54 protein-coding genes, 1 tRNA gene and 1 riboswitch (2 of these 56 cut by a window edge) are annotated in these 57,671 nt (G+C 55.2%); of the genes, 38 read left to right on the forward strand and 17 right to left on the reverse strand.

Translation table 11 applies throughout. From position 1 onward, the window contains the following. The 29 genes from aroB to lnt all read left to right on the forward strand — a co-directional run. A protein-coding gene (gene aroB / locus QP442_RS07270) for a 3-dehydroquinate synthase (protein WP_006680987.1) crosses the window boundary here: on the forward strand, window positions 1–1,068 show its 3' portion. It extends 540 nt beyond the left edge of the window; only the last 1,068 of its 1,608 coding nucleotides appear in the window; the start codon falls outside the window, past its left edge; its stop codon occupies window positions 1,066–1,068. Next, window positions 1,065–1,652, forward strand: a complete 588-nt coding sequence (locus QP442_RS07275) for a shikimate kinase (protein WP_006680988.1) — start codon at window positions 1,065–1,067, stop codon at window positions 1,650–1,652. The genes aroB and QP442_RS07275 overlap by 4 nt, the downstream gene beginning before the upstream one ends. Window positions 1,653–1,674: 22 nt before the next feature. Beyond that, the gene (efp, locus tag QP442_RS07280) at window positions 1,675–2,238 is read left to right on the forward strand and encodes an elongation factor P (protein ID WP_006680989.1); all 564 of its coding nucleotides are present in this window, start codon (window positions 1,675–1,677) and stop codon (window positions 2,236–2,238) included. Beyond that, on the forward strand, window positions 2,238–2,837 hold the full coding sequence (gene nusB / locus QP442_RS07285) for a transcription antitermination factor NusB (RefSeq protein WP_006680990.1): 600 nt from the start codon (window positions 2,238–2,240) through the stop codon (window positions 2,835–2,837). Before efp ends, nusB begins: the two co-directional genes overlap by 1 nt. Window positions 2,838–2,981: 144 nt before the next feature. Beyond that, entirely contained in the window at window positions 2,982–3,656 is a 675-nt protein-coding gene (locus QP442_RS07290) for a GntR family transcriptional regulator (RefSeq protein ID WP_103633735.1), read from the forward strand. A gap of 132 nt (window positions 3,657–3,788) precedes the next feature. Then, window positions 3,789–4,358, forward strand: coding sequence for a bifunctional pyr operon transcriptional regulator/uracil phosphoribosyltransferase PyrR (gene pyrR / locus QP442_RS07295; protein WP_006680992.1), 570 nt, complete (start codon window positions 3,789–3,791; stop codon window positions 4,356–4,358). Further along, window positions 4,358–5,350 carry an aspartate carbamoyltransferase catalytic subunit gene (locus QP442_RS07300; protein ID WP_006680993.1) on the forward strand — a complete coding sequence of 331 codons (993 nt, stop codon included), beginning with the start codon at window positions 4,358–4,360 and terminating at the stop codon, window positions 5,348–5,350. Before pyrR ends, QP442_RS07300 begins: the two co-directional genes overlap by 1 nt. Next, window positions 5,343–6,668 carry a dihydroorotase gene (locus QP442_RS07305; RefSeq protein ID WP_006680994.1) on the forward strand — a complete coding sequence of 442 codons (1,326 nt, stop codon included), beginning with the start codon at window positions 5,343–5,345 and terminating at the stop codon, window positions 6,666–6,668. Before QP442_RS07300 ends, QP442_RS07305 begins: the two co-directional genes overlap by 8 nt. Then, the gene (gene carA / locus QP442_RS07310; RefSeq protein ID WP_006680995.1) at window positions 6,665–7,837 is read left to right on the forward strand and encodes a glutamine-hydrolyzing carbamoyl-phosphate synthase small subunit; all 1,173 of its coding nucleotides are present in this window, start codon (window positions 6,665–6,667) and stop codon (window positions 7,835–7,837) included. The genes QP442_RS07305 and carA overlap by 4 nt, the downstream gene beginning before the upstream one ends. Next, window positions 7,837–11,136 carry a carbamoyl-phosphate synthase large subunit gene (gene carB / locus QP442_RS07315; RefSeq protein WP_103633736.1) on the forward strand — a complete coding sequence of 1,100 codons (3,300 nt, stop codon included), beginning with the start codon at window positions 7,837–7,839 and terminating at the stop codon, window positions 11,134–11,136. The genes carA and carB overlap by 1 nt, the downstream gene beginning before the upstream one ends. After that, window positions 11,133–11,978, forward strand: coding sequence for an orotidine-5'-phosphate decarboxylase (gene pyrF, locus QP442_RS07320; protein ID WP_103633737.1), 846 nt, complete (start codon window positions 11,133–11,135; stop codon window positions 11,976–11,978). The genes carB and pyrF overlap by 4 nt, the downstream gene beginning before the upstream one ends. Before the next feature lie 89 nt (window positions 11,979–12,067). Further along, window positions 12,068–12,379: an integration host factor, actinobacterial type gene (gene mihF, locus QP442_RS07325; protein WP_006680998.1), complete on the forward strand. Its 312-nt coding sequence runs from the start codon at window positions 12,068–12,070 to the stop codon at window positions 12,377–12,379. Window positions 12,380–12,408: 29 nt separating this feature from the next. Next, window positions 12,409–12,966 (forward strand): guanylate kinase, encoded by a 558-nt coding sequence (gene gmk, locus QP442_RS07330; protein WP_006680999.1) that lies wholly within the window; start codon window positions 12,409–12,411, stop codon window positions 12,964–12,966. A gap of 50 nt (window positions 12,967–13,016) precedes the next feature. Further along, window positions 13,017–13,283 carry a DNA-directed RNA polymerase subunit omega gene (rpoZ, locus tag QP442_RS07335; RefSeq protein ID WP_006681000.1) on the forward strand — a complete coding sequence of 89 codons (267 nt, stop codon included), beginning with the start codon at window positions 13,017–13,019 and terminating at the stop codon, window positions 13,281–13,283. A 5-nt stretch (window positions 13,284–13,288) separates the two neighbouring features. After that, window positions 13,289–14,533: a bifunctional phosphopantothenoylcysteine decarboxylase/phosphopantothenate--cysteine ligase CoaBC gene (coaBC, locus tag QP442_RS07340; protein WP_006681001.1), complete on the forward strand. Its 1,245-nt coding sequence runs from the start codon at window positions 13,289–13,291 to the stop codon at window positions 14,531–14,533. Beyond that, on the forward strand, window positions 14,530–15,720 hold the full coding sequence (gene metK, locus QP442_RS07345; protein ID WP_006681002.1) for a methionine adenosyltransferase: 1,191 nt from the start codon (window positions 14,530–14,532) through the stop codon (window positions 15,718–15,720). Before coaBC ends, metK begins: the two co-directional genes overlap by 4 nt. Window positions 15,721–15,806: 86 nt before the next feature. After that, window positions 15,807–16,352 (forward strand): vitamin K epoxide reductase family protein, encoded by a 546-nt coding sequence (locus tag QP442_RS07350; RefSeq protein WP_243440785.1) that lies wholly within the window; start codon window positions 15,807–15,809, stop codon window positions 16,350–16,352. Between the two features lie 46 nt (window positions 16,353–16,398). Further along, on the forward strand, window positions 16,399–18,378 hold the full coding sequence (locus tag QP442_RS07355) for a primosomal protein N' (protein WP_103633738.1): 1,980 nt from the start codon (window positions 16,399–16,401) through the stop codon (window positions 18,376–18,378). 32 nt (window positions 18,379–18,410) lie between these two features. Further along, window positions 18,411–19,355 (forward strand): methionyl-tRNA formyltransferase, encoded by a 945-nt coding sequence (gene fmt, locus QP442_RS07360; RefSeq protein ID WP_103633739.1) that lies wholly within the window; start codon window positions 18,411–18,413, stop codon window positions 19,353–19,355. Next, window positions 19,355–20,845, forward strand: coding sequence for a transcription antitermination factor NusB (locus tag QP442_RS07365; protein ID WP_285069732.1), 1,491 nt, complete (start codon window positions 19,355–19,357; stop codon window positions 20,843–20,845). The genes fmt and QP442_RS07365 overlap by 1 nt, the downstream gene beginning before the upstream one ends. Before the next feature lie 21 nt (window positions 20,846–20,866). Further along, window positions 20,867–21,529 carry a ribulose-phosphate 3-epimerase gene (rpe, locus tag QP442_RS07370; RefSeq protein ID WP_103633741.1) on the forward strand — a complete coding sequence of 221 codons (663 nt, stop codon included), beginning with the start codon at window positions 20,867–20,869 and terminating at the stop codon, window positions 21,527–21,529. Window positions 21,530–21,622: 93 nt separating this feature from the next. After that, window positions 21,623–21,747, forward strand: a riboswitch (FMN riboswitch). A 69-nt stretch (window positions 21,748–21,816) separates the two neighbouring features. After that, window positions 21,817–22,590, forward strand: coding sequence for an ABC transporter permease (locus QP442_RS07375; RefSeq protein WP_103633763.1), 774 nt, complete (start codon window positions 21,817–21,819; stop codon window positions 22,588–22,590). 12 nt (window positions 22,591–22,602) lie between these two features. Next, window positions 22,603–23,622 (forward strand): ABC transporter substrate-binding protein, encoded by a 1,020-nt coding sequence (locus tag QP442_RS07380; RefSeq protein WP_103633742.1) that lies wholly within the window; start codon window positions 22,603–22,605, stop codon window positions 23,620–23,622. A gap of 59 nt (window positions 23,623–23,681) precedes the next feature. Beyond that, window positions 23,682–23,945: a phosphoribosyl-ATP diphosphatase gene (locus QP442_RS07385; RefSeq protein ID WP_006681010.1), complete on the forward strand. Its 264-nt coding sequence runs from the start codon at window positions 23,682–23,684 to the stop codon at window positions 23,943–23,945. 22 nt (window positions 23,946–23,967) lie between these two features. Continuing rightward, on the forward strand, window positions 23,968–24,813 hold the full coding sequence (hisG, locus tag QP442_RS07390; protein ID WP_006681011.1) for an ATP phosphoribosyltransferase: 846 nt from the start codon (window positions 23,968–23,970) through the stop codon (window positions 24,811–24,813). Window positions 24,814–24,853: 40 nt separating this feature from the next. Continuing rightward, window positions 24,854–25,783, forward strand: a complete 930-nt coding sequence (locus QP442_RS07395; RefSeq protein ID WP_181002195.1) for a helix-turn-helix transcriptional regulator — start codon at window positions 24,854–24,856, stop codon at window positions 25,781–25,783. Further along, window positions 25,783–26,760 (forward strand): helix-turn-helix transcriptional regulator, encoded by a 978-nt coding sequence (locus tag QP442_RS07400; protein ID WP_103633744.1) that lies wholly within the window; start codon window positions 25,783–25,785, stop codon window positions 26,758–26,760. Before QP442_RS07395 ends, QP442_RS07400 begins: the two co-directional genes overlap by 1 nt. After that, entirely contained in the window at window positions 26,757–29,525 is a 2,769-nt protein-coding gene (locus QP442_RS07405; protein ID WP_285069733.1) for a DEAD/DEAH box helicase, read from the forward strand. The genes QP442_RS07400 and QP442_RS07405 overlap by 4 nt, the downstream gene beginning before the upstream one ends. Then, entirely contained in the window at window positions 29,522–31,096 is a 1,575-nt protein-coding gene (lnt, locus tag QP442_RS07410; protein WP_103633764.1) for an apolipoprotein N-acyltransferase, read from the forward strand. Before QP442_RS07405 ends, lnt begins: the two co-directional genes overlap by 4 nt. A gap of 136 nt (window positions 31,097–31,232) precedes the next feature. Here the strand turns inward: lnt and QP442_RS07415 are convergent, their stop codons facing one another. Further along, window positions 31,233–31,598: an RNA polymerase-binding protein RbpA gene (locus QP442_RS07415; RefSeq protein ID WP_006681016.1), complete on the reverse strand. Its 366-nt coding sequence runs from the start codon at window positions 31,596–31,598 to the stop codon at window positions 31,233–31,235. 263 nt (window positions 31,599–31,861) lie between these two features. Here QP442_RS07415 and QP442_RS07420 point away from each other — a divergent pair, with 263 nt between their 5' ends. Further along, a complete protein-coding gene (locus QP442_RS07420; protein ID WP_103633746.1) occupies window positions 31,862–32,641 on the forward strand; it encodes a phosphatase PAP2 family protein in 780 nt (259 codons plus the stop codon). 36 nt (window positions 32,642–32,677) lie between these two features. Beyond that, window positions 32,678–34,186 (forward strand): Hsp70 family protein, encoded by a 1,509-nt coding sequence (locus tag QP442_RS07425; protein WP_285069735.1) that lies wholly within the window; start codon window positions 32,678–32,680, stop codon window positions 34,184–34,186. A gap of 84 nt (window positions 34,187–34,270) precedes the next feature. On the opposite strand, the gene QP442_RS07430 is transcribed toward QP442_RS07425, so the two are convergent. The 7 genes from QP442_RS07430 to pepN all read right to left on the reverse strand — a co-directional run bounded on the left by QP442_RS07430 (window position 34,271) and on the right by pepN (window position 40,761). Then, entirely contained in the window at window positions 34,271–34,825 is a 555-nt protein-coding gene (locus QP442_RS07430) for a MerR family transcriptional regulator (protein WP_179370357.1), read from the reverse strand. A gap of 130 nt (window positions 34,826–34,955) precedes the next feature. Then, window positions 34,956–35,711, reverse strand: coding sequence for a transcriptional regulator FtsR (gene ftsR / locus QP442_RS07435; RefSeq protein WP_006681021.1), 756 nt, complete (start codon window positions 35,709–35,711; stop codon window positions 34,956–34,958). Next, window positions 35,708–36,139: an FHA domain-containing protein gene (locus tag QP442_RS07440; protein WP_040318538.1), complete on the reverse strand. Its 432-nt coding sequence runs from the start codon at window positions 36,137–36,139 to the stop codon at window positions 35,708–35,710. The genes ftsR and QP442_RS07440 overlap by 4 nt, the downstream gene beginning before the upstream one ends. Window positions 36,140–36,204: 65 nt before the next feature. Then, on the reverse strand, window positions 36,205–37,026 hold the full coding sequence (locus QP442_RS07445) for a DUF881 domain-containing protein (protein WP_285069736.1): 822 nt from the start codon (window positions 37,024–37,026) through the stop codon (window positions 36,205–36,207). A 5-nt stretch (window positions 37,027–37,031) separates the two neighbouring features. After that, a complete protein-coding gene (locus tag QP442_RS07450) occupies window positions 37,032–37,364 on the reverse strand; it encodes a small basic family protein (RefSeq protein ID WP_006681024.1) in 333 nt (110 codons plus the stop codon). A gap of 2 nt (window positions 37,365–37,366) precedes the next feature. Continuing rightward, window positions 37,367–38,203, reverse strand: coding sequence for a DUF881 domain-containing protein (locus tag QP442_RS07455; protein WP_285069737.1), 837 nt, complete (start codon window positions 38,201–38,203; stop codon window positions 37,367–37,369). A gap of 2 nt (window positions 38,204–38,205) precedes the next feature. Then, window positions 38,206–40,761: an aminopeptidase N gene (pepN, locus tag QP442_RS07460; protein WP_219585829.1), complete on the reverse strand. Its 2,556-nt coding sequence runs from the start codon at window positions 40,759–40,761 to the stop codon at window positions 38,206–38,208. 80 nt (window positions 40,762–40,841) lie between these two features. Here pepN and QP442_RS07465 point away from each other — a divergent pair, with 80 nt between their 5' ends. The 3 genes from QP442_RS07465 (at window position 40,842) to QP442_RS07475 (ending at window position 44,656) form a co-directional block, all read left to right on the forward strand. Beyond that, window positions 40,842–42,419, forward strand: a complete 1,578-nt coding sequence (locus QP442_RS07465) for a UDP-N-acetylmuramoyl-L-alanyl-D-glutamate--2,6-diaminopimelate ligase (RefSeq protein WP_006681027.1) — start codon at window positions 40,842–40,844, stop codon at window positions 42,417–42,419. A gap of 71 nt (window positions 42,420–42,490) precedes the next feature. Next, the gene (gene der, locus QP442_RS07470) at window positions 42,491–43,969 is read left to right on the forward strand and encodes a ribosome biogenesis GTPase Der (protein WP_219585830.1); all 1,479 of its coding nucleotides are present in this window, start codon (window positions 42,491–42,493) and stop codon (window positions 43,967–43,969) included. Between the two features lie 114 nt (window positions 43,970–44,083). Then, window positions 44,084–44,656, forward strand: coding sequence for a methylated-DNA--[protein]-cysteine S-methyltransferase (locus tag QP442_RS07475; protein ID WP_285067432.1), 573 nt, complete (start codon window positions 44,084–44,086; stop codon window positions 44,654–44,656). Between the two features lie 88 nt (window positions 44,657–44,744). Here the strand turns inward: QP442_RS07475 and QP442_RS07480 are convergent, their stop codons facing one another. After that, window positions 44,745–46,025 (reverse strand): DUF5692 family protein, encoded by a 1,281-nt coding sequence (locus QP442_RS07480; RefSeq protein ID WP_006681030.1) that lies wholly within the window; start codon window positions 46,023–46,025, stop codon window positions 44,745–44,747. A 276-nt stretch (window positions 46,026–46,301) separates the two neighbouring features. Here QP442_RS07480 and QP442_RS07485 point away from each other — a divergent pair, with 276 nt between their 5' ends. After that, window positions 46,302–47,270, forward strand: a complete 969-nt coding sequence (locus tag QP442_RS07485; RefSeq protein WP_373273800.1) for a hypothetical protein — start codon at window positions 46,302–46,304, stop codon at window positions 47,268–47,270. Continuing rightward, entirely contained in the window at window positions 47,270–48,295 is a 1,026-nt protein-coding gene (locus QP442_RS07490; RefSeq protein WP_006681032.1) for a DUF5692 family protein, read from the forward strand. The genes QP442_RS07485 and QP442_RS07490 overlap by 1 nt, the downstream gene beginning before the upstream one ends. 290 nt (window positions 48,296–48,585) lie before the next feature. Here QP442_RS07490 and QP442_RS07495 read toward each other — a convergent pair. The 8 genes from QP442_RS07495 to QP442_RS07530 all read right to left on the reverse strand — a co-directional run bounded on the left by QP442_RS07495 (window position 48,586) and on the right by QP442_RS07530 (window position 54,623). Beyond that, window positions 48,586–48,659: transfer RNA gene (locus QP442_RS07495), tRNA-Pro, on the reverse strand. Window positions 48,660–48,759: 100 nt separating this feature from the next. Next, a complete protein-coding gene (cmk, locus tag QP442_RS07500) occupies window positions 48,760–49,491 on the reverse strand; it encodes a (d)CMP kinase (RefSeq protein WP_285069738.1) in 732 nt (243 codons plus the stop codon). Between the two features lie 21 nt (window positions 49,492–49,512). After that, complete coding sequence (locus QP442_RS07505; RefSeq protein WP_006681034.1) at window positions 49,513–50,652, reverse strand: prephenate dehydrogenase; 1,140 nt, start codon at window positions 50,650–50,652, stop codon at window positions 49,513–49,515. Next, window positions 50,652–51,401 carry a pseudouridine synthase gene (locus QP442_RS07510; protein WP_006681035.1) on the reverse strand — a complete coding sequence of 250 codons (750 nt, stop codon included), beginning with the start codon at window positions 51,399–51,401 and terminating at the stop codon, window positions 50,652–50,654. The genes QP442_RS07505 and QP442_RS07510 overlap by 1 nt, the downstream gene beginning before the upstream one ends. After that, window positions 51,398–51,979 carry an SMC-Scp complex subunit ScpB gene (scpB, locus tag QP442_RS07515; RefSeq protein WP_285067430.1) on the reverse strand — a complete coding sequence of 194 codons (582 nt, stop codon included), beginning with the start codon at window positions 51,977–51,979 and terminating at the stop codon, window positions 51,398–51,400. Before scpB ends, QP442_RS07510 begins: the two co-directional genes overlap by 4 nt. Further along, the gene (locus QP442_RS07520; RefSeq protein WP_179369642.1) at window positions 51,972–52,811 is read right to left on the reverse strand and encodes a segregation and condensation protein A; all 840 of its coding nucleotides are present in this window, start codon (window positions 52,809–52,811) and stop codon (window positions 51,972–51,974) included. Before QP442_RS07520 ends, scpB begins: the two co-directional genes overlap by 8 nt. Continuing rightward, complete coding sequence (locus tag QP442_RS07525) at window positions 52,795–53,658, reverse strand: ParA family protein (protein WP_285069739.1); 864 nt, start codon at window positions 53,656–53,658, stop codon at window positions 52,795–52,797. The genes QP442_RS07520 and QP442_RS07525 overlap by 17 nt, the downstream gene beginning before the upstream one ends. A gap of 23 nt (window positions 53,659–53,681) precedes the next feature. Next, on the reverse strand, window positions 53,682–54,623 hold the full coding sequence (locus QP442_RS07530) for a site-specific tyrosine recombinase XerD (protein ID WP_285067427.1): 942 nt from the start codon (window positions 54,621–54,623) through the stop codon (window positions 53,682–53,684). 300 nt (window positions 54,624–54,923) lie between these two features. Here QP442_RS07530 and tkt point away from each other — a divergent pair, with 300 nt between their 5' ends. Both tkt and QP442_RS07540 read left to right on the forward strand, forming a co-directional pair. Continuing rightward, window positions 54,924–57,005 carry a transketolase gene (gene tkt / locus QP442_RS07535; RefSeq protein ID WP_285069740.1) on the forward strand — a complete coding sequence of 694 codons (2,082 nt, stop codon included), beginning with the start codon at window positions 54,924–54,926 and terminating at the stop codon, window positions 57,003–57,005. Between the two features lie 592 nt (window positions 57,006–57,597). Continuing rightward, on the forward strand, window positions 57,598–57,671 hold the 5' end (the start) of the coding sequence (locus QP442_RS07540; RefSeq protein WP_285067423.1) for a DUF418 domain-containing protein. 883 nt of this gene lie beyond the right edge of the window; 74 of the gene's 957 nt are visible here — the first part of the coding sequence; it begins with the start codon at window positions 57,598–57,600; its stop codon lies beyond the right edge, outside the window.

The raw sequence follows: 57,671 nt of genomic DNA on the forward strand, positions 1-57,671 counted from the left end.
ATTCACGTTGGGGGAGATGCTCCCTACGACGTGTGTGTTGGTCACTCGATTCCAGTCAGCGCGATTGCAGGAGCATTGCGATCTGATGCTTCGAAGGTACTGATTGTCCACGCCCAGCCTCTTGAGACGAAAGCACGCGAGATTGCAAACGGTCTTGAAACGATGGGCTTTGAGGTGGGTATCGCTACGCACCCCGATGGTGAGGCGGGCAAGAGCCTCGACGTCGTTGCACGTCTCTGGGATGAAGCTGGGCGCATGAAGCTCGGCCGAGCAGATGCAGTGATTGCCATTGGTGGTGGTGCAACAACTGATATGGCGGGTTTTGTTGCAGCAACGTGGCTACGTGGGATCGGTTTGATCAACATTCCGACGACCTTACTGGCCATGGTGGATGCTGCAGTCGGTGGGAAGACGGGTATCAACTCATCAGCGGGCAAGAATCTGATTGGCTGCTTCCACCCGCCGTTGCGCGTGATCGTGGACCTCGATTATCTGTCCTCGTTGCCGGAAAAAGACTTCGTAGCTGGTCTCGGCGAAGTTGTGAAATGTGGATTCATTCGCGATACGGAAATTCTTCGCATTATCGAAGGAACCGACACGAACCTCCTGAGCGATTCGCGCTCCAACCAGATTCGAGAGCTGATCGAACGCGCTATCGTAGTGAAAGCGGATGTTGTTTCAGCTGACCTGAAAGAATCGGGATTGCGCGAAATCCTCAACTATGGGCACACGCTGGCTCATGCGATTGAAAAGTGCGAGAACTTTTCGTGGCGTCATGGTGAAGCGGTCAGCGTCGGATGCGTGTTTGCCGCACACCTCGGCGTTGTTCGGGGGCTTCTGACAGATGCCGACGTTGAACGTCATATCAATGCATTCTCACGAGTTGGCTTGCCGGTTACCTATTCCGGTACGTCCTTCGATGAATTGCTGGACGTCATGCTCTCAGATAAAAAGGTGCGTGCGGGTCAGCTCCGTTTCGTTTTGCTTGATGGCATTGGAAATGCGGCGACCTATCGGATATTGCCTGATGAAACGAGGCAGGTAGCTACGCGATTGGGGATCGCATGACAATCGAGTGTGTTGATACTTCTGTGGCGGGCACTGTCCGTGATAGAGAATCATCTGGGGTTCCCGGCCTCGTCCTTGTGGGAGTTTCCGGCGCGGGAAAGACAGCGGTTGGCCGCGCCATTGCTTCGCTGACTGGAATGCGCCTGGTTGAAACTGACGACCTTGTTGAACGCCAGAGTGGCAAAAGTGTTGCGCAACTGATCATTGCAGGCACAGGCGATGTGGAGCAGGTACGACAAGAATGTGCGCTTCGGGCGCTCGGTAGTGCAGGTGCAATCGTCACGGTTGGTGCCTCGCAAATTGAGAACGAGGCCGTGGCTAGGCGGCTTCAACGCTTAAACGATCAGGGAGCCGCAATCGTTGAGCTCTATGCCGACGTGAGTGAAGTGGCTCGACGCGAAGGACTGAATAAACCGCGTTCGGTTGGCCTGGGTGCACCACGTGCAATGCTCAGGCTGATGATTGCAAACCTGCATGAAAAATACTCAGAGATCGCTAATGTGTTAGTTGATACACGCGATAAAACCGTCGATGAGGTTAGTAGAACCGTTATCGAACAGTGTAAAATCGCGTTGATTCTTTGAAAAACCAAAGTGAGGTATATCTGTGGCAACGACGAATGATCTGAAGAACGGCACAGTCATGGTCATCGACGGCCAGCTGTGGCAGGTCGTTGAATTCCAGCACGTCAAGCCGGGTAAGGGCCCCGCATTCGTGCGCACCAAGATCAAGAACGTGATGAGTGGCAAGATCGTCGACAAGACCTTCAACGCTGGTCTCAAGATCGAAACCGCAACTGTTGACCGTCGCGATATGACGTACCTGTACCAGGACGGCACCGACTATGTTTTCATGGACGAAAAGACCTACGAGCAGATCAACGTTCCCGAAGAGATCGTCGGCGATGCCCGTAACTTCATGATCGACAACCAGTCCGTCATCGTTTCCCAGCACGATGGCACTGTCCTGTTCGTTGAGCTCCCGGCTACTGTTGTCCTGACCATCACGCACACTGAACCCGGTCTGCAGGGCGACCGTTCCTCGGCAGGTACCAAGCCCGCAACGCTTGAAACCGGCTACGAGATCCAGGTCCCGCTCTACATGGAAGAAGGCACTCGCATCAAGGTTGACACCCGCGATGGTTCCTTCTCGGGACGTGTCAACGACTGATGTCCAAGGCATTTCGTTTCACTTCACGAACGAAAGCTCGCAAGCGCGCTGCTGACGTCGTTTTTGAAGCAGATCAGCGAGGCATGGGGCGTAACCCCGATGTCTTGCGCGATCTTTTGCGTCAGCGCAAAGTGATCACGGCAGCAGAAACCCCGCTTCCGGAATACTCGATTCAAGCAATCGAAGGTGTCGCTGATAACCTGCGTCGCATCGATGATTTGATCGAAAAACACGCGAACGTAGCGGGCCTTGATCGAATCGCCGGTGTTGACCTGGCGGTTATGCGCGTTGGCGTTTGGGAAATGCTGGACAACGACGATGTTGCGAACATCATCGCGATCGATGAAGCAATTGCAATTGTGAAGTCGATTTCTGGTGACGGGGCTCCGCAGTTCGTCAATGCTGTCCTTGACGCTATTCGACGTGAACTCGAGGCATCCCCGTGGTCGCGTCGCAGTTGCGACAATGACGCTGACGTGTCGGCTCCCGGTGATGATGCGCCCAGCCTGGCAGGCTCAGATGAGGATACCTCCCCTAAGACGCATGATTTGAGTGTCGATGAGCTTGAAGAGCTTGACGAGTTGCTCGACGAATACTGAGCAGGTTGGCTTGTAGTGGCGGATTGTAGCGAAAGCTATGGTCCGCCACTTGCTTTCTGTGCTTATTAACCTTGATGAAAAGTGTTAATGTGACAGTGATATTTGTTGAGTGTTAACGACTGTCAAAGATGAGGAGTCGTCGCTATGCCCATGAAGGGGATTAACCGACTGACACTGCGTGAGCAGGTGTGGACGACGTTGCGCGCAGAGATCCTTGAGGGCAACTTGCCAGCTGGTTCGCGTCTGGGTGAGGTCGATCTTGCCGAACAACTGAACGTGAGTCGGGGCACCGTTCGCGAGGCACTGCGTAAGCTCCAGCAGTCTGGTCTTGTCGAAGGTGAAGACCGCATTGGTTTGCGCGTCGCTCAATTTACTCCCAAGCAACTTCGTGAGCTCTTTGCTGTACGCGCAGCTCTAGAGGGACTGGCGGCATCGGCGATCGTGACCCAGGGGAGAGGCAGCGAAGTCGCCGATCTCCTTGAAAAGAATCTCCCTGCAGGGGCGGATGGCAAGAGTGCCGTGGAAGTTCTGGATGAAGACCTTGGTTTCCATCAGATTTTGTGTCACGAATCCGGCAATGAAGTGCTGTTGGAGATGTGGAACGACTTGCAGGATCGGATGCGCGTTGCAATCATGTCCGACGCATCTGCACAACGCGCTGAGCTGATGAGCGGCGTTTATCATCAACCGATTGTTGACGCCCTTCGCGCCGGAGATCCCGAAAAGGCACGCGAGACTCTGAATGAGCACATGCGCTATGCGGGTGAGGTTTGGGCAGTGAACAGGGAAAAACAAGCGTCTCGAGTCGACGAAGACTAGTTCAATCGCATTCTTTCATCGGTGATGATCAGCACGCCGTCAACTAGACAGATCCGCGGGGTAGAGCACTACACTAGTTGACGAAGCGTTCCTTTAAATTCCGTCCTGTGAGGCGGGGAAGGAGATTCACTGATGGGATCAGTGCACCCACACGCAGAGCGGGGCAGCTCTGCACGGCAGGTTTTAGATGCCGATGATATTGCCCGTTCACTCACGCGAATCGCGTTTGAGATTATCGAAAGAAATGGCGAAGACCAGATGCTGGTCATCGCGGGAATCCCGACTCGTGGCGCGACGCTTGCCAAGCGCCTCGTCGAAAAGATCAACGAGGTCGGTGGTAGGCGCACGCAACTTGCCATCATCGACACGACAATGTTTCGGGATGACCTTTCCTCTCAGCCCCTTCGCGAGCCAAAGGAATCATTTGTACCGGCCCATGGCATCGACGGACGCACCGTCGTTCTTGTCGATGATGTGCTCTACACGGGACGCACCATCAAGGCTGCCCTCGATGCGCTGACATCGATCGGTCGCCCGAAGGCAGTCCAGCTCGCAGTTCTCGTTGACCGTGGTCACCGTGAACTGCCTATTCGCCCCGACTACGTGGGCAAGAACCTTCCCACCGCTCGTGATGAGTCAGTGTCGATTTGGCTGAATGAAACTGACGGTGAAGACTGCGTTCTGATTGAGAGGAACAACTGATGTCCTTGAATCACCTCATTTCCATCCGTGACCTCGAATATCGCGAAGCCCTCTTGCTTCTAGATACGGCTGAACAGATGGCGGCAACGCAGTCACGTCGAGTGAAGAAACTACCAACACTTCACGGTCGCACTGTTGTCAATCTGTTCTTCGAGGATTCAACCCGTACACGTCTGTCGTTTGAGGCTGCTGCAAAACGCCTCTCGGCAGACGTTATTAATTTCTCCGCTAAAGGATCGTCGGTCTCCAAAGGCGAATCGCTCAAAGACACGGCTCTCACCCTCCAAGCCATGGGCGCCGACGCGGTGGTTGTCCGCCACTCTTCTTCCGGAGCGGCTCACCGCCTTGCACACGCTGGTTGGATGGACCTGCCGGTGCTGAACGCGGGCGATGGCACTCACCAGCATCCGACTCAGGCGCTTCTTGATGCCATGACCCTGCGTCGCCACTACAAACGCAACCCCTCAGACCCCGACGTTGAACCGCTGGCACCGGGCACCGATCTCAAAGGCGCGCGCGTCGTGATCGTCGGCGATGTTCTCCACTCGCGAGTTGCGAGGTCCAACGTTGATCTTCTGACTCTGCTGGGCGCCCACGTCACGTTGGTCGCGCCTCCTACGTTGCTTCCCGTGGGCGTTGAAAACTGGACCTGTGATATCGAATACGACTTCGATAAGGCTCTCGCCACCGACCCCGACGCCGTGATGATGCTACGCGTCCAGCGTGAGCGCATGAGCGCTGCCGGCGGCGGATTCTTCCCGTCACCGGGCGAATATCACACCGCATACGGCCTCGATAATCAGCGTTTCAACGTTCTCAACCCCGAATGCATCGTGATGCACCCCGGCCCGATGAACCGAGGCCTTGAAATTAGCGCGGAGGCAGCTGACTCAAAGCGTTCCGTTGTCGTCGAACAAGTCTCCAATGGCGTCAGCGTTCGTATGGCTGCCCTCTACCTGCTTCTTGCCACGGAAGGAAACACCAATGACTGAAAACACCTCGAAAACTTGGTTCATTTCCGGCGCATCGATTCTGGGAGAGCAATCCAGCGACATCCTGGTCCGTGACGGCGTCATTGTTGCTATCGGTGCCGAAGCAAAGGACGGCGCCACCAATGCCCGGCATATTGATGCCGACGGTCTGATCGCGCTTCCCGGCCTCGTCGATATGCACACGCACCTGCGGGAACCCGGGCGTGAAGACGCCGAAACGATCGAAACCGGCACGCGCGCTGCGGCGGTGGGTGGCTACACAGCCGTTCACGCGATGGCGAACACGACCCCGGTTGCCGATAGCGCATCGGTTGTCGATCAGGTGTGGCAGATCGGTCACGACCTGGGATGGGTTGATGTCCGCCCGGTTGGTGCCGTGACTCAAGGCCTCGCTGGCAAGCACCTGTCGTCGATGGGTGCGATGGCACATTCCCGCTCTCAGGTGCGCGTCTTTTCTGATGATGGCAAGTGCGTGTCGGATCCGGTTCTCATGCGTCGTGCCCTCGAATATGTGAAGACCTTCGGTGGCGTCGTTGCGCAGCACTCGCAGGATCCGGACTTGACTGACGGTGCGCAGATGAATGAATCGCCACTGTCTGGTGAACTCGGTTTGGCCGGTTGGCCTCCCGTCGCTGAAGAGGCGATCATTGCCCGCGACATTTTGCTGGCAAAGCACGTCGGTTCGCGCCTCCACGTGTGCCATCTTTCGACTGCCGGATCGGTAGACCTGATTCGTTGGGGCAAGCGCATGGGTGTTGACGTGACGGCAGAAGTAACTCCACACCACCTGCTCCTCACTGAGGAAATGGCCACGACTTACGATCCGCTCTACAAGGTCAACCCGCCACTTCGCACTCGCGAAGACGTGGAGGCAGTCCGCGAGGGCCTCGCCGATGGCACGATTGACGTTGTGGGAACCGACCATGCTCCGCATCCGCTCGAAGACAAGGACTGCGAGTGGCAGGCGGGCGCGTTCGGCATGACCGGCCTGGAAACTGCATTGCCGATCCTGATCGAAACAATGGTGAACACCGGTCGCATGACGTGGGCCGATATTGCTCGCGTGATGTCGACAAAGCCTGCGCAGATCGGCATGGTTGCCACTCAGGGGCAGGGTCTTGTGGTGGGCGCTCCGGCCAATATCACGCTGGTTGATCCGAGCGTGCGCCGGAAAGTGGATCCCACCCAGCAGTTCACGCGCTCAACCAATTCGCCGTACCGAGGGATGGAGTTGCCCGGCCAGGTTCTGTACACGCTGTACGCCGGTGATGCAACCGTCATGGGCGGAATGCCGATTGAAAAGGCGGACCGGCGATGACCCAATCAGAACTCGCACTGCTCGTCCTTGAAGATGGCACGGTATTCCCCGGATACGCCTGGGGCAAACGCGGGCGCACACTGGGTGAGATTGTCTTTTCCACAGGCATGACCGGATACCAAGAGACGCTCACGGATCCTTCATATCACCGCCAGATCGTCGTCATGACGGCACCTCACATCGGTAATACCGGTGTCAACGATGAAGATCCTGAATCCAAACAGATCTGGGTTGCCGGTTTCGTTGTGCGTGAGCCTGCACGTCGAGCATCAAACTGGCGATCGAAGCGCACCCTTGATGAAGAACTCATTGAGCAGGGGATCGTGGGAATCAGTGGTGTTGATACTCGCGCTATCACGCGCCACATCCGCTCACACGGCGCGATGCGCGCTGGAATCTTCTCCGGTGGTGCACTTCCCGCAGGCGCTGAGCACCTGACTAACCAGGTGCGCGATGCTCTGGTACGTATTGTCGTTGATCAACCGATGATGGCCGGCGCAGCCTTAGCATCCGAGGTTTCGACAAAAGACACCTACGTTGTTAAAGGCGAAGGTGAACCGGTATGTCGCGTAGTGGCCGTGGATTTGGGCATCAAATCGCGCACACCGGAGCAGCTTGCGCAAAGAGGGGTCGAGGTTCATGTTGTGCCCAACACCGTGAGTTTCGCGGATATTCAGGCTCTGAACCCCGATGGAGTTTTCTTCTCGAATGGGCCGGGTGACCCCGCGTCTGCTGACCTGGAGATTGAGCTACTACGTGCGGTCCTGGATGCTGGGCTCCCGTACTTCGGCATTTGCTTCGGACACCAGCTGTTCGGTCGCGCTCTGGGGTATGGAACCTACAAGCTCGAATTCGGTCACCGCGGTGTCAACCAGCCGGTGAAGGATCTGGTGACCGGTCGCGTTGAAATCACCGCCCACAACCATGGTTTCGCAGTGGACGCCCCCGTTGGGGCCCCCTCGGTCGCACCGTTCGACGCTGGTCGCTATGGAAAGGTTGAAGTCAGCCACATTGATCTCAACGATGGGGTTGTGGAAGGCCTGCGGGCACTTGATATTCCCGCTTTCTCGGTTCAATATCACCCCGAAGCGGCGGCTGGTCCTCACGATGGTGAGCATCTCTTCGATCGTTTTGTATCCATGATTCTGGCCTCGAAGGAGGCGAACTGATGCCTAAGCGCCACGATTTGCGGTCCGTCCTTGTTATCGGGTCCGGTCCGATCGTTATTGGTCAAGCGTGCGAATTCGACTATTCGGGTACCCAGGCATGCCGTGTTCTCAAAGAAGAAGGCCTGCGCGTTATCCTCGTGAACTCCAACCCGGCCACGATTATGACCGACCCGGAGATTGCCGATGCCACGTACGTTGAACCGATTACCCCCGAAGTCGTTACGTCGATTATCGAAAAGGAACGACCAGACGCTCTGCTTGCAACACTGGGTGGTCAAACTGCACTGAATACAGCGGTTGCGCTGAACGAAGCTGGCGTTCTCGAAAAGTACAACGTTGAGCTGATCGGCGCGTCCATCGAGGCGATTAACGCAGGTGAAGACCGGGAAATCTTCAAGGAGATCGTTGAGACGTGTGGCGCCGAAGTCGCACGTTCCTATATTGCTCACACGATGGAAGAATGCCACGAAGCGGCAGCTCAACTCGGCTACCCGCTGGTTGTACGTCCCTCGTTCACGATGGGCGGTTTGGGTTCAGGCTTCGCCTACACCCCCGAAGATCTCGAACGCATCGCCGGTCAGGGACTTGCGGCGTCGATCACCACGGAGGTTTTGCTCGAAGAATCCATCCTCGGCTGGAAGGAATACGAGCTCGAGCTCATGCGAGACAAGGCGGATAACGTCGTTGTCGTCTGTTCGATCGAAAACATTGACCCGGTGGGTGTTCACACGGGCGACTCGGTGACCGTTGCACCCGCATTGACACTCACCGACCGCGAGTTGCAGCGTCTGCGCGATATCGGCATTGCGGTGATCCGTAAGGTCGGTGTTGATACTGGTGGCTGTAATATCCAGTTTGCTCTGGATCCGAAGACTGGTCGCATCATCGTCATCGAAATGAACCCGCGTGTATCGCGTTCATCCGCGCTGGCATCCAAGGCGACGGGCTTCCCGATTGCGAAGATCGCAGCGCGCCTCGCCACCGGTTACACGCTCGACGAAATCCCGAACGACATCACGGGCTCCACGCCTGCGTCTTTCGAGCCCACGCTGGACTACGTCGTGGTGAAGGTTCCGCGATTCACCTTCGAAAAGTTCCCGGAAGCTGACCCCACGCTGTCGACCTCAATGAAAGCAGTCGGCGAGGCCATGGCAATCGGGCGCAATTTCACGGAGGCGTTTCAAAAAGCGTTGCGCTCCATCGACAAGTCGGGAGTCCAATTCTCGTGGGCGCGGCCTCGTCCCACCACAGAAGAGACAAAAGCACTTGTCGCTCAGGCTGCACGAGGTACCGAACAGCGCTTTGTGCAGGTCATGGACGCAATCCGTGGAGGTGCGACGCTCGACGAGCTCTTCGATTCGACGAAGATCGACCCCTGGTTCCTTGACCAGTTCTACTTGCTTGACGAGATTGCTTGTGAAATCGCAGAAGCTCCCGCGCTCAACCGCGAGGTACTGAGTCTTGCGAAACGTCACGGCTTCTCTGACCGTCAGATTGGTGATATTCGAGGCCTGTCGGAGACGAGCGTGCGAGAAGTACGAGGCGCTTTCGAAATTCACCCCGTCTTCAAGACGGTGGATACGTGTTCGGCAGAGTTTGCAGCGAAGACTCCGTATCACTACTCGACCTACGACTTCGAGAACGAGGTTGCGCCCCGCGAGCGCGAAGCAGTCATCATTCTGGGTGCTGGACCGAACCGTATCGGTCAGGGCATTGAGTTCGATTATTCGTGCGTGCACGCAGCGATGAGCCTGCGCGAGCGCTACGACACGATCATGGTGAACTGCAACCCAGAAACCGTGTCGACTGACTACGATATTTCGGATCGCCTCTACTTTGAGCCCCTGACACTTGAGGATGTGCTCGAGATCTACCGGGCAGAAAGCGAGGCCGGTCCGGTCAAGGGCGTTATTGTTCAGTTGGGTGGTCAGACTCCGCTGTCGCTTGCGCGTGATCTTGAGGCTGCGGGGGTGCCGATTCTTGGCACGTCGCCGTCGTCGATCGATGTGGCTGAAGACCGTGAAGAGTTCGCTAAGGTGCTGGCGATTGCCGGTTGCCCGGCTCCGGCGCACGATACGGCTCATGTGGTCTCGCAGGTTCGTGAGGTTGCTGAGCGCGTTGGATATCCGGTGCTTCTGCGCCCCAGCTTCGTCTTGGGCGGTCGTGGTATGGAAATCGTGAATGACGAGGCCGCGCTCGATCGCTATCTCGATAGGCCGGATATTGGCGCGCTGTTCTCACGCGGTCCACTGTTGATTGACCGTTTCTTGGATGCGGCGATCGAAATTGACGTGGACGCGCTGTATGACGGTAATGAATTGTTTATGGGCGCCATTATGGAGCACATTGAAGAGGCCGGTATTCACTCCGGTGACTCGGCATGCGTATTGCCACCGATGACTCTGTCGTCCAGCCAGCTTCACCGGATTGCTGCATCGACCGAAGCGATTGCACGTGAGGTGGGGGTGCGTGGCCTGATCAATATCCAGTTCGCCCTCTTGTCCGATGTCCTGTACGTGATTGAGGCGAATCCTCGTGCTTCTCGTACGGTGCCTTTTGCTTCGAAGGCGACGGGCGTGCCTCTGGCGAAGGCAGCATCTTTGATCCAGGTGGGCGATTCGATCGCATCGTTGCGTGAGCGTGGCATTCTCCCTGTCACGGATGCACGCGAGATCCGTGATGGTGCCTCGATTGCAGTGAAGCAGGTTGTTCTTCCATTCAAGCGCTTCCGTACAGCTCAGGGATTGGTCGTGGATACGATCCTCGGGCCTGAGATGCGCTCGACGGGCGAGGTTATGGGTATCGATCACAACTTCCCGACGGCATTCGCGAAGTCGCAATCCGGTGCGATCGGAAAACTGCCGACCGAAGGTACGGTCTTCATTTCGATTGCGGATACGGACAAGCGTGCGATCGTGTTCCCTGCGGCTCGTATGCGGGACCTTGGTTTTACGATTTTGGCGACAACGGGTACAGCTTCGGTGTTGCGCCGAAACGGGATTGAGGCCCAAGCTGTTCGCAAGCGCTCTGAGGGACGAGGCAATGAAGGTGAGCCCACCATCGTTGATTTGATCAACGATGGGATGATCGACATCGTTGTGAATACTCCGCAGAAGAGCGATAACCGCCACGACGGCTATCAGATTCGTACCGCTGCAATGACCCACGACAAGACGATTGTGACGACGCTCCAGGCGTTTAACGCGCTTGTTCAAGCGATTGAGGTGCGTACTCACGGTGCGTATCACGTGCGATCGTTGCAGGAATGGGATGCGCTTCGAAAGGAGAATGAACGATGACCATGCGAGGTTTCGGTGATCGTCTTGCCGACGCAATGGCTGAGCATGGGCCTATGTGCGTTGGGATTGACCCGCACCCCGGTCTGCTTGACCAGTGGGGCTTAGACCATTCGATCGACGGATTGCGTAGGTTTTCTCTGGGCGTTGTTGAAGCGTTGGGAGGCAAAGTTGCTGCATTCAAACCGCAGTCAGCCTTCTTCGAACGTTTTGGATCACACGGCGTCGGCGTATTGGAAGAAGTCATTGACGCCTGTCGAAATGCGGGTTCCTTGTGCATCGTGGACGCTAAACGCGGTGACATTGGTTCAACTATGAACGGTTACGCCGATGCGTATCTGGCTAATGGTTCTCCGCTGGCCGGCGATGCTGTGACTCTTTCACCGTATTTGGGTGTTGGCGCGCTCACCCCGGCGCTTGAAATGGCAAAAGAGACGGGCAGGGGAGTGTTCGTTCTCGCTCTGACATCGAACCCTCAGGGTGCTTCGGTTCAACACTGTGTGAACTCCGAGGGGCAATCGGTTGCTGGGGGAGTCATTCAAGCAGTGTCCGATTTCAATGCGACGTTCGACTTTGAGCACATGGGTCCTGCTGGAATTGTTGTGGGCGCGACCGTTGGGGATGCTCGCCGTCGCCTGGGCATCTCTTTCGATGCCTTCAATGGCGCAATTCTTGCCCCCGGGGTGGGAGCTCAAGGTGCCGGTCCGAAGGAACTGGGCGAGGTGTTCGGCCAAGCAGCTTTGAACGTGCTCGCGTCGTCATCTCGAGCGATTTTGGCCAAAGGCCCCGATGCTCTGGGCCTTCAACAGGCATATGCTCAAGCGGTCGCCGAATTAGCTGAGTGAATATTGCTTCCCACTTTCTTCACACAAAAGCCCTGTTAACACGATAAAATCGCCTGCAACAGTCACAATCTGTGAAGGAGTGGGAAGCAATGGCGCTACCTCATCTGACACCCGAACAACGTGCGCAAGCTCTAGAAAAAGCAACTGCAGCGCGTCGCGCGCGCGCGGATATCAAAGCACGTTTGAAGAATCGCGAAATTACGCTTTCAGAGGTTCTCAACCTTGCCGAAAAGGATGAGTCAATCGCCAAGATGCGTGTTGTCTCACTGCTTGAGTCAATGCCACGCGTTGGAGTCACAACGGCTGCGGCATTGATGGAAGAGTACGGTATTGCTCAATCACGTCGTGTCAGGGGCCTTGGGCATGTTCAAGCTCAGGCTTTAATCGAACGATTCGGCTAATAGCAGGTAAAGGTGGCACGATTGTCAGCATGGATAAACCACGACTGACCGTGCTTGCCGGTCCCACTGCTGTAGGTAAGGGGACCGTCGTTCAAGCTCTTCGTGAACGTCACCCGGAACTGGTTGTTTCCGTCTCTGCGACGACTCGTTCGCCCAGGCCGGGTGAAGTTGATGGCGTTCATTATCTGTTCAAGACAGATGAAGAATTTGACGCGCTTGTCGAATCGGGATTGATGCTCGAATGGGCGACAGTCCACGGTGTTCACCGCTACGGCACACCTGCGCCACCTGTCGACGAGGCCTTGAAAGCAGGTAAATCTGTCCTGCTCGAGATTGACCTTGATGGTGCTCGTCAGGTGATGAAAACGCGTCCTGATGCGCTCTTCGTTTTTCTTGCACCTCCGTCGTGGGATGAGCTTGTGAGGCGCCTCGTCGGTCGCGGAACCGAAGACGAGGAGGAACGCGTGCGTCGTCTTCAAACTGCCAAGGTAGAGATGGCTGCAGAGACGGAATTCAACGTAACTGTGACGAATGACGACCTCGACGACACCGTTACTGAACTGGCTCACCTTATGGGGCTGGAGTAGACTGGCCCCCAGTGTGGCCAGATGGCCACGTTTGAATCCAGGAGGACCGCATGGCCGGAATCGTCGCACAGCCCCAAGGCATCACGTCGCCACCGATTGATGATCTGCTTGAGCACGTCGATTCAAAGTACGCTCTCGTTATCGTTGCCGCTCGTCGCGCACGTCAGATCAACTCGTACAACCTTCAGCTTGAACAGAACATGATTCAGTTCGTTGGACCCGTTGTCGATGTTGAACCCGATGAAAAGCCCCTGGGTATCGCACTTCGCGAGATCAACGATGGCATGATCTCGGTCGAAGCCGAGCAGAAAGCCTGACGCGTATGCGCCCCACGGTGATCGTCGGGGTCAGCGCTGGAATCGCCGCCTACAAGGCGGCGATTCTTGTACGTGAGCTGATTCGCGCCGGATGCGATGTTCGTGTTGTTCCAACACCTGCCTCTTTAGAGTTCGTTGGAAAAGCAACGTGGGAGGGCCTGACTGGTCACCCGGTTCACACCGGGCTCACCGATCACCCAGGCTCTGATCATGTGGAGCTTGCTCGTATCGCTGATTTGATTGTTATCGCCCCTGCTACCGCGGATGTGATGGCACGCATTCGCGCTGGCTTTGCGAATGATCTTTTGACGACCACCGTCTTGGCATCTCGTTGCCCACTTGTTCTGAGCCCGGCAATGCACACGGCAATGTGGGATAACGCTGCCACTCAAGATAACGTTGCCGTTCTGCGCCAGCGTGGAATAACTATCATCGACCCCGCGTCCGGTGCGCTTGGCTCCGGGGATCATGGAGTTGGTAGGCTCCCCGAACCTGAAGAAATTGCTCGTGTGTGCCTCGATACTCTCGCATCAACGCAGACTTCGTTCTCTTCCAACGAACAGATGCTTTTTGGACGTCATATTGTCGTGACCGCAGGCGGAACTCAAGAACCACTGGATCCGGTGCGCTTCATTGGCAACCGTTCGTCGGGACGCCAAGGCATCGAGATTGCTCGCTCATCAGCTCGAATGGGCGCGACAGTACACCTGATCGCATCGAACGTTGAAAAGTCGCTGCTGGACGATCTTGAACCTTCGATTAGCGTTTCCTTCGCACCCACGGCCCACGATGTTGAACTCGCGGTTCAGGCTCAGTGTGATGGCGCAGACGCGCTGGTGATGTGCGCGGCAATCGCCGATTTTAGTCCCACCAGCGTTGCTGATGCGAAGATCAAGAAGACGGATGATTCTTCAGACGTTCCCACCATTGAATTGGAACGTACGACGGATATTCTTGCCACCGTCGCCCACAGCGATTCAAGGCCCACGGTGCTCGTCGGATTCGCCGCTGAAACAGGTCAGGCAGACACCGTACTTGCCTATGGCAAAGAGAAGGCACGCCGTAAGGGCGCCGACTTCCTCGCGATTAACCGCGTGGGTGATGGGTTCGGTTTTGGTGACGTCGACAACCACGTCACGATCGTCGACTCGAAAGGCGAGCTTGTCGGTGAAGTCTCTGGCTCAAAAGCTCGCGTTGCGGACTTTCTCATCACAACAATCGCTCAAAGACTCGCTACTATTGATGGGTGACTTCTAATCGACAGCTCTTTACGTCAGAATCCGTGACCGAAGGTCATCCGGATAAGGTCTGTGACCGAATTTCGGATTCAATCCTTGATGCTCTTGTAGAAAAAGACCCGCATTCTCGTGTCGCGGTCGAGACTATGGTGACCACGGGCCTCGTGCACGTTGCCGGTGAGGTAACAACCGAGGCCTACGTTGAGATTCCTCAGATTGTTCGTGATGAGATTCTGAAAATTGGCTACAACTCTTCACAAGTGGGCTTTGACGGTGCCTCGTGTGGCGTATCGATTTCGATTGGACAGCAGAGCCCTGATATTGCCGGGGGAGTGGACCACGCGCTTGAAGAGCGTGAAGGTAGTGCAAGTGATGTCCGTGATAGTCAGGGCGCTGGCGACCAGGGAATCATGTTTGGTTATGCCTGCGCTGATACACCCGATCTGATGCCTGCCCCGATTTGGCTGGCGCACAAGCTGTCGAAGCGCCTGGCTGACGTCCGTCATAACGAAATCGCCACCGGTCTGCGTCCCGATGGAAAGACTCAGGTCACATTGGCGTACGAGGACGGCAAGCCTGTTGGTATTGATTCGGTTCTCGTTTCCACTCAGCATGATGAGGCTCTGAACCAATCCGATTTGCGCGACCTGATTGTGGCACACGTGATTGACCCGGTTCTTCGCGACGACGGCCTCGATCTCGACACGGCCGATATGAAGATCCTCGTCAATCCCTCCGGACGCTTCGTCATCGGTGGCCCCGCCGGCGATGCAGGCGTAACCGGGCGAAAGATTATAGTTGACACCTACGGTGGTATGGCACGTCACGGTGGTGGAGCGTTCTCCGGTAAGGACCCATCGAAGGTTGACCGTAGCGCCACGTACGCTGCGCGCTGGGCGGCGAAGAATGTAGTTGCAGCCGGTCTTGCTTCCAAATGCGAGATTCAGCTTGCCTACGCGATTGGCCGCGCTCATCCTGTCGGTCTCTATGTTGAAACATTTGGTACCGGAAATGTGAGTGACCAGCAGATTGCACGCGCCATTGAGACTGTTTTTGACTTGCGTCCGGCCGGCATTATCGCTGACCTGGATCTGCTACGCCCGATTTACGCTGCCACATCTTCCTACGGCCATTTTGGTCGTCCGGGCTTCCCGTGGGAAGAAACGAACCGCGTCGACGAATTGTTGAGTGTGAGCTGATGACCGCTCCCTCTGTTCTGATTGACGAGGCCGCCTCCACCGATTCGTCATTTGACTTGAAATGGCGACGACGAACAACAGTAGAGATGATCATTTCTGGGCTGATTGGGCTTTACGCTTCTTTCGTCCTTTCGATTGAAGCATGGCAGTTAGCTGCCGATTCAGCGAAGACATTCGCTTGTGATGTTTCATCGGTCCTGTCATGTTCCACGGTGGCGCAGACGCCTCAAGCTCGTATCCTGGGGTTCCCGAACGCATTCCTAGGAATCTTTTTCGAAGCGGTAGTTCTTGCCATTTCGGTCGCTTTGTTTAGCGGAGTGAAGTTTTCCCGCTGGTACATGGCGTGTGCCAATGTGCTGTACACAATCGCATTGTTCTTCGCGTACTGGCTTTTCAGCCAGTCTTTTTTCGTGATCCACGTGCTTTGCCCGTGGTGTTTGGCGATCACCGTGACAACAACCCTTGTCTTTGCGGGCTTGACACGGATTAATATCCGCGAAGGTGTTCTTCCGGCGCCTGCGTGGTTGAAACGCAGTGTGACCTTGGGGTATGACTGGTCGTTCTGGGGATTGTTGCTGTTCATCCTGATCGCGATGGTCGTAGCCAGGTACGGGGTAGCTCTGCTCGGCTAACCGATGTGCAGTTCAATTCCTCCATGGCTCATGGTGCAATAGAGCCATGGTTATTCAAGGTAACAGCGACGTTCTTTTTGGCTTAGAGCAGGTCGCCACCGCGCAGGCTATTGCTAGCGTGTGCGTGGATGTTGATGTCCCACACCTTGATCGCCCGCTGGACTATGCAATCGTTCCAGAGCTCGCCGATTCGGTTGTTCCAGGCGTTGCCGTAAAGGTTCATCTTGCCGGAAGAAGCGTCACCGGTTGGGTCCTCAGCGTCAGAACCGAGGTCCCCGAACATCGTTTAAGTCCGATCGATAAAGTTATCTCGCGCCTGCCCGTCCTTTCGCCTTCGATTGCGAAAGTGGCTCGGAAGATCGCAGACCGCCAGGTAGCAACGCTCTCACAAGCACTCTCGCTTGCACTTCCACAGCGTCATGTGGGTGCCGAAAAATCATTCTTAGCACAGGACGAAAGCCAACAGCTTGAGTGGAATGTAGACACTGATGCAGATGGGGGAGCCTGGCACGACAATCCCGTGGGATGTACGCTTCTTGCTCACCTGTCTCATGGTGATCCAGTCCGCAGCGTCTGGACAGCTTTGGGGCCAACGCGTGATGAGCGCCTCGTGGACTGTATTCAGGCCAACGCCGCCGCACACCGTGGAGCCATCATCGTCGCGCCCACACACTGGCAGGCATCGCAGCTGTATAGGCTGATCCAGACCCGCCTTGGGGTTCCAGCTGCACTGATGACAACGCAGACATCCGCGGAAGACCGATATCTGACGCACCTCCAAGCGATGGCAGGTGAACTTGGCATCGTCGTCGGTACTCGTTCAAGTATCTGGACGCCGTTGAAGAATCTCGGTCTCATTGTCATTTGGGATGACAGCGATGACCGTCTTGTCGAACAGCGAGCACCGCGTGCGGATGCACTCGACATTGCAATGGCACGATGCGCCGAAGAACACTGTTCGCTTCTTATCGCCTCTTTCTCGCGTTCTGTTAAAGCACAAGCACTTGTTGAATCCGGTTGGGCCGTTTCCTTAATGGAAGATGGTTCAAAGAAACGCGCACTTGTCCCAACCGTCCGCGTTGTTGATGATGCCTACATCGAGAGGGAAGGCCCCAGTGGAGCAATGCGCATTCCCTCAGCTGCTCTTGCCACTATCCGCACGGGTCTTGCCACCGGCCCAGTGTTAGTTCAGGTCGCTCATGCTGGATATGTTCCTGTTGTTTCATGCTCCCAATGCAGGAGTGTTGCGCGTTGCCATCATTGTCACGGGCCACTAGAGAAATCAGACCAGGACACCATTTCGTGTTCATGGTGTCACCGACCCACGTCGGGATGGCAGTGCCCAACGTGCGCAGGAACGCGGTTACGACACGCACGCATCGGCTCTGAACGAACGGGAGAAGAACTCGCCCGCGCAATGCCGACGGCGTCAGTCTTGGTTTCATCATCAAGCAATGCGTTGACCCGCACGATCAGTCATAAACCACAGGTTGTCGTCGCAACCCCCGGTAGTGAACCGCTGGCTGAAGGTGGGTATCACGCTGTGGTGATCTTGGATGCCCAAGCGATTGCTGGTCGACCAGAACTATGGGCCCCTCAAGAAGCAATGCGCCGGTGGTTCAACGCGTTGGCACTCGCTCGCCCCGAAGCAAGTGCCCTCATTTGTGGTGGTATCACGCCTTCCATGGCACAGGCTCTTATTCGCTATAACCCTGTTTCATTTGCTCACGATCTGCTTGAAGACCGCAAAGCCAACGGATTCTTCCCTGCAAAAACCGTGATCGCGATCGACGGACAACGCAAAGACTCTCTCGGAGTTGCCGAGTCCTCCGGTGGCGAACTCCTGGGTGAGTACACGTATCAGGCGGTGAAGGAAGGGACGTTACCTATTGTGCGCTCCTTGGTCAGCGTTGAACGTGACCAGCTTCCCGAAGTGTTAGTCACACTGAAGAAGCTCCTGCAATATCGCAGTGCCCACAAGCTTCCTACCGTGAAGATCACGGTCAATCCGCCAGAGCTTTTCTAAAGCGATTCCTTTCGTTCGTTAGACTGATCCTCGTGCGTATTGTTTTCGCTGGAACTCCAGCTCCCGCTATCCCGACGCTTGAGCGTCTTGTCGAGTCTACTCATGAGGTCGTCGGTGTCATTACCCGTCCACCTGCCAGAGTGGGTCGTGGGCGCACGCTACACCCCAGTCCAGTTGCGCAGTTCGCACGTGAACACGGCCTACCTGTGATTGAAGCGTCTTCGTTTAAAGACCCTAAGGTATGCAACCAAGTCGAGTCACTACGCCCCGATCTTGGTGTCGTTGTCGCATACGGCGCACTCATTCCTTGCTCCGTTCTGGACATGCCTACTCATGGGTGGATCAATCTCCACTTCTCGTCTCTTCCGCGGTGGCGCGGGGCTGCTCCCGTTCAATGGGCACTGATCAGCGGGGATACCACTACGGCTTCCAGTGTTTTCCAACTTGAAAAAGGTCTTGATACCGGGCCTGTTTATTCCTCGATTCCGGTCGACATCACGCATGAAACAGCGGGCGAATTACTTGAACGCATGGCAATTCTCGGCGCTCCACAAGTTGTGGATGTGGTTGACTCGATTGCGAATGGAACCGCACAAGCTGTGCCTCAAAACGAAGATGATCCGCGGGCAAGCCACGCACGTCAACTGAGCTCCAGCGACGGGTTCGTTGATTTTCGTTCGTCTGCTCAGGCAACTGACCGGCAGATTCTTGGTCTTAGCCCCAACCCGGGCGCGTGGACGCTTCTTCCAGACTCAAAGCGATTGAAACTAGCCGCGGTAACAGTCGTAGAGGGCGATGATCTTGAACCCGGTCATATTCGAGTAACGAAGAAGAGCGTTGAAGTCGGCTGCCAGGACGGAATCGTTCGCCTTGGACAGGTAGCTCCGGCAGGTAAAGGCTGGATGGACGCTGCCGCATGGGCTAGGGGAGCCCGGCTTTCAGAAGACGCAGTGCTTGGCACGATGGAGGAAAACTGATGGCAACCCGTCGTTACTCCGATGGATATCGCAAACTTCAGGATGTCGATACGCCTAGGCGCATTGCTTTTGACGTGCTCATGGCAGTTGAAACTGAAGATGCCTTTGCCAACATCGCGCTAACGAAGGCGTTGCGTGACGCGCGTTCACATGAGCGCCTGGACTCGCGCGACGCTGCTTTTACCTCCGAACTTGTCAATGGAAGCCTGCGAGCCCAGGGACGTCTCGACTGGGTTTTGGGACGCTATCTGACCAGGCCCATCGATAAGGTCGATACCCCCGTTCGAGTCCTCCTGCGCCTGGGAGCCCATCAGCTTCTGAATATGCGCGTTGCCGACCATGCGGCAGTTGCTTCCACCGTTGATCTCGCTCGCCACTACCTGACCGAGGGGCCAACGCGAATGGTGAATGCGGTTTTGCGTTCAATCACTCGTGAAACTCCTGGAGCAATCGAAGATGCAATCGCCCAGATCAGCGACCCGAACGAACGTCGTTCCATTGAGTTTTCGCATCCGCTCTGGATGGTCGATGCCTTCGAAGACGCCCTCATTAGCCATGGCTTCGAGGCTAGCGAATTAGATGACCTGCTAGCCGGCGACAACCAGCCTCCGCTGGTGACCCTCGTTGCGCGCCCAGGTCTGATCGAAGCAATCGATCTGGCTGATGAAGCTGAATCAGTGTTGGGAACTCGCGTCGCCCCAGGCGATGTCAGTGATTGCGCGGTTCTTCTCGAACACGGTGATCCGGGTAGTCTCGATTCGATCCGCTCAGGGCGCGCCGGTGTCCAAGACGAAGGATCCCAGCTTGGCGCAATGATCGCTGCTACTGCCCCGATTGAAGGCAAAGACGAGTGCTGGCTCGACCTGTGCGCAGGACCGGGTGGCAAAGCATCGATGCTCGCATCGATCGGCGCTCTTCAAGGAGCCACACTGATTGCAAACGAGGTCCATCCTCACCGTGCTCGCCTCGTAGAACGCGCGTGTCGCCAGCTTGACAGCGTTGAGGTCGTCTCGTCCGATGGTCGTACCTTCGGCGGGGGCAAGAGCCAGTGGCCTCTTGGAAGCTTCGACCGAGTTGTGATCGATGCTCCCTGCTCAGGCATGGGGTCAATGAGGCGCCGCCCCGAATCACGATGGAGGCGCACGCAAGCAGATGTTGGCGGCCTCGTCGATTTGCAGGCGGAACTGTTGGCACGCGGTCTCGAACTTGTTCGCGAAGGCGGAATCCTGACGTATATCACCTGCTCTCCGCACGTCGACGAAACGCTTGCTCAGGTGGAGAAGCTACTGAAAACTGGGAAAGTAGAGCTTCTCGATACAGTTGCACTTGGCGAAGCACTTGCACCGGAGTCTCTCAACGTCCCTGACGCTGCTGGTCGTATCAAGAAATACCCCGGTCGCACCCTCCAACTGTGGGAACACCGTAACGGTACGGATTTGATGTTTATTGCAGCGATGAAAAAGGTCGAAAAGCCCACATCAGCGCGCTAATCACCACGTATCATAGGGATCATGAAACCAACTATTTCTCCTTCGATTCTTAACTGCGATATCGGCGATCTGCGCGGCGAACTCACGAAGATTTCCAGCGCGGACGTTGCTCACGTTGACGTGATGGACAACCATTTTGTTCCGAACTTGTCGTGGGGCCTGCCCGTTGTCGAGTCCGTCATCGCATCGAAGATCCTTCCTGTTGATGCACACCTGATGATCGAAGACCCTGATCGTTGGGCGCCCGCATATGCGGAAGCTGGTTGTCATTCAGTCACGTTCCACGCTGAAGCTGCGGCAGCTCCGCTCCGCCTTGCACGCGAGCTCCACCGCATCGGTTCAAAGGTCGGTCTGGCGCTTCGTCCCGCAACCGATATCGCTCCGTTCGTGGACATTCTGTCGGATTTCGACATGATCCTCGTGATGACTGTGGAACCTGGTTTTGGTGGTCAGTCGTTTATTGACTCGATGATCCCGAAGATCCGCCGTACCCGCGAAGCGATCAATGCTTCTGGTCTTGAGGTTTCGATTCAGGTTGACGGTGGTGTTTCTCGTCAGACCATCGAACTGGCAGCTGAAGCGGGCGCAGACAACTTTGTTGCCGGTTCTGCCGTGTTCCGTGCAGAAGACGCGTATGCAGAGGTCGCAGCACTCCGCGAGCTCGCATTGCATCACTGCCACTGATTTGTTGAGCTTCCAACCGGTGTGTGGTCGTAATTTGTAAGACCACACACCGGTTTTTATTTTCGCGCTTTGGACGCGTTCGTGGCATGATTGAGGAAGCTCCGGGGTCGGTGAAAGTCCGAGCCGGCGGTGAAAGTCCGCGACCCGCCTGCTATCAGGTGGCTGAATCGGTGTAATTCCGATACCGACGGTGAAAGTCCGGATGGGAGGAGCGCGTCAAGCAGACGGACGTTCTGTGCCGTGTTGCTTGCCTCGCGACGCACCCGGATGCCAGAAAGGCTAGGGTCGTGGCACATCGCAAACGCGCTTCGCGTACGGTGACGCTCATTGCACCTGTCGTCTTCCTGCTCTTCCTACTTGGAATGTGGTGGGTGACCGTATCCTTTTCGGGCATCGAGTCGTGGCGTCTACCGTCACCTGCACAAACGTGGCAGCGTGCATTGACGCTTGCAACAGGGTCGTCGTTCTGGAATAAAACGCTTGTGACGTCGGGGGAGGCGATTGCGGGGTCCGTTCTTGGCGCCCTTGTCGCACTGCCGCTGGCGTATCTCATCTATCGTTCGCCACTTGTCAGTGCTGCGGTCGAACCCTTCCTTGGAGCTACGCAGGCGCTTCCTGCTATTGCTCTCGCACCACTTCTTGTCTTGTGGATCGGCTACGGTTTTTGGTCGATCACTGCACTCTGTGCGCTTCTCGTTTTCTTCCCGATTCTCGTCTCTACGGTGGTGGGTCTACGACATCTCGATTCTGAGATTCTCGAGGCCGCCCAGGTGGATGGAGCGTCGGGCTTAACGATGGTGATTTCGATGGAGCTTCCTCTTGCGGCCCCCGCGGTCCTTGGCGGTGTCCGAAACGGTTTTACTCTTTCGGTGACTGGCGCAGTTGTTGGCGAAATGGTGATGGGTGGCAATGGCTTGGGGCAGGTTCTTACACAGGCACGTTCAAACGTTGATACGGCAGGAATGTTCGTCACGATTGGACTCTTGTGTGTGATGGCAACAGCGATATACATCCTCGTGTATCGCATTGAGCGCTCGCATCGTTACATGATCTCGCAATGAAAGTGGTTCCTCATGTCTGTTCGTCTTCGCGCATCTATCGTGGCTTTCGCCCTATTCGGCGTTACATGTGTGGGAGCATGTGCTCCCGATCCTTCGACCGCTGAGTCTGGTGCGTCGGCGTCACACGCAGTGACCGTTGGTCTCACTTATATTCCGAACGTGCAGTTCTCTCCCGTGTATGTCGCCCATGATGACAGCTTGTATTCGAATGCTGGGGTGGATGTGACGATTCGTCACCACGGTTCCGATGAGGGACTGTTTACGGCCCTCATTTCCGGTGAAGAAGACGTTGTGATTGCTTCGGGTGACGAGGCAATGGTGGCGCGTGATTCCGGGATGGATCTGGTGTCGATTGGTACCTATTACCGTCAGTACCCCGGCGTTGTGATTGTTCCAGCGGATTCTGAGATCCACACTCTGTCGGACCTTAAAGGACACAGCATCGGTATTCCCGGTGAGTATGGGTCGAACTGGTATGCGACCCTCTCGGCTATCTTACAGGGTGGCTTGAGCGAGAAGGATGTCGAGATTGCGTCGATTGGCTACACGCAACGAGCTGCTCTTGCTCAAGGTGAAGTGGATGCTGTCCTCGGTTTTGCGAATAATGACCTGGTTCAGATGCTCCAGTCGGGCATGGATGTCAGGGCCATTAGTTTGGAATCGCAGACGCCTCTTGTCGCGGCGTCGATCATCACGACCCGTCAGTGGGCTGAGGCAAACCCTGAACTTGCGTCAGCGGTTGTCAGCGCAACAACTGCTGGTATTAACTCGGTGATTGATGATCCCGACCATGCCCTTGACGTCACGATGGCGTGGGATGAGACTCTCAGCGACGAGACCTCGAAGTCTAATGCGATGGCAGTGCTTCAGGCGACAATTCCTCTGATGATGAACGCTGGCGGCCCGGCTGTGGCGAGGCAGGATCTTGATCGCTGGGAGATGATGGCAGAGTTCTTGGGCTCTGTGCCGGGTGTCGTCTCTCAGAAGCCCGATGCTTCTTTGGCTGCTACTAACGAGTATGTGAATGAATAAGGCTGTCCGCTAGGCGGATAGGGTTTCATTTGTTGTCCGAGGCGTCGTAAAGTCAGGCCATGGCTACTTTTGAAGATCTCTTTGCCGAACTGTCCGAAAAGGCTCAGACCCGCCCCGAGGGTTCTGGGACTGTTGCTGAACTGGACAAGGGCATCCATGCGATCGGAAAGAAGATCATCGAAGAAGCCGGCGAAGTGTGGATGGCTGCCGAATACGAGACTCTTGACGATCTCGCTCTTGAGATCTCGCAGCTCTTCTACCATGCGCAGGTCATGATGATTGCCAAGGGCCTGACCCTCGACGACATTTACAAGAAACTCTAAGCATTTTCGTTGAAGGATCTCCATGCTTCGCATTGCTGTGCCCAATAAGGGCTCACTGTCTGACCCTGCTGTTCGTCTGCTTTCTGAGGCTGGCTACAACACTCGTCGCCACGGTCGTGAGCTTGTTCTTACCGACACCCTGAATGATGTCGAACTCTTCTTCCTGCGTCCGCGAGACATCGCGGTCTATGTGGGACGAGGCTCCATTCAAGCGGGTATCACCGGTCGCGATCTGCTGCTTGACTCTCAGACTCAAGCAATCGAGCATTTCCCGTTGGGTTTTGCTCGTTCAACGTTCCGTTTTGCAGCTCCTACCGGCACGATTACCTCGATTGAACAGATCAACGGTAAGCGCGTTGCTGCGTCATATGACCATCTGGTGAAGTCATATCTTGATGAGCGTGGTGTGGATGCTGAGGTCGTTCACCTTGATGGGGCAGTGGAGTCCTCGGTGCGCCTGGGTGTTGCTGACCTGATTGCTGACGTCGTCGAAACCGGCTCAACCCTGAAGGCTGCCGGCCTTGAGGTGTTTGGTGAGCCTTTGGCGAAGTCAGAAGCTGTTCTGATCACACGTCCCGATGTCGTTGACGATCCGGCGCTGGCAACGCTGGTCAAGCGCCTCGAAGGTGTTCAGGTTGCTCGCAAGTATGTGATTGTTGACTACAACGTTCGCGAGTCTGCTCTTGATGCGGCGATCGCTATTGCGCCTGGCTTTGACTCTCCGACTGTTTCTCCATTGCAGGATTCTGCGTGGCGAGCGGTTCGCGTGATGGTGGAAGCACACCAAGTGAATCCGATTATGGATCAGCTTCACGAGGCTGGAGCCCGAGGAATTATCGTCACCGAATTGCGTGCCTCTCGTCTCTAGAACAGGGCTTTTGCTCGCGAGCATCAGTAGGCTTATGCCTATGGGAAATGACAGCTCGCGCGATGCTCGGTTGCTTGCCTTATTGAATTGTCTGAGGCATTCTGGACGCCCACTGTCTAAGCGGGAGATTCAGGAACAGGTTCTTCAGTATCAAGGACTGACTCACGATAACTTCGAGGGCCAATTCCAAGACGATAAAGAAACTCTTCACTCCATCGGTATCGCACTGACAATGCGGGGAACGAATCCTGATTTCACTTATGAAATTGATCCGAAAGCTTCGGCTCAGTTCCAAGGAGAGAACGTTCGTTTTGATGCCAGCGAGTCACGGCTCATTTCGATGGCAATCAAAGTGTGGGACGATGACGCGAATACGACGGCACTAAAAAAGCTAGCGCTTTCGATGGATCCGCCTGAAACGTCTTTTTCTCACGTGAATATCGGCCTTGATCACAGCGATGTGATTTGTGCGCTGAGCGAAGCAATCACGCATGGGCGCTTTGTCAGCTTTGACTACACGTCTGAATCGGATTCGTTCCGACGTAGCGTTGCTCCCCGAAAGCTTGTGATGCGCTCGAACTCCATGTACTTATGGGGTTTTGATATGGATAGGTACGCACCGCGTTTGTTCAAGCTGTCGCGGATTGCTTCCGAGATTGAAATTATTGGCGACTCTTTCGACGCACTGGAGCTTCCCGAGATCCCGGCAGATCCCTTCACTCTTCTAGAAATAGAGCCTCTTCTTGCAATTCGCGATGACGCATCGCTTGCGATTCGCGCCTACGTCCAACTGACAGGGCGCCTGATAACAGATGGTTGGTGCGAAGCCGTCGGGCTGCGAGCTTCCCGTCATACGTGGATGACGCGCGTTCTCACCGAAGGTGAAGATGTTGTTGTTCTTGCTCCCCACGATTTGAGGGATGAGATCTATGCCCGAATTGACAGGGCCTCGTCGTGGGGAGTTCAGTGATGGGAGCACGATCTACTGACGCGCTTGTTCGCCTGCTCGCGATTCGTGATTGGCTTGCAACGAATGCATATTTCGAACCTGTGCCACTCGACGATGTGGTCCGCCAGTTTGGTGGAACGCGAGACAAGATGCTTCGCGATTTGAATACCCTGTCAGTAGCTGATGATGACACGTTCGATTTCGACGGTCGTTTCTGGGTTGATATTGATCTTCTTCACGACTCAGGTCTTGTCCAGCTGATGTCGCATATTGACGCCAATCAGCTACCGGGCCTTACTCCAAGCGAAGCGTTGGCGATTCGTATCGGTCTTGAGTCTCTGTCGAGTGTTCTTTCCCGAGACCTTGTCGAGCGTATTCCCGCCGTTCTGGACAAGATTGGCCAGCTGGTTGGGGAGCGTGGTGATGAGCAGATTCTGCTTCATCACCGGGATCACCAGTGTCAGAATGCCTTTGCTCTTCTTGACCGTGCCATCGGGCTTCGCAGACCGGTTGTGTTCACCTATACCTCAGCGAATGGGGCGACTCAGCGTCGCGAAGTGGAACCTCGTGAACTTCATTTGGAAGGAACCGGCTGGATGCTTCTTGGCTGGTGCATGATCCACGATGAGTGGAGAACGTTCGCTGTTGACCGGATGAGCGACCTCGAAATCAATATGTCGCGTAAGAATGCCCGGCGGAAGTCACCCAATAGACTGCGTGACAACCAACAACCACTTGAGACACAACAACTGGTTGTTGGCCCCAATGGGCGTTGGGTAGCAGACGAATACCCGCAGGTAATCAGTCGTCAAGTCAACGATAAATTGACCGAACTGTTGATTCCGATCTGGAGCCGACAGTGGTTTTTGACGTTGCTTATTGATATTTCAGAGTCCCTTGAATCCGCCCCGCAGGACTCGCTCGTGCAAGCGGGTGAAGTTGCGCGTCAGATGAAGGCATCATGGGACGAGGTTCTAGACAGCGTGGAGACATTGTGAGCCCAAAAAGAAGGCGTCAGGCAAGCAAAGCTTCCGGGGAACCACAGCCTGTTGAGCAGCTGAGTCCGGCCCAGCGAATGCAGGCGTTTAAGAAGGATCAGCACATCCAACGCACCATGCGTTACGCATGGTGCGAGACCCTCGATTTTCAGGCTGATGATTTCCAGATCGAAGCGATGGATGCTCTCGAAGCTGGACAGTCAGTCTTAGTTGCTGCTCCAACTGGTGCTGGTAAGACGGTTGTGGGTGAATTCGCGACGTACCTTGCTCTCCAGAAGGGAAAAAGAAGCTTTTATACAACTCCGATTAAGGCGTTATCTAATCAGAAGTTTTCGGATCTACGTCGTCGCTTCGGTGAAGACACTGTTGGTCTTTTGACCGGTGATACGTCGATCAACTCTCACGCGCCAATCGTTGTGATGACGACTGAGGTTCTTCGGAACATGATTTATGCGGGCGCGGATCTATCGGATCTTGATTCGGTTGTGCTCGACGAGGTGCACTACCTAGCGGATCGCTTCCGTGGCCCCGTGTGGGAAGAAGTGATTATCCATCTTCCCGCTGAGCAAAAGATTGTCGCTCTATCGGCAACCGTTTCGAACGCTGAGGAATTCGGTACGTGGATCGGTCATGTTCGTGGAGGATGCCGGGTTGTTGTTTCCGAGCATCGTCCTGTCCCGCTGTATCAGCACATGTTGGTCGGGCGACATCTCTATGACTTGTATTCGCCATCGAAGAAGGGCGAATCAACGCGAATCAACCCGGAGCTACGTTCGGCTATCGGTCCGTCGAATCCTGGGAGAATGGGACGAGGTGGAAGGAATTGGCATGAAACTGCTCGTGTCAGACCTCCACGCGAGTCGCGTCCGTCGACTTTGATTGAGCTGGATCGAGCTGGCCTATTACCGACGATCACGTTTGTTTTTTCTCGGGCAGGGTGTGAAGACGCTGTCACCCAGGTTGTTCGCGCGGGAATTTGGCTGACCAATAAAGAAGAGCAGAAGCAGATTGCGACAGCGGTTGATGAGGTAAAAACTCAGGTTGGTGCACAAGACTGTCATGTCTTAGGGATTAATGCGTGGGGTGAGGCACTAGAACGTGGAATCGCAGCGCATCACGCGGGTCTTCTTCCCATTCAGAAAGAGACAGTAGAAAAGCTCTTCACGCGCGGTTTGATCAAAATGGTGTATGCGACTGAGACGCTTGCTCTAGGCATCAATATGCCGGCTCGCAGTGTCGTCATCGAGTCGTTGCGCAAATGGAATGGAGCTGCCCACGTTCAGCTGACACCGGGGGAGTACACCCAATTGTCGGGTCGTGCTGGTAGGCGTGGCATCGATACCGAGGGACATGCAATTGTTCTTCACCGTGGCCAAGTTACTCCTGAAGAGGTCAATGCTCTTGCCTCTAAACGAACATACCCACTGATCAGTGCTTTCACTCCGACCTACAACATGGTTGTGAACCTGCTTCACCATTCGTCGCGGGCTGCCACGCGTGATGTGCTTGAAACATCGTTCGCTCAGTTCCAAGCCGATGGCGGGGTCGTTGAACTTGCACAGCATGCCCGTGCGCTCGCACGCCAGCGTGCCAAGTTCGAGCAGGATATGGAATGTGATCGCGGAGATGCGCGCGAGTATTTTGCGCTTCGTGACGATCTTGTTCTTGCCCAGAAGTCCGAATCTAAGCTGAGGGCTGCCGAAAAACGCAGTGCAAATCGTGTGGCGTTGGCGACCTGTCAGCCAGGAACAATCATTCGTTATGGATCTGGTCGTCGTAGCCTGTACGCGGTGGTTGCGTTCCATTCCGACACGGCTATCGGGCACGTTTCTACAACGTTGATTGGCACGGATGGGAAGTTCCATTCGCTGTCAGCTAAAGATGTCTCATCTTCTTTCGCTGTTGTGGGGTCGATGAAGATTGCCGGCGGATCTGCGGTGCGTCGGAATAAAGAACGAATGAAAATCGCTGATGAACTCAAGCGCCGTATTCGGGTGAAATCTATTGAGATTCCGCTTGATACGCCGGACTTTGATGCGACCAAGAGCGCCCAGATCGAGAAGCAACTGAAGGCTCATCCTGTTCATCAGTGTCCTGAACGTGAACACCATGCGCGTGCAGGGCATCAGTGGGCCCGAATTAATCGCGAGTTGCGCACGGTGAACGAACGCATTGACTCTCGAACACATTCCGTTGCCCATAAGTTCGACCGAGTATGCCAGGTTTTGGAGGAACTAGGCTTTCTTGACGGCGATACTGTGACCGACCAGGGTGAACGTCTACGTCATATCTTTGGCGAGCGCGACATCATCGTCATGGAGTGTTTGCGAAGCGGAGCGTGGAGCGGATTGGATGACGCGGAATTGGCTGCGATCGTGTCGACGTGTGTGTTTGAGTCGCGTCGTGAAGATGGTGCGCGTCCTGCACTCCCGGTTGGTCTTTCAAAGAATTTGACGCGCGCACTCAAGGCAACATTTCAAGCAAGTGCGAAGGTCGCAGAGGTTGAGAAGCGAGCCGGACTTGAACCGACAACTGAGCCTGATTCGGGAATGATGGAAGCGTGTCTGGCGTGGGCTCATGGGGCATCGTTGGGAACCTCGCTCGATGGCGAAGAGATGCTCGGTGGCGACTTCGTTCGTTGGATTCGTCAGGTCATGGATCTGTTGGATCAGCTGCGTCATGACACTGACGAAGCGATGGCGTCGCAGGCGAAGCGTGCCCGACACCAACTTGTTCACGGCGTAGTAGCGTGGTCGGTGTTATGAAAAATACTTCTTTGATTGTTGATGTTTTTCTCAGCGCCCTTGCAGGCGTGGGAATGTGGGCAGCCTTCCCGTCCCTGTCGTTATGGTGGCTGATCTTTCCGTCTCTTGCTCTCTATTTTTCACGTGTGGATCATTCGACTCTTTCACGCGGACTGCTGAACACCGTTGTTTTTGGTTTTTCCTGGTGGCTTCCTCTGATTCACTGGGTGACGCTGGCGACCGGAGGATATTTACCGTGGGCCGCTCTTGCTACGACTCAGGTGATTGCGTTGTGCCTGTGGGCAGTGATCGCGCGTCTGTCACAGTCGATTCCAGTGGTGAATTCTCCGTTGGGACAGCCTTTTGTCTATGCATTGACGTGGGTGGGTGTCGAGCAGCTTCGTAGTCACTATCCCTGGACTGGTTTTCCGTGGGGAAATGTCGCGATGCCACAGGTTGATTCACCACTTGGTCACCTTGCCCCGTGGGGTGGGGAAGTGGTGGTGTCATTTGTGAGCGTTGCCCTCGCAGTTGCGCTTCGGAGAGTGTTCTATTTCCGCTCAGATTTGGGCGATGAGCATTGGTTCACGAGGCCGGCTCTGCTTGTTGGAAGTCTCGGCGTATTTTTTGCCGCGTGGATGATTCCGCTTCCTTTGTCGCAAGAGGCAGGCACGATTCGTGTGGGAGTTGTTCAGGGAGACGTTGAACTACCGGGAGCACACACCTTTGGTATCGAAGGTAAGGTCACAACGAACAATTCTGCGATGACTCAGGAGCTTGTGGCTCAGTCTGATCCTGTCGATCTGCTGATCTGGGGAGAAACCGGCGCCGATCGTGACCCGAGAGAATCCGGTTTGGTTGCCCAGCTTGTTGATTCTTCGGCCACGTTGGCTCATGCGCCGTTGCTCTTCGGTTTCGCGAACGTTAAAGATGACAAGCGTTGGAATTGGTTGGGCGTCTGGTACGAGTCCGAGGGACTCGATGAAGAAAGCCTCTATGCTAAGCAAAAGCCTGTTCCTTTTGGAGAATTCATTCCTTTCCGTTCGCTGATTTCGAAGCTTGCTACCCAGGCTGCTCAGATCAATATGGACATGGCTGCCGCTGATAATCTTGCATTAATGAATGTTCATCTCCATGATTCGCGGACGATTCCGATCGCTGTAGGGATTTGTTTTGAATCCGCTTACCCGGCGGTGATTGGTCCTGGTGTTATGGCAGGTGGACAGCTCATTGTCACTCCGTCGAATAACTATCATTTCCAATCTTCATCGGAGTCTGCCCAGCAGAATCAGCTTCTGCGTTTGAGAGCAATGGAGTATTCGCGTTCAGCGATCCAAGCGTCGACTACCGGAATGTCGTCAGTGATTTTGCCGGATGGTCGTATGAAGGCGACAACCGATCCTCACAGTGCTGCGTGGCTTGCTGACTCGGTGCCTCTGAGGACGTCGATGACGAAGACTGCTGAGTTGGGGGAGTTGCCCGCTCAGATGGTTATGGGAGCAACGGGTGTGTACGGCGTTTTTGCCTTGCTCTATGCGTCGATTCAGGCTGTGGTGAACTGGAACTCTCTAAGGCGTCAAAATAGGATCTGACCTGCATAAATATGCTTTAAATTGTGCGTGAAACGTTCGATAGAGGGTATTATTATGTCAGATACTCCTCGCTTCGCTCAGGAAGTCAGGAGTATCTGGAGGCTTTATTGAGTTGAGCAAGCCAAGCCCAGGGGTGTCAGCCCTTACGATAGTGACCTTCGGGTTGAAGGCGCCCTTCGCGGTATGCGGTGAGCTGTTCGTTAAGGACAACTTCAAGTTCTTCAAGACTGCGGCGCTCGCGAAGCATATCCCAGTGGGTGCGAACAGCCTTGGCGGGCTTTGTTTCTTCATCTTCTGGCGCATCGCCAATCAGTTCAGCAGAACTACCGCACCGGCATTCCCAAGTTGCTGGCGGAGTTGCTTCGCTAGCAAGAGGAACCTCGAACTCGTGACCGTTCGGGCAGACGTACGAAACAGTGTAGCGTTCGGCAAAGACGACACCGTCTTCAGACTCCATAGACTTTGCGCCGATCTGCATTCCTCGGAGCGCGCGATCTGCCATGGTGATCTCCTTAAGGTCATTGAAGCTAGCACTCTATTTTAGCGGAGATATCAGCATTTGCATTACTAGCGGATCTCTCGCACACGAAGCTAAAGCCGATAATGTACATTATGTCAGAATTGTTGGGGTTTTGATCCAGCTTCAATTCCATGCACTCCTCTCACAAATGGTTGCCAACACCACGATGAATCCACCGTGCAACCGGAAGAAAAGTAGACAACGATAGGTAAGGACATCTATGGAATGCGAAAGGAAGGGATGACATGAGTGTTGCACTGAAAACCGATCAGCGGACCGCCGTTTCTGGCGCTTCATCGAATGTCCGAAAACCCCTCCCTGAAATTGCTCTTGTCGGAACCTGTGCTCTGCTCTATTCGCTGATGTGCGCCATTGCGCCCGTTACGCGAGTTGCTGCAGTTCGGCATGCGCGTCAGATTCTGCGCCTCGAAAACTATCTCGGGATCAACGTCGAACTCGCGCTCAACACATGGCTCTCCCACCACCCGTGGCTCGCCAATGTTTCAGCGGTTTTCTATTCCGTTTCATTCTTTGCCGTGACATTCACAGCCTTGGCCATCGTGTGGGTGAAACGCCCAGACCGCTACGATTTCGTTCGCAACTCACTCTTCGTGATGACTGGTGGCGCAATGATCACCTATTGGGTGTATCCCCTGGCTCCTCCGCGATTCTTTCCCTCACTGGGGTACGTCGATGCCGTAGCTACCCAATCAACGCTTGGCTCTGGATACTCGACTGCCTTTTCTTATTTGGCGAACTCTTATGCTGCGATGCCATCCATGCACACGGGATGGGCTGTATGGAGTGCCATTGTTCTAGGTACATTCGTCTTTAAGAGCTGGCAAGCCCGAGCAATTCTTGCCCTGCATCCCCTCTACACAATCTGGGTAATCCTTGCGACCGCCAATCACTACGTGCTGGACGCAGTGGGTGGCATTGTGTTCTGCTTACTTGGTTTCCTTCTGACCACCCTCATCATTACTCGAGTATCACAGCGTCAATCACTTGAAGCCCGAGGTGTCTGAGCGGGGGCATTCGGCCTAGCCGATACTCTTGAACCTATGAAGTTCGGAGTAGATTTTGGCACCACCCGCACAACCGTTGCCCTCGTTGATCGAGGCAACTATCCCCTGATCTCATTCATCTCCCCCGATGGTGACGCCTTTGACCACGTCCCTTCGGTTGTTGCTCTGGATGACAAAGGCTTGCTCTTTGGCTTTGAAGCTCACGAAGCAGCTCTCGGAGGCGGCGAACACATCCGATCTTTCAAGCGCCTTCTATCCGACCCTGACGTCACACCTCGGACAACTCTTCGCCTCGGAAACTGCGACTTCCTGATCATCGATGTTCTTACTCGCTTCCTGGAGTACGTCGCAGGTATGGTACGAGAGAATTCATCCGCCGTTATCGAAGGCGATGAACCGCTTGAAGCGGTCATCGGTATCCCCGCGCATGCGTGGTCTGCTCAGCGTTTTATGACCCTTGAAGCATTTAAAGCAGCCGGTTGGCACGTCATCGAAATGATGAACGAGCCCTCAGCTGCAGGTTTTGAATACACCCACCGCCATGCTTCCAGCTTGAACGCAAAACGCACTCGGGTCCTCGTTTACGACTTGGGCGGTGGCACCTTCGATGCTTCTCTTGTCGAAGCAGTCGGGCGCGACCACACTGTCCTCGATTCCGCCGGCGATAATCTACTGGGCGGAGACGACTTCGACATGGTGCTGGCACAGGTCGCACTTCGCAACGCCAACGTGATGCCCGCTTCTCTGAGTGATATGGAGTGGCAAGCGCTGATCGAAGAATGCCGCGTTGTTAAAGAATCGCTGAACCCCAACAGTCGCAACGTTGTAGTCACCGTTGGTGACATTCCGATCTCGTTTTCCGTCAAGGACTACTACCAGGCTGCAACTCCGCTTGTTGAACACACACTGGAGGTCTTAAATTCACTCCTTTCCCCCACAGAAAACGGTGGCGAACGCGTGATTCCAGAGGACGTTGCCGGTCTTTATGTTGTTGGTGGCGCTTCTGAATTCCCACTAGTCTCGAGGGTGCTCCGTCGTCGATTTGGTCGTCGCGTCCATCGTTCGACTCACAACGCCGGCTCGACGGCTATCGGCCTTGCCATTGCGGCCGATGAACAGGCCGGATACACCGTGTCAGAACGTCTTGCGCGCGGGCTTGGCGTCTTCCGTGAATACGATTCGGGCGCATCCCTCTCCTTCGACCCGTTACTTACCCCCGATGATCGATGGACACCGGGCGAAGACACCCTTGTTGTTCGGCGTTACATGGCTGCCCACAACGTTGGCTACTACCGCTTTGTTGAGTATCGCAGCGTGGACGAGCAGGGCGTTCCGCGCGGTCAGGTAAGCCCAGCCGGCGAAATCATCATGCCGTTTGATCCTGTGCTACAGGGTGAAGACGTTGACCTGAAACATGTTTCGGTTGAGCGCACTGACATCGGGCACCTTATCGAGGAACGCTACCGAGTAGATGAGAACGGAATCGTTGACGTTGAAATTGTTGACACTGAAACCGGTTACACCCGGTCTGCGCGCCTGGGCTGAGCGACAAGCGATCAACGAAAAGAGGGGCGGTGATGAATAATCACTGCCCCTCTGACATAGGCGATGACCTATGAAAGCAAAGCTTTAGGAAATCGAACGGAGCTTACGCTTGCGAAGTTCTGCCAGTTCATCAACGTGGTCGCTCAAACGTTCAATAGGAAGCTCAGCAAGAGAGCCTTCAACCTCGCGCCACACGCGACCAACGGCAATGCCGAAAACACCCTGACCACCCTGAAGAAGGTCAATCACCTCATCCGTCGACGTGCATTCGTAGACTGACGCGCCGTCACTCATCAACGTGATGGATGCGAGGTCGTCCACTCCCCTGTTCTGGAGTTGCGAAACTGCTTGACGAACCTGCTGAAGAGAAACGCCGGTATCCAGAAGCTTCTTGACGATCTTCAAAACAAGAATGTCTTTGAACGAGTACAGGCGCTGCGAACCTGAACCTCGTGCGGCACGAACGGAAGGCTGAAGGAGACCAGTGCGAGCCCAGTAGTCGAGCTGGCGGTAGGTGATGCCAGCAGCTGCACATGCGACGGGACCACGGTATCCAAGGCCTTCACCGTCAATGCCTTCAAGGGGATCACCGAAGAGCATCGCTTGGCGCGATTCGGCCTCGTATGGTTCGGCGCTCACTAGGACTCCTGCAATAATGAAAGACGTATCAGTTGATGGTGATACCACGCTATGCGTTATTGAACGCAAGGTCAATGACACGACCGGCGAGCCTCAAGTTCAACTTGAACTTGAGGGTTGAGATCCCCTCTTAGAGAATCTGACCAACAGAGATTCGCAAGAACTCTCTGTGCAGGTCAGCAATGATTTCGGCAGATTCAGTCACCTTCGCGTTCAAACGTTCATTGTCAGATGAACGTCCACGCGAACGAGTAGATTGAACAGTCTGATCAATCACGTCAGAACAACGATCCGCACTGAGTTTCACTGCACGCAACAGACGAATATCGAATCCTTGGGATTCAAGAGTGGCAACGTGTCGCACAATCTGCAACGAGCGCACTGGGAAATAGCCCGCAATGTCAGGGGCAATCAATCCTGCAGAAGAATAACGTTCCAGCGTTGAGATATCGACGCCGGCCAGATCGGTCAGTTCCCTAGCCGACAGATAGGGAGAAGACGGCGTGACGCTAACGCCCTCAGAAGAAACGATACGAGGCCGCCTGACTGCTTCAACCTGATGACCCGCATCAAGGGCGCGCAGGTGCTCACCGATTACTCGAAGAGGAGTAAAAGAGTCGCGCTGTTGTGTCAGAACATAACGCATACGTTCCACATCGGTCTGCGAGTACTTGCGATAGCCCGACTTCGTACGCGCAGGAGTGACCAACCCCTGGTCATCGAGGTAGCGAACCTTCGACACAGAGATAGCAGGAAACTCTTTCTTGAGTTCCTCGACGACTCTACCGATCGAAAGAACCGGGTCCCTGGACGCATCGTGTGGCCACGGCCCCGTAATACTCGTGTGTTCAGCCTCAGAGCTGAACTGTGCAGCCTGAGAACTCATGCTTGCAAGGGCGAAGGCTGGTATGTCAGGCGATACTTTCCAATCTGGACCTCGTCGCCAGCGTTTAAACGAATGGAGTCAACGCGCTCCCGATTCACATACGTGCCGTTCAACGAACCGGAATCACGCACAATATGACCGCCGTCTTCAGCCTTGAACTGGCAATGCTTACGGGAAACGGTCACATCGTCTAAGAAAATATCGGATTTCGGGGAACGACCAGCATTCGTTACCTCACTGTCGAGAAGGAAACGAGCACCCGAGTTCGGGCCACGCTGAACGATCAGCAGAGCAGAACCAGCGGGAAGTGAATTCACCGCTTCCTGGTCGCGTGCAGACAACACAAGAGGAGCATCAACTTGCTCTTCAACCGGCGAAAGTCCAAAGATGGAAGTTGCGGTTGGATCGAAATCGTTAGTGGATTCCATGATCTCCCCCTGTGATAGACGCATTCATTACCCTCAATAGTCTAAAGGGTACAGGGCAAACGTACTTACTCGTCAGAAGATTTGGACTCTTCTGACGTATCAACCACGGCGTATTGAGGCTGAGGCACAGAAGACACAGAATCAATCGAAATGTGCCCAACCACTGAAACCGACACATTCGCGTCCTTTGCGCGCATCTGGGCAGCCGAACCAGCTTGAATCTCTAGAGCAGTCGCGATCGTCTGACCCTCGCCGATCACATGCCAATCATACGGTTGCGACAAGACAACGCCATCGACCGCAATCATATTATTGTCAGACGTAAACGCGCTCCGGGTGGAAAGACGCACGCCGTTCAACTCGATTGCCTCAGCCCCGGCATTACGTAACTCCCCTAGCGTCATCACGAACTCGGTAGCCGTTAAACGATTCGCTTCATCACCGATGTGTATGAGCACCCCGGGTCCCTCGACAGGAACTCTGCCTGCATTGATCTGAGCGAGCTGATTAATCTTCCGAGCCGTCTGAGCCGCCACTTCTTGCTCCGACTCGTTGGCTTCAATCTCGGCAACCTGCTGTTGCAAAGCAGAACGCTCCTGACGAAGGTTATTCTCCTGAGAATTCAGCTCAGAAAGCAACGCAACCAAGTCTTGTTCGCTCAAAGCTTCCAAGGGATCTTCCCGTTGAGCACGAAGGGTTGTCACCAGCGCAAAACCAAGAATGAAACAGATCAGAACAAGGACAAGGTGAATCGTGCGCGGAACGGCAAAAAGAGCTTGAACAAACTGCGCGCGACCCGGCTTCATGTCCTTTTCAGTGGACGCAACCTCGTCCCTTCGAGAAGCTCCATGTCGCCCATGACGCGAATTCTTCGAATCTAAACTCATGGACTTTACGCCTTAAAAATCAGACGACGAATCGATGCTGTATTCGAAAAGATACGAATACCCAACACGACGATGACGGCCGTCGTAATCGCGGACCCCACGCCAAGCTGAGTTCCCAACCACACAAGCAAACAGGCAACAACGACATTCCAGAAGAACGACGTGATGAACACGCGATCATGGAACACCCCTTCAAGCCAAGCGCGTGTCGCGCCAAAGAGAGCGTCCAAGCCCGCGATTACCGCAACCGGCAAGAACGGCTGAAGCCAAACCGGAATCGTCGGATCAAGGAAAAGTCCCAAGATAATGCCAGCCGCTAGGCCAATGACAACAACCATGACTATTCTCCTTGGGAATTCGACGCTACCGCATACTGCGGAGTACGGACATTAAGCGCTGGCATTTGAATTTCGGCGGTGCCCGCAGCCGAGATTTCAATGCCGTTCATTGACTTCGCAGTTGAAAGAAAATCACCTGTTGACCCGCGCACAAGACCAACGGACAGTGTGTTCGCATCTCCGATAGCTCTCACCTCGTACGGAGATTCAACGGGAGTGACGTTCACAAGAATTGCCGAACCAGCAGTACGAATAAACGTGCCTGGGCCAATTCGTAGGTCATTGATTGAAATTGCCTCGGCTCCCCCAGCCCAGAGGGCATTCACGATCACATTCAAGTCAATGTCGCGGACCTGACCTCGGGACCCTTGTGCCAGCGTTTTTGCTGATGACGAGTCCTTGACCGTGACCGTAATTCCCGGACCAACCACGGGTTCCATTGCATTCGTCAGTGCAACCGAAGGATCAACGAGGACCTGAGGAGCTGTCGACGACGCAGCTTGGTTGACGCGGGTGGACAACGATTGAACGTTGTCCTGAAGAGAAGCCACGACGCTTTGACTAGATTGTGCCTGATCGCGAAGGCTTTGAGTAATGTCAGTGTCCTGAGCGGTACGCAATGACATCACTGCGATTGTGAGCGTGAAGCCGAGCGCCAGCGTGAAAACAAAAGCGATCGGGCGATGCCACCAATGCTTGGGATGCTGAGTATCGTCATAGCTTTCGTACCCAACATCGAGCGGATTATTCAGCAACGAGGTCAGCAACGACATCGACGTAGCAGGATCATTGCCTTGCGCCGGCGAAGAAGACGTTGTGTGCGTGTTGTATTCTTGCACGCCTACATCCAGGTGCGTTGTACGTTAATTGCACGAGATGCGTAATCAACATGCTCAATGAGAAGACGTCTTAACGGCCATGCTGCATTCTCGTGTTCGCCGAGCCAACGATTCACCCGATCAATATGGTCCTCGACGCTTTCGGGGCTGTCGGCATAAACCGGGAGCGAAAGAAGGCCCTTGATGTAGCGAATCGACAGGGCAATCGAGTGCGTATTCCAGAAGTATTCAAGTGAGCCAAGACCGCGGTCAATGAAGCTTGAGCCTTGCCACGAGGATGCAGCAAATCCGTCGAGGATTGCGCTCAGTGTGTCGTTTGCGATCCCGTCAACGAAGAGTTTCGACCACGAGGCCTCACGTTCTTCTTCGTACGGCAGAGCTGCAATTGCGCGTTCTGATGCGGTCTTTGCTTCGCCTGTTGGGGAAGTGGCGAGCCATGCTTCAATACGATCGCGTCCGATCGAACCAGAAGCAGCAATGACAGTACGAGCTGTCCAAACGATCTCGCTGGTCAAAGTATTCGCATACGATTCCACGGTCTGACTAATCGCGGGATCATCGGTCATCGGATAGGTAAAGAACAGGGTCTTTAACCATGCGCGACCACGATCCGTGGCGTGCTCACGCGACAGACGTAGCGCAAGCCTTCCTACCGTTGTCGCAATCGCGGCACGCTGTTCCTTTGGCACGTAGGTGCCCAGGGTAATGCGACCGAGCTCCAACAAGCGATCCGCAAGTGTCTCGTCGACTTCGTTTTCTGCATGACGGAATGCTGCAAGAGCGAAGTCACTGGGGTTCAAGCGGCAGTCACGGACACCGTTGAACAGGGCACCCCACACGACGCATCGCGTCATCAGGTCGGGACATGCCGAAATGAAGGCAAGCGCATTGGATGCTGAGCGATCGTCGAGGTAGGTGACCGCATACGTCAGATCGCCGTCATTGACGACGAGTAGATCCATATCCGTAATACCGGCTGGTTGGCTAAGAAGCCCCGCGGGATCAACCTCTTGGGATCGACCTTCCATTGTCAGCTCAAAACGATGCGTCATCTGAAGCTGATCGCGTTTCATCGCCCACGTTGTGACATCGAAACGATGCGGGCGAGTCGTATCTGACTCAGACTCATCCGTGATCTGGAAATTGGTGACGCTACCAATACGGGAGATATCAAAGTGAGGAACGAGTTTCGAAGGACCGGAGGTAGTAAGCCACGTGGACACCCAGTGGGATAAGTCTTTGCCCGTTGCTTCCTGCAAACAGTCGACGAGGTCCTGGAATGAGGTCGATCCGAAAGCATGGCGTTGGAAGTAAATTCGCGTGGCTTCAAAGAAGGCTTCTTCGCCGACGGTTGCTACCAACTGGTTGAGTACCGAAGCGCCCTTGGCATAGGTGATGCCGTCAAAGTTGGTCTTGGCTGCGCCAACGTCGGGAATGTCAGCAATGATCGGGTGAGTTGTAGGCATGAGGTCTTGCTCGTAGGCCCAGATTTTGCGACCTGCAGCAAATGTGGCCCTCTCCCCCGTGTACACGGTTGCTCGGCTTGCTGCCAGGGCACCCTGATTCTCGGCGAATGACTCCTTCAACCAGAGGTCGTCCCACCATCGAGGTGTCACAAGATCCCCAAACCACATGTGGCACATTTCGTGAAGAATCGTGTTTGCTCGACGCTGACGCTGGGCGAAGGTCGGGGTGTCACGTGAGAGGTATGAGTCGTTAAAGGTCACGCATCCCGGATTCTCCATGGCTCCCAAGTTGTATTCGGGAACGAAGATCTGATCGTACTTGCCCCAAGGGTATGTGATGCCATAGTGCTGGTGGTAGAAGTCCAAGCCAGCGCGCGTAACGGAAAGAATGTCGTTGGAATCAATCGCTTGAGCCAAGCTTGAACGGCACATCAAGCGCAGTGGGACGTCAATCTTCTGACCGTCGTTTGCTCCCCCACTCCACGTACCTCCGTCAATGACAGCCCAGTCACCGGCAACGACGGCGGTGATGTAGCTGGACAACAGGCGCGTTCGAGCAAAGACATGTCGTGTGCCGTTTTCAATGGGTTCGGTATGTAGCTCTGCTCCGTTGGAGGCAACAACCCAGTGTTCCGGTGCATCGACGATGAATGACCACTCGGCTTTCAAATCTGGTTGGTCGAAGCATGGCCATGCGCGGTGAGCGTCTTGGGGTTCAAACTGCGTGTACAGGTAAACGCGTCCATCTTCTGGATCAATGTATCGATGCAGACCTTCACCGGAGTGTGAATACGGGCACCGCGCCTGAACCTCAACCGTGCACTCAGTATCGACGGGCAGGCCACTGAGGGCCAGACACTCGTCATTTTGCGTGATCTCTCGCGCCTCGCCATTCACACTGAGCCGGGTAACCTGGCCTGCGATGTCGACGAAGGTGGAATCCGCGTGGGAAGTCAGGGTGAAGGTGGACGTAACCACAAACTCGGTATTGTCTTGGCTATCCCCACCGCGCACATCAAGATTGACCTTCATCGTCGAAAGGTCGATTGCGTGTGAACGTTGACGGGCTTCATCGCGGGATAGGACGTGCATAACCGTAGTTTACGGCGCGTTCTTAAACACTTCGAGAAGCGATTGTAAGCGTTTCGCTATCCGGCGCTACAGTATGAGGCATGAGCTCAGTCGTAGATATTCGCCCCTCAGTTGTGCCACTTAGTGTTCCGATTGCGCTGGCCAACGTTGGTTCCTATTCAGTGTGCGACGCCTTGGGAAATCCTCTCAGGGATCCAAACGGGCTTACCATCACGGGCATTACCGTTTCCTCGAACGACTGCGAAGAAGGCTGGGCGTTCGTCGCTATTCCTGGGCTCACCCAGCACGGAGTTCGTTTTGCCCACGCGGCAGCCGAGGCTGGTGCAACCCTCCTTGTCACGGATAGCGAGGGAGCGAAGCGAGCAATCGATCAGAAAGTCGGACTGCCGATCGTTATTCTTAAGGATCCTCGTCGATGCGCAGCGACTATAGCCGCAACTCTCTACGGCCAGCCTGCGACAAAGTTGAAGACGATGGCCGTGACCGGCACAAACGGGAAGACCACTACGTCGTTCCTCATGCGTGCAGCTCTGGGCGTTGAGTTTCCGAATCCCTCCATCTGCGGAACCGTCGAAACACGCATCGGTAACCTACGTTTCCGTTCCGATCAGACTACGGCTGAATCCCCTGTCATCCAGCGCTTCCTTGCCCAAACACTGGAAGAAGGACTTGGCGCAGCGGTTATTGAAACAAGCTCTCACGCTCTGAGCTTCGAGCGCGTTGACGACATTGTGTTTGACGTTGTCGGCTTCACGAATTTGCAACACGATCACCTCGACTACTACGGCGACATGGAGAACTACTTCGTCGCGAAGAAGTCGCTGTTTACTCAAGAACACTCACGACGCGGTGTTGTATGCGTCGATGACGAGTGGGGCCAGCGTCTTGCCCGCGAAGCTGAAGTACCGGTGACAACCGTTGCCGCGCTGAGCTCGAACGAAGCCGAGTGGCACGTTGAAAATACTCACCCCGACCGTTCGATCGGTCGCACGGTCTTTACGTTGGTGGATCCGAATGGCGCAGGGCATGATGTTGCAATGCCGATTCTTGGTGAAGTGAACGTTCAGAACACTGCCGTCGCCATTGTTGCTGCCGTTCAGCTTGGCTATGACGTGGATGCAGTCATCGCCGCCATTGAAAAGGCGGAGCAGGTTCCAGGGCGCATGGAAATGATTAATCCCAAGCCTCATAATCAACCACTCGTCATCGTCGACTACGCCCATACTCCCGAGGCTCTTGAGTGGACTCTGCGCTCGACAGCTGAGCTGACGAATGGAAAGCTTCATATCGTATTCGGTACCGATGGAGACCGTGACGCATCAAAGCGTGAATACCTTGCCGAAATCGCGGCACGAGAAGCTGACGTCTTGTGGGTGACCGACGAAAATCCACGTACTGAAGACCCGCAGTCTATTCGCGACTATCTGTTGCGCGGTATTACTTCGGTACGTCCGGACATGCACGATGTAACAGAAATTAAGACGTGCCGTCGCGATGCAGTGCGCAAAGCAATCTTGGCAGCCCAGCCAGGTGACACGGTGATTATCACCGGCAAAGGCTCGGAGTGGTATCAAGATTTCGAAGGCATTAAACACGAGTACAACGATGTTCCCGTATCGCGCGAAGTGCTCTACTACGACGTTCGTTCGCACATCTAAGAACGTGTGAGATTGCGCGTGAGCGCAAGGCTGACACCGCTTATGGGTGTGATGCCACGTAAGATGAACGGGTGAATGACGAGAACCTGAATCAGGACCTAGCCGCCGAAGAAGAATCTGAGCTACGCGCTCAGCACATGCGAGCTTCTCTTGCTCAATTCGAGCTTGACGAGGACGATCTTGCACTGATCGACGGTGAAGCTTCTTTCGATGAGCGTAAAGAAGAACTCGCCGGTCTACCGGTTCTCGCCGTCGTTGGACGCCCGAACGTCGGCAAATCAACGCTGGTCAACCGCATTATTGGTCGTCGCGAAGCTGTCGTTCAGGACACTCCCGGTGTTACTCGCGACAGGGTCTCCTACCCCGCCGAATGGGCAGGTCGCGACTTCACAGTCGTCGACACCGGTGGTTGGGAAATCGACGTTAAAGGTCTAGACCGTTCGGTTGCTGAGCAGGCAGAAATTGCCGTTGGCCTTGCCGACGCCGTCGTTCTGGTTCTTGACGCAACCGTTGGCGTCACCGCTTCAGACGAACGCATCGTTACGATGCTTCGATCAAAAGGCAAGCCGGTGATTCTGGCAGCAAATAAGGTTGATTCTCCTCAACAAGAAGCCGACGCCGCTTACCTGTGGAGCCTCGGAATGGGTGAGCCCCACCCGATTTCTGCACTCCACGGCCGCGGTATCGGCGACTTGCTGGACACCATCATGGATGTTCTGCCCGATGAATCCGCCGTGGCAAGCGCACTGCCTCAGGGGGGGCCTCGTCGCATCGCACTTGTTGGACGCCCGAATGTCGGCAAATCTTCTCTGCTCAACGCGCTCGCGCAAGCCGAACGTGTTGTCGTCAACGAACTTGCTGGCACGACCCGCGATCCTGTCGACGAACTCATTGAGCTTGATGGGCGCCTCTGGTGGTTTGTTGACACCGCTGGTATTCGTCGCAAGATGCACCGTACGACCGGTGCTGATTACTACGCGTCGATTCGCACCCAGGCAGCAATTGAGAAGGCGGAAGTTGCTCTTGTCCTCTTCGATGGCTCCCAGCCACTGACAGAACAGGATATTCGCGTCGTTCAGCAGGTCGTTGATGCTGGTCGTGCACTGGTGATTGTCACGAACAAGTGGGATCTCGTTGACGAAGACCGCCAGAACGAACTGAAGAACGAAATCGAACGCGAACTTGTCCAGGTCCAGTGGGCTCCGCGAATCAACGTGTCCGCTCTGACCGCGTGGCATACGAACCGAATTACGCGTGCACTCGACACGGCTCTTGCCGGTTGGGAAACGCGTATCCCCACAGGTCAGCTGAACGCGTTCCTCGGCCAACTCGTTGCCGCCCACCCGCACCCGCTACGTGGCGGTAAGCAACCTCGTATTCTTTTTGGCACGCAGGTGTCATCACGTCCCCCGCGTTTTGTCCTGTTTACAACGGGTTTCCTTGACCCGCAATATCGCCGTTTCATTGAACGCCGTTTGCGTGAGGAATTCGGCTTTGAAGGAACTCCGATTCAGATCGGTATGCGCGTTCGCGAACGCCGCCGCAAGTAACGGGCACTGAACCAACTCGTTTTACACGTCAACCCTGTGGATAACTACCACGGGGTTGACTTTGTGCATAAAGTCTGTTTCGTACCATTCGCTGTTGAGCTCACCCAAGGAGTAATGATGCTTCACTGGACAACACTTTCTTCCCCCATTGGCGACCTGATGCTCATCAAGTCTGGCAAAGGCATCGTCAGAGTTGCCTTCGAATGCGAAGACTTCGCCACAGTACGACGTAATGTCGCACACTCGTTGAATGATGAGATGGTCGAAGACAGTAAAGAACTGTTTGAGGCCATCGATCAGATTGAAGAGTATTTCGCTGGCCAGCGTAAGACTTTCGATCTTGCACTGGACTGGTCCCTGATCTCGGGATTCTATGCGCGCGCTGCCCAACAATTGACGATGGTTCCCTTCGGTACGACATTGCCGTATTCAGGCCTGGCACTGCTTGCAGGTAATAAGAAAGCTCATCGCGCGGCTGCGTCAGCCTGTTCCCATAACCCGTTGCCTATCCTTGCTCCATGCCATCGGATCACGCGAAAAGACGGATCATATGGTGACTACGCTGGCGGGCGCGAAGCCAAAGAGTACCTTCTGACGTTTGAGAAAGAAATTGACGCAAAAACCTATGTCCCCCAGCCCGTACTCAGGCCTCGCTATGTCGGGATTCCTGCTCCAGCGTCAGACTAAATACACCACCATGAAATTCGTTTGGGGGTGTCATCAATGACGATAACACCCCCCAAACTCTGCTGTAGCACACGAACGCTGATGATAGTCAGCGCTCGGTTCGAGCCTTCGGGTAGCGATGGTCCTTATTTCCCCACCACGGCATGTATGACACATAACCGTCAGCTGGAGGGTTTGGAGAATCGGGTTCGAAGCCGAGTTCTGCTGGGGTTTCAGGAATGCGATCAACAAGGAAGTACTTGTCCCTGTCATCGCAGTGGGTGCGAACGATCGTCTTGAATTCACTGAGCTCGGGGTACAAAACACCGGTGATCGGATTGCGGCGGTAGCGAACGATCTTGTAGAGCCAGTAGACGAACAGGGCAACGTTCGCGATCAATGCAAGGACTGCACAGATGATGTTCGCGTTCGGATCCATCGTGGAGAAGTTAAAGGTGGAGTTTGGTGGAACGAGGATTTCCGGTAGCAATGTGTTCATAGAAATCCAGAACACTAACGTGAAGCACCTGAACCAAATCCACTGGCCCTTTGCCCATGTGAAGGCGGGAATGGTACATGCCAGAAGAAGGGCTGCTGTGCAGTACCAGGTGTAGTCAGCGAGCGAGTTGTAGAGGAAAGCATGGTTCCACAGGTCGTAGGCAATAACCCACGGCCACACCATGTCAACCCAGATCAGGCCACGAACCTTCTGCTTGCCTGGCGATGTGGCGATGATCTTGCCTAGACCGGTAATTGTGATGATGTTGAGCAAGCCAGCTGCCGCGCTGATCAGGTTCCAGTAGCCACCAATAGTTCTAAAACCGGTTTCTGGATCAATACCGATATGGCGAGCGGAAAGATTCGACGCGACTGCTTCGTACCATGCTTGTGAATGGAGTTCGGCGGTCACGCCCCTGGCTTCCGGAAGGCCCGCGATCATATCGAGAGTGTGAGTGTCATTGACATGTTTCAGGCACTGCCAATCTGCTCCGCACGCATAGTAGGTGTCCGCGTTGAAATAGATGGTGAGGTCACGGATATTGGCTTCCATGATGTTGACTGCGAGACCGATCCAGAGTGCAACACCCAGCCAAATAGCGTATTTGTGCGCCTTTTGCGGATTTTTCTTCGCATAGACAAGGACGGTTCCGGTCATTGTTGCAGTAAGGATCATGATGGCGTATTTGCCGAATGGGAACCAACCGACCATTGGTGTGCCGTGAATCCAAGCATAGGGCATAAGTGCAATGCCACCGATCGTCCAGATAACGAAGATGGTCCAGTTCCACCGCCGGTTGATCTCAGCAACAAGCATCTGAGCGACGAATACCGCTAGCCAAAGTGCATAGACCTTCGGGGAGCCAATTTCCCACAGCCAAAGTGACTCCATCAGTTTCCTCCTTGAAACACAGACGGGATAGTAGTTATTCAGCTAGTCTAGTGAACAAGAAAAAACACGGAGCGAGATTGCCCCAAAGAGGGATTTATAATTCCGCAGAAAGTTCTTTTTAGCAAAGACGCTTAGGACTTTTGGCCGGGATTTTATTTATCTCCTCCACTTGCCCACAACTGGGCCTTGACGAGAGGAAGAAAAATGTCAAAGAATTCGTCGAAACGTGGCCTTCGCACCGCTATCGGTCTGGGGGCTTTAGGGGTCCTGAGCGGGATGTATGGCTTCAGCCAGCTCAGCGGCAAAGCAACTCCGGAAGAACAAGCATGGCGTTATCCGGGCGACGATTTAATCGACGCAAATTACGATAATGGTTATTCTTCAACCTACGCTATTACAATTGAAGCCCCCGCTTACGCAGTATGGAGATTATTCAAACAAATCGGCGCGGAAAAGAGTGGTTCATTTTCTTCAGAATTCTTAGAAAGAACATTTGCTCGACTCCCCTTCTTTAATTCCTACGAAATTCAAGAAGAATTCCAACAGCCAGATTCCATGATGCCCGGCGATATCGCCGCCTTCGATTACCACGGAATGTCAATGGAATGGGCCGATATTGTCCCCGGCAAATACATGGTCCAGTGGGTCGACACCAAGAATCCGCCAAAGGCACCTGGCTCCTACGCATTCCGTTTCCCTGGAATGACCCACTTCGCAGCAGCATGGTGCTTCTACGTCGTTCCGCTTGAGGGCGGTCGCACGCGTCTGATCAATCACTGGCGTATCGGATACGAACCTGACTCAGTTGCCATGAAGGCCTTGAACTGGGTCAATATCGAGTTTATTGGCGGATGCATGACCCACATGCAGAACATCTACGTGAAGCGCGTTTTGGAGTTCCGTAAGAAGCAGCATCACACCGGCAAGTTCATGCGTGGAGTGCTTGGCGGCCAGTTCTTCAAGTCCGGTACTCCAGCTGGTCGCTACGACGGGACTCCCCTGTTCGACGAAACGTACACACAGTGGTTCCGATACGGCCGTAAGTCGCCTGCAGTTGCTGAGATTCGTATGCCCGTTACCGAAGATCCCAGCTGGCCACCAGTAGGACCGGGAACCCCATGGGAGCACGAGGTTGATGCCGAATACTTCGATGGATGGAGCGAACCCGCATTCGATTGGAACGAGCAGATCCGTCAGAAGATGGAAAAGACCTACTTGCCCAACTGGGGTAAGGAGGCCAAGTGATGGGTAACATCACGCCTCCCGACTATGCGACCCTCTTCTTCTTTGAGAAGGGAGAATGGTGGGACTATGTGATGTTGTTGATCGTCATCGCTGCCCTCGCATTCGCCGCCTGGCTTGCCCAGCGGAACATGTGGGTCGTTCTTGCTCTGTTCATCGTGGTGCCAGTATCGCTGAGTATCTTCTGGTGGCCTCATTCGACCGCTGGGACGAACTCCGCAGGCTGGTTCCCGATTGTGAAGCAGTATTCGGCTCTGCTTGGTAGCCTCTGCTTGGTTGCATTGCAGGTTTTCCCGAAGCTACGACACAACAAGTGGTATCTACTGATCCCCCCACTGTTGCTTAGCGTCAACATTGCCGAGGCTGTTGTTCGCGATTTCCAGTGCTACTTCATTCACGGCATTGATCCCTCTCAGGGAATGGTGACCTGGGGTGGTCCGTGGAACATCATGAATGGCATCGCTGGCATCTTGAACCTTCTCGCGATTTCCGGTTGGATCGGTATCTTCGTGTCGAAAGGCAAGGAACGGGGGCTAATCTGGGGCGATCTGACGATCGGTTGGATTATTGCGTACGACATTTGGAATGTTGCCTACGTGTACAACTGTCTTGCAGACCGAGCGTGGTACTCGGCAATCGCGTTGCTTGCCTCGTGTACGATTCCCGCGTTTATGAAGTTCGGTAAGGGCGCGTGGATCCAGTATCGTGCGTACACGCTGACGTTCTGGTCTGCGGTGGTGTTGACGTTCCCGCACTTCATGCAGGATTCGATGTTCGCTCACCGCAGTGCGCACAATCCATACGCGATGTTCATCATCTCGTTTGCTGCATTGGTTGCGAACATCATTGTGTTCGGTCGCCATGCCTATCGCATCGTGAAACTGCGTCGTAACCCGTTCAAGCAGGAGATTTACTCCGATACTCCGACCTACGTCGAATGGGTACGTGATCTTGCAACCGATGAGGACAAAGAACTGATCGCCCAGCGTATCGGTAAGACTCCCGCGGAAGTTGGGTACGTCAGCTGACGTTTCGGCTTACACGTGATGTGGCCGATTGGGTGGCACGAGGCCGCCGAGCCGGCCACATCTGTGTGCTTTGAAATCGAACGAGATCAGAAAGAACGTCACAGTCATGTGCTCGGCTTCGTGAACGTAAGCAACGAGGCCGACCGCGATGGCTGAGATCAAGCGAGAAGAAAAAGCCCGGAATTGCTATTAAACAATTCCGGGCGGAATCTCACCATGAGATTCAACATGAGATCGGGGAGGAAACGACGAAGCCCGGAACCTCAATCGTTGAGATTCCGGGCTTTTTGTCGGGCTAGCGGGATTTGAACCCACGACCCCTTGACCCCCAGTCAAGTGCGCTACCAAACTGCGCCATAGCCCGTATTCGGTTTTACTGTCATTTTATCGACCTGACGATCATAGCCCACTTGTGGAATTAAATTCCACTTGGGAGCAGTCCCACGACAATAAAACGGCTTTTGTCACATCCTCGACACAAGATCAGCGTCGATCAGCTTGAGGATTTCCTCCACGACACCATCAATTCCCAGACCAGTAGAGTCGACGACATCTACGCCTTCGGCCGGTATCATGAACTCAGAAACCTTGGAATCGGCAGCGTCTCGTTTGCCCACTTGGTCGCGGACAGACTCCAAAAGTTCGTCAGTGACCTTCCCGTGAAGTTCCAATGTGCGTCGACGGAGGCGTTCTTCCTCGTCAGCAAGAAGAAGAACTCGCACGTCAGCATCGGGGCAGACAACAGTCGTAATATCTCGCCCTTCAGCAATCATGCCGGAACCGTTAGCGCGGGCCTCCATCATGCGTCGGCGCTGTTCGCTCGCCATCCACTTTCGAACCGGCAGGTTCGTCGACACCTTCGGAATGGCCAACGCAATACGAGGTTCACGGATCGCCGCTGTCACGTCCGTGGCACCGACATGGAAAACTGGGCTGACCGGATCAGAGTCCATGATCAGTGGCATTTCGTCAGCCAGAGCGCGGACTCTTTCCTGATCATCAAGATCGATCTCACGATCAAGCGCATACCACGTGAGTGCGCGGTACATCGCGCCAGTATCGAGATAGCCAATGCCCAGACGTGAGGCAAGAGCTTTGGAGATCGTTGATTTACCAGACCCTGCGGGACCATCGATGGCGATAGTGATGCCAACGTGGCTAATAGCGTCGCGTCGAGAGTCATCAGTGAAAGTCATTGTGTCCTCCATACCCATGTTTCAGTTTGAGTAGTTGATGAGTCGCCATCCGCGACGTTCCAAGTCAGCCTCAGCTTCACCAACGCGCGCCGGATCAATCATGATTCGAGCTAAGCCCACCTGCTGACCAGCAGAGTGTTCGAGCACAAGGTCTTCAATGTTGATGTCAATCTCGCCAAGCTCGCTGAAAAGTCGGCCGAGAGCACCGGGCGTGTCGGGAATCAGCACCTCGAGTTCGCCGTAGCGACTGGGGGCTCCACCGTGTTTGCCAGGAATACGCGACACTCCCCTGTTGCCTGCTTCCATAACGCGGTTAACGGCTCCGACGATGCCACCGCGAAGGGGGCCGCGCTGGTTCGCAGCATCCAGGTGAACGATCAGATCATCGAGGTCACAGCGCAAAGCTGTAAGAATCGAGGCAACAGGTCCGGCATTACCGGCTAGAATCGCGGTCCACAGGCGAGGGTCCGAGGCAGCGATACGGGTTGTGTCACGTAGTCCCTGCCCCGCCAGGTTCATTGATTCAGAACGTGCCTCTTCAAGACGTGCGGCGATCAGGGACGACACCAACTGTGGTACATGCGAGACAAGCGCCACCGACTCATCGTGAGTCGACGCATCCATTTCGTAGGGAACAGATCCGACGTCAGTTGCCAGAGTGCGCACGGCGAGGACTGCTGTTGGATCCGAGGTTTCGTGTGCGACGACAACCCAGGGGCGACCGTAGAACAGGTCAGCATCGGCGGCGCCGGCGCCTGATCGCTCACGACCTGCCATAGGGTGCGAACCAACGTAGCGTGAAGCGAGTGTTGGATCGCCCTTTGCGGTGCCAGCTTCAAGCACCCCCTGTGCAACGGCCTTCTTTACTGAAGCAACATCCGTAACGAACGCGGACGGGAATCGTTGCAAGGCCCCGACTACGCAGACGTCTGCAACATCCGGTGGCGTAGCCACAACAACCAAGGCGGGTGTGACATCGCTGGCCTCGGAAAATGGGAAGCCAGCACCGATATCTTGCGCGAGGCGCAATGAAGTTGGTGAAGAATCCTCGAGATATACGTCGACACCTGCCGCGCGGAGATTCAATCCGAGCGAAGCGCCCAGCAAGCCCGATCCAATAATCAGGATCGGGCCGGTTGTGGCGATAGGCCGAGTGGGCATCAGAGACCCACGGAAGAGTACAGAGCGACCAGAGCGTTGCCCTTCACGCGACGTGTGGTGCCCGGTTGCAGGCGATCCAGGTGGATCGGGCCGAATGCGGTGCGCACGAGTTCACGAACCGGGAAGCCAACCTCGTCCATCATGCGACGAACCAGGCGGTTTCGACCTTCGTGAACAACGATCTCAACGGTCGTGATGTCACCGTAGGTGTCGACAACGCGGAAAGAGTCAACGGCAATCGGACCGTCTTCCAGCTCGATTCCGTCAAGCAACGTGCGACGAATGTAAGGCTTCACTTCACCGTGCAGACGGGCAACGTAGGTCTTCGGGACTTCGTACGAGGGGTGGGTCAGACGGTTCGCGAGTTCCCCATCGTTCGTCAGTAGCAGAAGGCCGGATGTGTCGATATCGAGTCGACCGACGTGGTACAGGCGCTCCGGGTAGTCTGCGATCAGGTCTAAGAGAGTCGGTCGACCTTCGGGGTCAGACATCGTGGAGACAACGCCGACGGGCTTGTTGATTGCCAGGACGATCGGCTTCGTGTCTGAGAAGAACACGCGCTCACCGTCAACGTGAATGACCTGCTTCGTTGGATCAACGCGCATGCCCTGGGAACGCACAACCTGACCATCGACCTGAACACGTCCGTCCGCGATCATCTCTTCGCCAGCGCGCCGCGAAGCGATTCCCGCCTGAGACAGTGCCTTCTGCAGGCGAATACCGCCCTCAATGTAGGGATCGTTCCTCACAGCTGTTCCTCCAGTTCGTCCAGCTCATCGCTGTCCGGCAAATACGGTGCCAAGGGCACCAGGTCATCCAGGGATTTAAAACCCATCTTTTCTAAGAATTCGCGCGTCGTTCCGTACAGGTGCGCGCCCGAATCTGTCTCACCGACTTCTTCGATCAGACCTCTAGCTACAAGCGTACGCACTACGGCGTCAACGTTCACGCCTCTAATGTGCGAGATACGCGACCTTGAGATTGGCTGGCGATAGGCAACGACGGCTAAAGTTTCCAGTGCTGCCTGTGACAGACGCGACTGCGCACTGCCCACAATGAAGCGCCCAACGAGGCTGGCCCAGCGCCTCGCGGAGTAGATTCGCCATGCTCCCCCAGTTTGACGTAGTTCGAAACCTGCCGTTCTCTGCCCGTTTTCTCCGCGGTACGAGGCCGATAAGGCGCAAAGGGCGTCATACACTGTTTGGGGATTGACGTGGAGAGCTTCAGCTAGGTCGCCAACATCCACGGGTTCTGGAGCGACCATCAGGATAGCTTCGAGCGGCGCGAAGAGTTCTTCGTAGCCTGACATTTCACCGGTATCAGTCATTGCTCGTCTCCTGTTCCCTGTCGAGGTGAGCCCCATATTCTGCTTCGTCAATGTCAATGTCTGTATCGTCAGTGCCCGTCCAGGTCAGGATGAGTTCTGCAAGCGGTTCGTCTTGAGCGACTTCGAGCGCACGCCTCCTAAACAGCTCGAGAACGGCAAGGAACCTGGAAATGACGACGGCGCGCGACTCGGCGTCCGCCACCAGATCGGCAAACGTAAGGCGAGAGTAGTGTTTCAATTTGCTTGCAACAACACGTGCTTGCTCGCGCACCGGAACGACCGGGTCATGAAGGTGCGTGGTGACCACTTCAGGCTCGACGGTTGTAAATGCGCGGACCGCGGCGTTGAGCAGGTCGTTCGGACGAACCTCCCACTTTAATTCTGGGAGGAGGGCTGCGAACTGGGGTTCAAGCGGAACCTGGCGAGGAATGTAGCCGGCGTTGTCATCCAATACTGATTCAATGTCAGCTGCCACCATTTTGAAAGCACGGTATTGCAACAGGCGTGAGAACAAGAGGTCGCGTGCCTCTAGGTCTTCAGATGCGATATCTGGGTCAGCTTCAGTTCGTGGTAAAAGTGACGCTGCTTTGATATCGAGAAGTGTCGCCGCGACGACCAAGAATTCGGTAGTACGAGACAGATCTGGAAAGATCCGCATATGAGCGATGAACTCGTCGGTGACCTCGGCCAGCGATATTTGAGTAATGTCAAGACGTTTGCGCGTGATCAGCTGAAGGAGAAGGTCAAATGGCCCCTCGAAAACGTCCAGGGTGACACGGAAATCATCTATCGCCCCCTGTTCGACTGCGCTGGGCTCAGGCGGCGTCACCACGGGCTACGACCTCACGTGCAAGACGACGGTATGCACGAGCACCGGGATGATTGGGCGCGTAGGTAATAATCGGCTCGGTTGCGACCGATGCGTCAGGGAACTTCACGGTACGAGCAATATGCGTGGTGTAGATAAGATCACCGAATCTCTCGTCGAGGCGAGCAAGAACCTCACGCGAGTGCAAGGTGCGCAGATTGACCATCGTCGGGATGATTCCATCGATCTTCAAACGCGGATTAATGCGGTCGCGGACAGTTTCAATGGTGTCCACAAGAAGGGCAACGCCTCTAAGAGCGAAGAACTCGGTTTCGACGGGAATAATCACGCCGTGCGCGGCAGTCAGGGCATTTACTGCAAGCAGACCCAGCGACGGCTGGCAGTCAATGAAAATCACGTCATAGTCGTCTTCAATATGACGGATGACGCGCGCCAGCGCGGATTCGCGGGCCACTTCGTTGACCAGTTGGACTTCTGCCGCTGACAGGTCGATGTTGGCGGGGATAATGTCGAGGCCGTCAAGCAAGGTGTGGCAGATAGTGGAGCGGACATCTGCTTTGGGGTCAAGCAACAGGTTGTAGATCGTGCAATCCATGTCCAAGGTATTGATTCCAAGACCAACGGATGCGGCACCTTGGGGATCAAGGTCGACGATCAGTACTTTTCGACCGTATTCGGCAAGAGCTGCAGCCAAGTTAATTGTGGTGGTGGTTTTGCCGACACCACCTTTTTGATTGCATATGGCAATCACCCTGGCCGGACCATGTCCGTTCAGGGGTGCTGGAATCGGAAAACCTTCGGTGTCATCTGCGATGTCACCGTTCAATGTTGGCTGCACGTCTTTCGTCACACCTCAATGTTAGTTCATGTTCGCTAGTTCGCGTGGGTGGCCTTCGCTCGCGGATGTGCCAGCTGGTAGACCTCTTTCAATGTTGTTGGTGTGACTCGTGTATAGATCTGGGTTGTTTGCACTGATGCGTGACCAAGCAGTTCTTGGACGTCACGAATCGATGCTCCACCTTCCAACAAATGCGTTGCGAATGAATGGCGCAAAGTATGGGGTGAAACGTCTTCATCAATCCCAGCCCTGCCTGCGGCGCGCTGGATTATTTCCCATGCGCTTTGACGTGAAAGCGCCCGGCCTCGTGAATTCAAAAACAGAGCGGGACTCCCCTGCCCGCGCTGGGCAAGCACAGGACGGGAGCGCACAATGTACGCCTCGATTGCCGCTTTCGCGTACGAGCCGAGGGGCACAATGCGTTCCTTACGCCCTTTACCAAAGAGGCGGATAACGGGAAGCTCTTCGTCAAGGTCAAGATCATCAAGTGCAAGACCGACACCCTCTGAAACGCGCGCTCCTGTCGCATAGAGCAATTCCAACAGCGCACTGTCGCGCAGGCTGATCACGTCATCTCCGACTCGGGCAGCGTCAAGCAACGCGCTCACCTGCTCAACTGACAGTGCGTGAGGAAGGTGACTCCCCTGTTTCGGCGAAGTAATGCGAGCGGCCGGATTATGAATGTCGGGGCTGGTCGCCGAAACAAATGTGTGGAAGCTACGAATCGCAGCACTTGCCCGCGCAATTGACGAGGCCGCCGCTGGCTTGCCACTCAGCGTGCCTGCGCTCAGGTCGGCGAGGTGACGTTCGATATCAGCAGACGTGATCGTTTTCAGGTCGCTCAACCCGTGACTTTCAAGGTCTAAGCGATAGCGCTCAATATCGCGTTTGTAGTTGGAAACCGTGTTGATCGACGAACCTCGTTCAACCCGCAAATAGCCAAGCCACTCGTCAATGTACTCACCGATTTCGCTCACGCACTCAGCCTAGTGGCACTCCGACCCTAGACCCGCAAATACCCGCCCTACGAACGCCCGCGTGTTCCCACACCGGTGGGCAGCCTCGTGAATCGAAGACGAGGGCGAGGCTCGAATGAGACACTATCGAGGCGTTGAGTCCATCTGCTCAGGTAGGCGCGTATCTGAGGGAGAACAATTGCCAGCGACACGTGCACATGTGAGCAGACTTTCCCCTCAACTGTTCGATTTTCTTTCGCTAAACTAGCAATCGTAAAAAGAATGCCCCAATGATGGGGCCTAACCCGGCTGGAGGCCGAAGTGACACTCAAGTGGGACGCAATTGATGACCGTGCAGTGACCACGGCAAAAATTCTTGCTGCAGACGCCGTTGAACAGGCAGGATCCGGACACCCAGGCACTGCGATTTCCATCGCACCGGCCGCATACCTGCTCTACCAGCGCCACATGCACATTGACCCGAAGGATGATCGCTGGCTCGGCCGAGACCGCTTCGTCCTGTCGGCAGGTCACTCCTCACTCACCCAGTACGTCCAGCTCTACCTAGCAGGCATCGGCCTCGAGCTCGATGACCTCAAGACCCTGCGCACCGCAGGCTCCCTGACCCCGGGGCACCCGGAGTACGGCCACACCAAGGGCGTCGAAATCACCACCGGCCCGCTCGGCACCGGCATTGCTTCCGCCGTCGGCTTCGCAATGGCATCGCGACGTATGCACGGCCTGCTGGATCCGGAAGCTGCCCTCGGCGAATCCGTCTTCGACACCAACGTCTACGTGCTCGCTGGCGACGGTTGCTTCGAAGAAGGCGTCTCCGCTGAAGCCTCCTCGCTTGCAGGCACCCAGAAGCTCGGCAACCTGACCCTCATCTGGGACGACAACCACATCTCCATTGAAGACGACACCAAGATCGCCTTCTCCGAAGACGTCCTAGCACGCTACGAGGCCTACGGCTGGCACGTCCAGCGCGTCAACTGGCTGCAGGAAGATGGCTCCTACACCGAAGACGTCGCAGCCCTCTCCGAGGCACTCGACGTTGCCAAGGCTGTCACCGACAAGCCGTCCATCATCGCAGTTCGCACCCTGATCGGCTGGCCGACCCCCGGCAAGACCAACACTGGTGGCATCCACGGCTCCAAGCTCGGTGGTGAAGCACTCTCCGGTCTCAAGGAAGCCCTCGGAGCTGACCCGGAGAAGATGTTCGACGTCGACGTTGAGGCAGTCGAAGCTGCACGTGCGAATGTTGCCAAGCGTTGCGCCGAATACCGCAAGGATTGGGACGCACGTTTCGAGGCATGGAAGGCAGCGAACCCCCAGCACGCAGAGCTTCTTGAGCGTCTGCAGTCCGGCAAGCTCCCCGAAGGCTGGGAAGAAGCACTGCCGACCTTCGAAGCTGGCAAGGCAATCGCAACCCGTGCAGCATCGGGCACAGTCCTCAACGCGATCGCCGAAGCTGTTCCGGAACTCTGGGGTGGTTCTGCTGACCTTGCAGGTTCGAACAACACCTACATGAAGAGCCAGCCCTCCTTCCTGCCTGAAGGCGCATCCTCCAACGCATTCCAGGGCAACGAATTCGGTCGCAACATACACTTCGGTGTCCGCGAATTCGCCATGGGCGCCATCATGAACGGCATCGCAGCCGACGGCCTCACCCGCCCCTACGGTGGCACGTTCTTCGTGTTCTCCGACTTCATGCGTGGCGCTGTCCGCCTCGCAGCCCTCATGGATCTGCCCGTCACCTACGTGTGGACGCATGACTCCATCGGCGTTGGCGAAGACGGTCCAACCCACCAGCCAATCGAGCACCTCGCTTCCTACCGTGCAATCCCGAACCTCGCAGTGATTCGCCCCGGCGACGCAACCGAAACCGCAGCTGCATGGCGGGCAATCCTCGAGCAACGTCACCCGGCTGCCCTGGTTCTCTCCCGTCAGAACCTGCCGAACCCGGCACGCGGCGAAGGCACCGAACTTGCCACCGCTGACGGCCTCGCCCATGGCGCATACGTGCTCGCCGACACCGAGGGCACCCCGGACGTCATCATCATGGCTTCCGGTTCCGAGGTCTCCGTGGCACTCGAAGCACGCGAAGCACTCGCGGGTGAAGGCGTGAAGGCTCGCGTCGTGTCCGTGCCCTGCCTCGACTGGTTCGAGCAGCAGGATGCGGAATACCGCGAAGAGGTTCTACCGTCGGCCGTCAAGGCTCGCGTTAGCGTCGAAGCAGGTATCGCTCTGCCCTGGTACCGCCACCTTGGCGATGCGGGTCGCGCAGTCTCCATCGAACACTTCGGCGCCTCGGCACCCGGTGACTTCCTGTTCAAGGAATACGGAATCGATGCGGACCACGTTGTTGCGGCTGCTAAGGAATCGATCACAGCTGCACGGTGAAGCCACCTTTTAGTTAAGGTGTAACCCGCTGAAATACAACGGACGTAGCCACAGGGGAACATCCTCTGTGGCTACGTCCGTTTATATAGATAGCTGTGCTGTTCCGGCTTAGTCGCGTCCGGCAAGCTTCAACAATCACATAGCGCTGGGGCGTGCCTTTTGGTACGCCCCAGCTACTTGAAATATTCGCATTAGACGGGAGCTTTTAACTCCCTCATCCCCTGGGTGTCTAACCCGCATGAATGAAACCAACGGTTCGTATGCAGAACCTGAGGCGAAATCGTAAGCAAATCCATCACGGCATCACGCTTTCTTCCATGCCAAGGTCAGCCTTGAATAGAAGCATCTTCTACACATTTTCATAAGATCAAAACTGAGTTGTGGATGGCAACCGCCTACTGGTGTCATGGAATCCCGCGTTCGATTTGCTATCGCAAACTGTCAAAATAAAATCCAGAAGACACTCAGAATTCTCTAAATATTTTGCCAGATTTGGCAGTTATTTATAGATAGTCATTTTGACACGTCGGTTTTAGGGAGCATGTTTAACCAAAGAACAGTTCTCTAAAGTATGAGTAAAGGAGAGAACTGAGTGTCTAAACCTTCACGAATCGTGGGGCTTGATGTAGCGCGCTCACTCGCGATCATCGGAATGATAGTTATCCA

This window comes from Pauljensenia sp. UMB1177 (assembly GCF_030217965.1).
GTDB lineage: Bacteria > Actinomycetota > Actinomycetes > Actinomycetales > Actinomycetaceae > Pauljensenia > Pauljensenia turicensis_A.

What these genes read in the sequence shown, in the direction of transcription:
- QP442_RS07275 (WP_006680988.1), top strand. Translation starts at nt 1,065, where the DNA reads ATGACAATCGAGTGTGTTGATACTTCTGTGGCGGGCACTGTCCGTGAT.
- nusB (WP_006680990.1), top strand. Translation starts at nt 2,238, where the DNA reads ATGTCCAAGGCATTTCGTTTCACTTCACGAACGAAAGCTCGCAAGCGC.
- QP442_RS07290 (WP_103633735.1), top strand. Translation starts at nt 2,982, where the DNA reads ATGCCCATGAAGGGGATTAACCGACTGACACTGCGTGAGCAGGTGTGG.
- pyrR (WP_006680992.1), top strand. Translation starts at nt 3,789, where the DNA reads ATGGGATCAGTGCACCCACACGCAGAGCGGGGCAGCTCTGCACGGCAG.
- QP442_RS07300 (WP_006680993.1), top strand. Translation starts at nt 4,358, where the DNA reads ATGTCCTTGAATCACCTCATTTCCATCCGTGACCTCGAATATCGCGAA.
- QP442_RS07305 (WP_006680994.1), top strand. Translation starts at nt 5,343, where the DNA reads ATGACTGAAAACACCTCGAAAACTTGGTTCATTTCCGGCGCATCGATT.
- carA (WP_006680995.1), top strand. Translation starts at nt 6,665, where the DNA reads ATGACCCAATCAGAACTCGCACTGCTCGTCCTTGAAGATGGCACGGTA.
- carB (WP_103633736.1), top strand. Translation starts at nt 7,837, where the DNA reads ATGCCTAAGCGCCACGATTTGCGGTCCGTCCTTGTTATCGGGTCCGGT.
- pyrF (WP_103633737.1), top strand. Translation starts at nt 11,133, where the DNA reads ATGACCATGCGAGGTTTCGGTGATCGTCTTGCCGACGCAATGGCTGAG.
- mihF (WP_006680998.1), top strand. Translation starts at nt 12,068, where the DNA reads ATGGCGCTACCTCATCTGACACCCGAACAACGTGCGCAAGCTCTAGAA.
- gmk (WP_006680999.1), top strand. Translation starts at nt 12,409, where the DNA reads ATGGATAAACCACGACTGACCGTGCTTGCCGGTCCCACTGCTGTAGGT.
- rpoZ (WP_006681000.1), top strand. Translation starts at nt 13,017, where the DNA reads ATGGCCGGAATCGTCGCACAGCCCCAAGGCATCACGTCGCCACCGATT.
- coaBC (WP_006681001.1), top strand. Translation starts at nt 13,289, where the DNA reads ATGCGCCCCACGGTGATCGTCGGGGTCAGCGCTGGAATCGCCGCCTAC.
- QP442_RS07350 (WP_243440785.1), top strand. Translation starts at nt 15,807, where the DNA reads ATGATCATTTCTGGGCTGATTGGGCTTTACGCTTCTTTCGTCCTTTCG.
- QP442_RS07355 (WP_103633738.1), top strand. Translation starts at nt 16,399, where the DNA reads ATGGTTATTCAAGGTAACAGCGACGTTCTTTTTGGCTTAGAGCAGGTC.
- QP442_RS07365 (WP_285069732.1), top strand. Translation starts at nt 19,355, where the DNA reads ATGGCAACCCGTCGTTACTCCGATGGATATCGCAAACTTCAGGATGTC.
- rpe (WP_103633741.1), top strand. Translation starts at nt 20,867, where the DNA reads ATGAAACCAACTATTTCTCCTTCGATTCTTAACTGCGATATCGGCGAT.
- QP442_RS07380 (WP_103633742.1), top strand. Translation starts at nt 22,603, where the DNA reads ATGTCTGTTCGTCTTCGCGCATCTATCGTGGCTTTCGCCCTATTCGGC.
- QP442_RS07385 (WP_006681010.1), top strand. Translation starts at nt 23,682, where the DNA reads ATGGCTACTTTTGAAGATCTCTTTGCCGAACTGTCCGAAAAGGCTCAG.
- hisG (WP_006681011.1), top strand. Translation starts at nt 23,968, where the DNA reads ATGCTTCGCATTGCTGTGCCCAATAAGGGCTCACTGTCTGACCCTGCT.
- QP442_RS07395 (WP_181002195.1), top strand. Translation starts at nt 24,854, where the DNA reads ATGGGAAATGACAGCTCGCGCGATGCTCGGTTGCTTGCCTTATTGAAT.
- QP442_RS07400 (WP_103633744.1), top strand. Translation starts at nt 25,783, where the DNA reads ATGGGAGCACGATCTACTGACGCGCTTGTTCGCCTGCTCGCGATTCGT.
- lnt (WP_103633764.1), top strand. Translation starts at nt 29,522, where the DNA reads ATGAAAAATACTTCTTTGATTGTTGATGTTTTTCTCAGCGCCCTTGCA.
- QP442_RS07415 (WP_006681016.1), bottom strand. Translation starts at nt 31,598, where the DNA reads ATGGCAGATCGCGCGCTCCGAGGAATGCAGATCGGCGCAAAGTCTATG.
- QP442_RS07420 (WP_103633746.1), top strand. Translation starts at nt 31,862, where the DNA reads ATGAGTGTTGCACTGAAAACCGATCAGCGGACCGCCGTTTCTGGCGCT.
- QP442_RS07425 (WP_285069735.1), top strand. Translation starts at nt 32,678, where the DNA reads ATGAAGTTCGGAGTAGATTTTGGCACCACCCGCACAACCGTTGCCCTC.
- ftsR (WP_006681021.1), bottom strand. Translation starts at nt 35,711, where the DNA reads ATGAGTTCTCAGGCTGCACAGTTCAGCTCTGAGGCTGAACACACGAGT.
- QP442_RS07440 (WP_040318538.1), bottom strand. Translation starts at nt 36,139, where the DNA reads ATGGAATCCACTAACGATTTCGATCCAACCGCAACTTCCATCTTTGGA.
- QP442_RS07445 (WP_285069736.1), bottom strand. Translation starts at nt 37,026, where the DNA reads ATGAGTTTAGATTCGAAGAATTCGCGTCATGGGCGACATGGAGCTTCT.
- QP442_RS07450 (WP_006681024.1), bottom strand. Translation starts at nt 37,364, where the DNA reads ATGGTTGTTGTCATTGGCCTAGCGGCTGGCATTATCTTGGGACTTTTC.
- pepN (WP_219585829.1), bottom strand. Translation starts at nt 40,761, where the DNA reads ATGCACGTCCTATCCCGCGATGAAGCCCGTCAACGTTCACACGCAATC.
- QP442_RS07465 (WP_006681027.1), top strand. Translation starts at nt 40,842, where the DNA reads ATGAGCTCAGTCGTAGATATTCGCCCCTCAGTTGTGCCACTTAGTGTT.
- QP442_RS07475 (WP_285067432.1), top strand. Translation starts at nt 44,084, where the DNA reads ATGATGCTTCACTGGACAACACTTTCTTCCCCCATTGGCGACCTGATG.
- QP442_RS07480 (WP_006681030.1), bottom strand. Translation starts at nt 46,025, where the DNA reads ATGGAGTCACTTTGGCTGTGGGAAATTGGCTCCCCGAAGGTCTATGCA.
- QP442_RS07485 (WP_373273800.1), top strand. Translation starts at nt 46,302, where the DNA reads ATGTATGGCTTCAGCCAGCTCAGCGGCAAAGCAACTCCGGAAGAACAA.
- QP442_RS07490 (WP_006681032.1), top strand. Translation starts at nt 47,270, where the DNA reads ATGGGTAACATCACGCCTCCCGACTATGCGACCCTCTTCTTCTTTGAG.
- cmk (WP_285069738.1), bottom strand. Translation starts at nt 49,491, where the DNA reads ATGACTTTCACTGATGACTCTCGACGCGACGCTATTAGCCACGTTGGC.
- QP442_RS07505 (WP_006681034.1), bottom strand. Translation starts at nt 50,652, where the DNA reads ATGCCCACTCGGCCTATCGCCACAACCGGCCCGATCCTGATTATTGGA.
- scpB (WP_285067430.1), bottom strand. Translation starts at nt 51,979, where the DNA reads ATGACTGATACCGGTGAAATGTCAGGCTACGAAGAACTCTTCGCGCCG.